The organism is Janthinobacterium sp. 344 (assembly GCF_900112025.1).
Classification (GTDB): domain Bacteria; phylum Pseudomonadota; class Gammaproteobacteria; order Burkholderiales; family Burkholderiaceae_D; genus Janthinobacterium.
Map to the genome: position 1 here is coordinate 1 of NZ_FOKL01000001.1, position 57,671 is coordinate 57,671.

The 57,671-nt window shown below is 64.7% G+C and carries 48 protein-coding genes (1 of these 48 running past the window's edge); 17 read left to right on the forward strand and 31 right to left on the reverse strand.

What is annotated here, in order from left to right; genetic code table 11:
* Positions 1-144: 144 nt before the first annotated feature.
* From BM193_RS00005 to BM193_RS00070, 14 genes are all read right to left on the reverse strand, one after another.
* Positions 145-405, reverse strand: a complete 261-nt coding sequence (locus BM193_RS00005; protein WP_092794066.1) for a hypothetical protein — start codon at positions 403-405, stop codon at positions 145-147.
* An 83-nt stretch (positions 406-488) separates the two neighbouring features.
* A complete protein-coding gene (locus BM193_RS00010) occupies positions 489-827 on the reverse strand; it encodes a hypothetical protein (protein ID WP_139175975.1) in 339 nt (112 codons plus the stop codon).
* Entirely contained in the window at positions 824-1,321 is a 498-nt protein-coding gene (locus tag BM193_RS00015; RefSeq protein WP_092794075.1) for a glycoside hydrolase family 19 protein, read from the reverse strand. The genes BM193_RS00010 and BM193_RS00015 overlap by 4 nt, the downstream gene beginning before the upstream one ends.
* A 14-nt stretch (positions 1,322-1,335) precedes the next feature.
* The gene (locus tag BM193_RS00020) at positions 1,336-1,764 is read right to left on the reverse strand and encodes a hypothetical protein (RefSeq protein ID WP_071323118.1); all 429 of its coding nucleotides are present in this window, start codon (positions 1,762-1,764) and stop codon (positions 1,336-1,338) included.
* A 65-nt stretch (positions 1,765-1,829) separates the two neighbouring features.
* The gene (locus tag BM193_RS00025; RefSeq protein WP_092794081.1) at positions 1,830-4,310 is read right to left on the reverse strand and encodes an SGNH/GDSL hydrolase family protein; all 2,481 of its coding nucleotides are present in this window, start codon (positions 4,308-4,310) and stop codon (positions 1,830-1,832) included.
* Positions 4,310-5,140, reverse strand: coding sequence for a hypothetical protein (locus BM193_RS00030; protein ID WP_092794088.1), 831 nt, complete (start codon positions 5,138-5,140; stop codon positions 4,310-4,312). Before BM193_RS00030 ends, BM193_RS00025 begins: the two co-directional genes overlap by 1 nt.
* Positions 5,141-7,195 (reverse strand): hypothetical protein, encoded by a 2,055-nt coding sequence (locus BM193_RS00035; protein ID WP_092832177.1) that lies wholly within the window; start codon positions 7,193-7,195, stop codon positions 5,141-5,143.
* Positions 7,192-8,661 (reverse strand): hypothetical protein, encoded by a 1,470-nt coding sequence (locus BM193_RS00040; RefSeq protein WP_092794095.1) that lies wholly within the window; start codon positions 8,659-8,661, stop codon positions 7,192-7,194. The genes BM193_RS00035 and BM193_RS00040 overlap by 4 nt, the downstream gene beginning before the upstream one ends.
* Entirely contained in the window at positions 8,658-13,244 is a 4,587-nt protein-coding gene (locus BM193_RS00045; RefSeq protein WP_175533104.1) for a phage tail length tape measure family protein, read from the reverse strand. Before BM193_RS00045 ends, BM193_RS00040 begins: the two co-directional genes overlap by 4 nt.
* A 51-nt stretch (positions 13,245-13,295) precedes the next feature.
* Positions 13,296-13,499 carry a phage tail assembly chaperone gene (locus tag BM193_RS00050; protein WP_139175977.1) on the reverse strand — a complete coding sequence of 68 codons (204 nt, stop codon included), beginning with the start codon at positions 13,497-13,499 and terminating at the stop codon, positions 13,296-13,298.
* Positions 13,500-13,639: 140 nt separating this feature from the next.
* Positions 13,640-14,083, reverse strand: coding sequence for a hypothetical protein (locus BM193_RS00055; protein ID WP_092794104.1), 444 nt, complete (start codon positions 14,081-14,083; stop codon positions 13,640-13,642).
* A gap of 74 nt (positions 14,084-14,157) precedes the next feature.
* Entirely contained in the window at positions 14,158-15,363 is a 1,206-nt protein-coding gene (locus BM193_RS00060; protein WP_092794107.1) for a phage tail tube protein, read from the reverse strand.
* Positions 15,364-15,720: 357 nt separating this feature from the next.
* On the reverse strand, positions 15,721-16,263 hold the full coding sequence (locus tag BM193_RS00065) for a hypothetical protein (protein ID WP_092794110.1): 543 nt from the start codon (positions 16,261-16,263) through the stop codon (positions 15,721-15,723).
* 24 nt (positions 16,264-16,287) lie between these two features.
* Positions 16,288-16,698 carry a hypothetical protein gene (locus BM193_RS00070; RefSeq protein WP_092832179.1) on the reverse strand — a complete coding sequence of 137 codons (411 nt, stop codon included), beginning with the start codon at positions 16,696-16,698 and terminating at the stop codon, positions 16,288-16,290.
* Between the two features lie 149 nt (positions 16,699-16,847).
* Between BM193_RS00070 and BM193_RS00075 the strand changes: the two genes are divergently transcribed.
* On the forward strand, positions 16,848-17,570 hold the full coding sequence (locus BM193_RS00075; protein WP_092796893.1) for a S24 family peptidase: 723 nt from the start codon (positions 16,848-16,850) through the stop codon (positions 17,568-17,570).
* Positions 17,571-17,615: 45 nt separating this feature from the next.
* Here BM193_RS00075 and BM193_RS00080 read toward each other — a convergent pair whose 3' ends face one another.
* From BM193_RS00080 to BM193_RS00120, 9 genes are all read right to left on the reverse strand, one after another.
* The gene (locus BM193_RS00080) at positions 17,616-19,502 is read right to left on the reverse strand and encodes a propionate--CoA ligase (RefSeq protein ID WP_092794116.1); all 1,887 of its coding nucleotides are present in this window, start codon (positions 19,500-19,502) and stop codon (positions 17,616-17,618) included.
* Positions 19,503-19,564: 62 nt separating this feature from the next.
* Complete coding sequence (locus tag BM193_RS00085) at positions 19,565-20,791, reverse strand: hypothetical protein (RefSeq protein ID WP_092794119.1); 1,227 nt, start codon at positions 20,789-20,791, stop codon at positions 19,565-19,567.
* A gap of 13 nt (positions 20,792-20,804) precedes the next feature.
* Positions 20,805-22,331: an MBOAT family O-acyltransferase gene (locus BM193_RS00090; protein ID WP_092794122.1), complete on the reverse strand. Its 1,527-nt coding sequence runs from the start codon at positions 22,329-22,331 to the stop codon at positions 20,805-20,807.
* A gap of 163 nt (positions 22,332-22,494) precedes the next feature.
* Positions 22,495-23,700 (reverse strand): 2-methylaconitate cis-trans isomerase PrpF, encoded by a 1,206-nt coding sequence (prpF, locus tag BM193_RS00095; protein ID WP_092794125.1) that lies wholly within the window; start codon positions 23,698-23,700, stop codon positions 22,495-22,497.
* A 149-nt stretch (positions 23,701-23,849) separates the two neighbouring features.
* Positions 23,850-26,444 (reverse strand): Fe/S-dependent 2-methylisocitrate dehydratase AcnD, encoded by a 2,595-nt coding sequence (acnD, locus tag BM193_RS00100; RefSeq protein WP_092794128.1) that lies wholly within the window; start codon positions 26,442-26,444, stop codon positions 23,850-23,852.
* A gap of 23 nt (positions 26,445-26,467) precedes the next feature.
* A complete protein-coding gene (prpC, locus tag BM193_RS00105; RefSeq protein ID WP_092794131.1) occupies positions 26,468-27,622 on the reverse strand; it encodes a bifunctional 2-methylcitrate synthase/citrate synthase in 1,155 nt (384 codons plus the stop codon).
* A 79-nt stretch (positions 27,623-27,701) separates the two neighbouring features.
* Positions 27,702-28,589, reverse strand: coding sequence for a methylisocitrate lyase (gene prpB / locus BM193_RS00110; RefSeq protein WP_092794135.1), 888 nt, complete (start codon positions 28,587-28,589; stop codon positions 27,702-27,704).
* Between the two features lie 362 nt (positions 28,590-28,951).
* Positions 28,952-29,200, reverse strand: a complete 249-nt coding sequence (locus BM193_RS00115; RefSeq protein WP_034783948.1) for a hypothetical protein — start codon at positions 29,198-29,200, stop codon at positions 28,952-28,954.
* Between the two features lie 123 nt (positions 29,201-29,323).
* Positions 29,324-29,560 carry a hypothetical protein gene (locus tag BM193_RS00120; protein ID WP_092794138.1) on the reverse strand — a complete coding sequence of 79 codons (237 nt, stop codon included), beginning with the start codon at positions 29,558-29,560 and terminating at the stop codon, positions 29,324-29,326.
* Positions 29,561-29,737: 177 nt separating this feature from the next.
* On the opposite strand from BM193_RS00120, the gene BM193_RS00125 reads away from it, so the two are divergent.
* The 4 genes from BM193_RS00125 (at position 29,738) to BM193_RS00140 (ending at position 35,896) form a co-directional block, all read left to right on the forward strand.
* Positions 29,738-30,595, forward strand: a complete 858-nt coding sequence (locus tag BM193_RS00125) for an MBL fold metallo-hydrolase (RefSeq protein ID WP_092794141.1) — start codon at positions 29,738-29,740, stop codon at positions 30,593-30,595.
* Positions 30,596-30,736: 141 nt separating this feature from the next.
* On the forward strand, positions 30,737-32,872 hold the full coding sequence (locus BM193_RS00130) for a T6SS effector phospholipase Tle3 domain-containing protein (protein ID WP_092794143.1): 2,136 nt from the start codon (positions 30,737-30,739) through the stop codon (positions 32,870-32,872).
* 130 nt (positions 32,873-33,002) lie between these two features.
* Positions 33,003-34,331, forward strand: a complete 1,329-nt coding sequence (locus tag BM193_RS00135; protein ID WP_254785740.1) for a virulence factor — start codon at positions 33,003-33,005, stop codon at positions 34,329-34,331.
* A gap of 122 nt (positions 34,332-34,453) precedes the next feature.
* Positions 34,454-35,896, forward strand: coding sequence for an MFS transporter (locus BM193_RS00140; protein WP_092794149.1), 1,443 nt, complete (start codon positions 34,454-34,456; stop codon positions 35,894-35,896).
* 127 nt (positions 35,897-36,023) lie between these two features.
* Here BM193_RS00140 and BM193_RS00145 read toward each other — a convergent pair whose 3' ends face one another.
* From BM193_RS00145 to BM193_RS00155, 3 genes are all read right to left on the reverse strand, one after another.
* Complete coding sequence (locus tag BM193_RS00145; RefSeq protein WP_092794151.1) at positions 36,024-36,929, reverse strand: LysR family transcriptional regulator; 906 nt, start codon at positions 36,927-36,929, stop codon at positions 36,024-36,026.
* A 5-nt stretch (positions 36,930-36,934) separates the two neighbouring features.
* Entirely contained in the window at positions 36,935-37,168 is a 234-nt protein-coding gene (locus BM193_RS00150) for a hypothetical protein (protein ID WP_092794154.1), read from the reverse strand.
* 72 nt (positions 37,169-37,240) lie between these two features.
* Positions 37,241-38,689: a M20/M25/M40 family metallo-hydrolase gene (locus BM193_RS00155; protein WP_092794157.1), complete on the reverse strand. Its 1,449-nt coding sequence runs from the start codon at positions 38,687-38,689 to the stop codon at positions 37,241-37,243.
* 173 nt (positions 38,690-38,862) lie between these two features.
* Here BM193_RS00155 and BM193_RS00160 point away from each other — a divergent pair, with 173 nt between their 5' ends.
* The 3 genes from BM193_RS00160 to BM193_RS00170 all read left to right on the forward strand — a co-directional run bounded on the left by BM193_RS00160 (position 38,863) and on the right by BM193_RS00170 (position 41,034).
* A complete protein-coding gene (locus BM193_RS00160) occupies positions 38,863-39,393 on the forward strand; it encodes a GNAT family N-acetyltransferase (protein WP_092794160.1) in 531 nt (176 codons plus the stop codon).
* Positions 39,394-39,513: 120 nt separating this feature from the next.
* Positions 39,514-39,954: a glycine zipper 2TM domain-containing protein gene (locus BM193_RS00165; RefSeq protein ID WP_092794163.1), complete on the forward strand. Its 441-nt coding sequence runs from the start codon at positions 39,514-39,516 to the stop codon at positions 39,952-39,954.
* Positions 39,955-40,104: 150 nt separating this feature from the next.
* On the forward strand, positions 40,105-41,034 hold the full coding sequence (locus BM193_RS00170; RefSeq protein ID WP_092794167.1) for a PP2C family protein-serine/threonine phosphatase: 930 nt from the start codon (positions 40,105-40,107) through the stop codon (positions 41,032-41,034).
* A 1-nt stretch (position 41,035) separates the two neighbouring features.
* On the opposite strand, the gene BM193_RS00175 is transcribed toward BM193_RS00170, so the two are convergent.
* Positions 41,036-41,455 carry a DUF2177 family protein gene (locus BM193_RS00175; protein ID WP_092794170.1) on the reverse strand — a complete coding sequence of 140 codons (420 nt, stop codon included), beginning with the start codon at positions 41,453-41,455 and terminating at the stop codon, positions 41,036-41,038.
* A 153-nt stretch (positions 41,456-41,608) separates the two neighbouring features.
* Here BM193_RS00175 and BM193_RS00180 point away from each other — a divergent pair, with 153 nt between their 5' ends.
* From BM193_RS00180 to BM193_RS00205, 6 genes are all read left to right on the forward strand, one after another.
* Positions 41,609-42,460: a class I SAM-dependent methyltransferase gene (locus BM193_RS00180; protein ID WP_092794172.1), complete on the forward strand. Its 852-nt coding sequence runs from the start codon at positions 41,609-41,611 to the stop codon at positions 42,458-42,460.
* A gap of 216 nt (positions 42,461-42,676) precedes the next feature.
* Entirely contained in the window at positions 42,677-44,290 is a 1,614-nt protein-coding gene (locus BM193_RS00185; RefSeq protein ID WP_254785742.1) for an FHA domain-containing protein, read from the forward strand.
* Between the two features lie 442 nt (positions 44,291-44,732).
* Entirely contained in the window at positions 44,733-45,332 is a 600-nt protein-coding gene (locus BM193_RS00190) for a metal-dependent hydrolase (RefSeq protein WP_092794175.1), read from the forward strand.
* 108 nt (positions 45,333-45,440) lie between these two features.
* On the forward strand, positions 45,441-45,950 hold the full coding sequence (locus tag BM193_RS00195) for a sigma-70 family RNA polymerase sigma factor (protein ID WP_175533105.1): 510 nt from the start codon (positions 45,441-45,443) through the stop codon (positions 45,948-45,950).
* Positions 45,926-46,915 (forward strand): FecR domain-containing protein, encoded by a 990-nt coding sequence (locus BM193_RS00200; RefSeq protein WP_092794177.1) that lies wholly within the window; start codon positions 45,926-45,928, stop codon positions 46,913-46,915. Before BM193_RS00195 ends, BM193_RS00200 begins: the two co-directional genes overlap by 25 nt.
* A 116-nt stretch (positions 46,916-47,031) precedes the next feature.
* On the forward strand, positions 47,032-49,509 hold the full coding sequence (locus BM193_RS00205; protein ID WP_092794179.1) for a TonB-dependent siderophore receptor: 2,478 nt from the start codon (positions 47,032-47,034) through the stop codon (positions 49,507-49,509).
* 7 nt (positions 49,510-49,516) lie between these two features.
* Here the strand turns inward: BM193_RS00205 and BM193_RS00210 are convergent, their stop codons facing one another.
* The 4 genes from BM193_RS00210 to BM193_RS00225 all read right to left on the reverse strand — a co-directional run bounded on the left by BM193_RS00210 (position 49,517) and on the right by BM193_RS00225 (position 55,579).
* Positions 49,517-50,404 (reverse strand): pirin family protein, encoded by an 888-nt coding sequence (locus BM193_RS00210; protein WP_092794181.1) that lies wholly within the window; start codon positions 50,402-50,404, stop codon positions 49,517-49,519.
* Positions 50,401-50,799: an OsmC family protein gene (locus BM193_RS00215; protein WP_092794184.1), complete on the reverse strand. Its 399-nt coding sequence runs from the start codon at positions 50,797-50,799 to the stop codon at positions 50,401-50,403. Before BM193_RS00215 ends, BM193_RS00210 begins: the two co-directional genes overlap by 4 nt.
* Before the next feature lie 103 nt (positions 50,800-50,902).
* The gene (locus BM193_RS00220; RefSeq protein WP_092794186.1) at positions 50,903-53,230 is read right to left on the reverse strand and encodes a bifunctional serine/threonine-protein kinase/formylglycine-generating enzyme family protein; all 2,328 of its coding nucleotides are present in this window, start codon (positions 53,228-53,230) and stop codon (positions 50,903-50,905) included.
* Between the two features lie 21 nt (positions 53,231-53,251).
* The gene (locus BM193_RS00225; protein WP_092794188.1) at positions 53,252-55,579 is read right to left on the reverse strand and encodes a coiled-coil domain-containing protein; all 2,328 of its coding nucleotides are present in this window, start codon (positions 55,577-55,579) and stop codon (positions 53,252-53,254) included.
* Positions 55,580-55,903: 324 nt separating this feature from the next.
* Here BM193_RS00225 and BM193_RS00230 point away from each other — a divergent pair, with 324 nt between their 5' ends.
* From BM193_RS00230 to BM193_RS00240, 3 genes are all read left to right on the forward strand, one after another.
* Entirely contained in the window at positions 55,904-56,140 is a 237-nt protein-coding gene (locus BM193_RS00230) for a hypothetical protein (protein WP_092794191.1), read from the forward strand.
* Positions 56,141-56,339: 199 nt separating this feature from the next.
* Positions 56,340-57,038: a YXWGXW repeat-containing protein gene (locus BM193_RS29010; protein WP_254785744.1), complete on the forward strand. Its 699-nt coding sequence runs from the start codon at positions 56,340-56,342 to the stop codon at positions 57,036-57,038.
* Between the two features lie 109 nt (positions 57,039-57,147).
* Positions 57,148-57,671, forward strand: the 5' portion of a protein-coding gene (locus BM193_RS00240) for a transporter (protein ID WP_175533106.1). The gene runs 505 nt beyond the window's last position; only the first 524 of its 1,029 coding nucleotides appear in the window; the start codon lies at positions 57,148-57,150; the stop codon falls past the right edge of the window.

Below are 57,671 nucleotides of genomic sequence, written 5' to 3' on the forward strand. Positions count from 1 at the left end.
GGGGTTGGGGGTTGGGGGTTGGGGGTTGGGGGTTGGGGGTTGGGGGTTGAAGAGTGAAGAGTGAAGAGTGAAGAGTGAAGAGTGAAGATTGAGGGTTGAGGGTTGAGGGTTGAGGGTTGAGGGTTGAGGGTTGAGGAGTGATGCTCAATCGCTGATGAAGGAGGGGCTGATGGCCCGTGACTCGTCACCGGCACACGCGTCCAGCAGCAATTCCAGCTGCCGCGCGTAGGCGGCACGCAACTGCTCGCGCGCCAGCAGAGCTTGCACCTGGTCGAAAATGCCATGCGCTGGGACGGCTGGCAGGACAGGCGCCATCGGGCGCGTCGCCATGCACGGCGCGCTCAGTGGCAGCATCTCCACCTTGGCCGTTGGCAGGCATGCCGCGCAGCCACTCAGCAAGCTCACCAGCCATATCCTGGCAGCATTCTTGCAACAGCTGCTCACACGCTTCTTCGCGCACTCAGTTGGCGTCCACTCAGTTGGCGTCTTCATGGCATCTCGCCGGCGATTTCACTGGCAATCAGTGCCTCCGCCGCGCGGCAGGCATCGCCATCGGGACGCAGCGCCAGCAGGCGCGCCGCCGCAGCTTGCGCATCCCTCTGCCCGGTCTGCGCACTGGCAAGTGCCTGCGCCACCCGCGCCGACCGGCGCGCGCCCTCCTTCCGCATCACGTTCAATGCCTGGTGCTGGCGTCGCAGCGCGCCTTGCACCTCTTGTACTTGCGCCGCGCACGCCACACGGCCCGCCTCGCGCCCCCAGCGCTGGGCGCAAAAGACGGCCGCTCCCAGCAGCAAGAGCATGGCCAGTGCCACCAACGGCGGCTTCATGCCAGCACCTGCAGCGCCACCCGGTACAAGGCCAGGCGCTCGGCCAAGCCGTTCACGCCGCCATTGATGCGCCGCGTCAACCTTTCCTGGTCGCCCGCATCGGCCAGGCGGTTCAGGCCGCGCGACTGCCAGAACCAGCCCGCCGAGCGGCACGCGGCAGTCGTCTGTTCCAACAATTCCGGCCTGGCCAGCAGATCCAGCTGCAATGCCACGCCGCACGCCGCGTAATTGGCGCGCCCCGTCACCTGCAGCAAGCCGCGTCCCTTGAAGCGCATGCCATCGCCGGCGACTACATTACCCAGGTCGCCACGTCCTTCGTACGCAGTGCCGCTGGCCAGTTCCCGCACATAGCGCAACTGCCCGGACTCGTGCCCCACCTGCGCCAGGAATGCCGCCTGGCGCAGCGGAGTATCGATGCCGAATTCCGCCATCGCCGCGTTCAAGGGTACCAGGAACAGGCTAGCGCGACGGCCTGCCAGTGGCATGATCTGCATCAACTGTGCGCCCTTCACAGCACACCCCGCACGTCCTTGACGACAGCGGCCGCGTCAGCCGCCAGCTCACCGATATCCTTGCCGCGCCGCTTGTCGAACCAACGCACGCAGGCGCCCAGCACCCACCAGGCGGGTAAACCAGCGGCCACCATCAGTGGCGCGGCGATAAACAGGAAACCCGTGGCCGGATCGCCGCCATACAGGCCCGCCACGGTTTTCGCGCTGTCGAACAGGCTGGGCCACCAGGACAGCACGGCGGCCACGAGCAGCGGGCCGAGAAAAGTGGAAATGATGATGCTGGAACAAAAGCGGATGAATGCCTCCTTGGTGGACTGGGGCCACATGAACATGAAGCCCAGCGACGTGGCGGCCGCGCCAGCCAGCACGGGCACGCCAAACAGTTTGATCAGTGCGCCGCCGGCGGCGGTGGTTTCGATGGCCATGATTGCCTTTCTGTTCAAGAAATAAAAAAACCCGCCGAAGCGGGTTTGGGTGGATTGCTTGTTTGCTACACGGCCTTCACCATCACGTAGGCGCGGCCGTCCGCTTCGATCGAAATGACACGGCCGACGGCGCGCAGGTACTGCTGCATGCTGAGGTCATCCCCGTGCACGGCAATGCCCTTGATGCCGGCACCATCCTGGACCGGCACGATGTAGTCGCCCGGCTGGGCACCCAGCACGTTCACCGGCACGCGGCCGGCGATGGCGATGCGGTCGACACGCTGACGAGCTACTTCCAGACTTGTATTGAATACCGTTTCGGCGTCAATGTCCATTTGCAGCGCAACTGCGTAATCGGCCATGTCAGCGTCATACTGAAGCATTTGCGCCTCTCGTTCAGCGTCATCAGTGTTCTCAGAAATGACAGGCATTTCTGGCGAATCACCAGCAGTAGGTATGGGCCGTATTCCTAGAGAATCAGCCCATGTGTCACCCCCAACAAACGACGGGGCAGTGGATTTAATGGCAAACATCACAGAGTCTGACCACTTATCTGAGAGTGTATTTTCATCTGTAATACCGACTATCTGACCCGCTAGAACTGTGCCGCAAACCACACTCTTATGCATATACTCTGCGTAGTCGTTCCCCGCTGTATTTACGGTGCCTGCTACATTTACACTACGTCCCGTTATAGTATGCGCACGCATCTGAAGTGCCGCACCTAGAGCAGAGCCTTGCGCGCCGTCTACTTTGTAAAAAACAGCGTTGTTAGTGACTATCATCCGAGCGTCACCTTGCGTACCAACATTGGCTAAGCCTACGTTAAGTGACCCGGGGGCGGTAATTACACCGCCCGCCAGCAAACTTGCAGTAATTGGCTGCGCTGGATCAAGCAAAGAAATATCTAAATATCCATTCGATTTAGTCTTTACCCGCGCATTCGGTGTTGGGGTAGTAACAAGTCTGTGACTCGGGAAGGTATAAACCCCCGAAGCCAAAACACGCCCATAGGTGCCTGACGGCGCCAGATTGATCAGACGAGAGCCATTTTCCACCAAGGTGTCAATCACAGGTGCATATAAGTTAAGAGACGCCTTGCTGATTCGTCCTTGAGCCGCGTCAGCCACCTGTTCTTGATTCAGCGCGACACGCCACACGGCAAAATCGCTAAACTCATACCCATTGCTGTTGAACCCGGCGGAATCGCTACGCCCACCAAATGCCACGGTATCATATGCCTGCCCTTGCACGGGAGAAAATACGATAGTGCCCTTAAGAACACCGTCTACATAAAGCTTCCAAATATTGGAAAAATAATCAAAAGTAATGATTACGGAATACTCGTTTAGGGTAGATGTGGCTACGTCAGTCACAATGCCATTGCTGTCTCCAATTGCCAACTCTAGCACGTCAGTAGAATTTCGCACACGCACCGATTGATATGCCAATGACGAGTGTTCTAAGCAGATCAATGGCTTGCCACTAGGCCCTGTAGCAGTACGTCGGATACGGCACATCACAGAAAAGCTTCCGAACCCATTTTCAGATGTATATTTAACCGGAATACTACCGTTCAACATACTGACTACTTCTATCGTATGTGGATTAACGGCCTTCGGAATACATACCAGCCCACTAAGTACATTATCAAATAGCGATAATGGAATTGCACGGAACATCGATTCATACCCGTCATCATTGGGATGGCCGGCGTCTGCTGACATCCCGGTACGCCATTTTCCCGTGCCATCATCAATAGCGCCCAGGAAATTAATGTAAGGAATATCCGAATTTTCAAGTTCTTGATCAGCTTGCTTCAGGTAGAGATAGTCCGCAGCCGTGTAATCATTATTGCCGTACACACCTGTAACAATTACCTTGTACCCCATCTCACGGCACATCGCCACCAAGCGACGCATATTGGTAATGTATTGTGTATATACAGCCTCTTTGTATATTCCCAGCAAACCTTCGTTAGCAAGACTCAAACCAAGGATGACAATACCTGGGTTTTCTGGCACAACGTCGGCGTAGAAACGCCCGATCAGATCCGTTGTTTTATTTCCTCCTATGGATTTATTTACCATGGTATATCCTCGAGGGGCAAGAGCCGCTGCCAGACGACGTGCCCAACCGTTAAAGGTAGGCGAACCATATCCATAAGCTACTGAGGAGCCAAATACCAGAATCTTTCTATTCTGCGTTGCGCGATTAAACATCGAATCGAATTGCCGCAAGCGTTGCGTAACTTTTACTGGCGCCCCTGCCAGAGGTGCGTAACCTATATAGTCAGTACCGTCGGCTGCAGCCAATTGCGCGGCGGACAAATTCGGCACAAACCAGGTCGTGCCGTTCCAGGTCTTTTCAGCCCTGGTAACAGTGTCAAAATACCGATCTCCCTCCCTTCGCGCCGTTCCGTCAGGGCGCGTCGAGGGGGCGGCTGCCAGAGGGCCGTAGTATGATTGCTGCACTGTGGCACTATCTGCCAGCTTATTGAGCTGGCGAATAACGTCCTTCTGTCCATAATAAAAAAAGTCGCCCATTACATTTCCTCGATTTCAATATTGGTGGCATAAGCCTGGTAGGACGGCGTGCTGATGGCGGCATTGCTGGCCATGCGCCCATACAGCTGGTGCGCCTGCTCCAGCTCGCCGTCTTCGTTATCTGGATACAGGCTGACCAACAGGGGCCGCGACAGGCCATTGCCGCGCACGATGCGCCACACCTCGGCCCGATCGAGCGGCGTCATGTGATCGAGCGCCAGCGACAGCTTGCGATACACGGCGCCGCGCTCGACGGTCTGGCCGCCCGCACCGTTACGGTTCTGCACGCTGGTGTCGACGGACGTGACGCCCGCACCGTAGGACGCGTTTTGCTCCGGACTCCAGTAGGGACCAGTCACCAGGCGCGCAGCCTCGATGTACCCGGCCGGATTGTCCGGGTCGGCCAGTTCGATGACCAATTTCTTGATACTCACCATCCGCAGCCAGCAGCGTGCGTAGGTGCCGCCGCCATAGCTGAAGGCATTCACACCCAGCCACATCGCGCCCCAGTCCCACCTGCCCAGGCTGGCGTATTCGCAGGCAGGCACCGCACCGGTATCGAAGTCGGGCACGCTGTCGCCCGGCTCGACATAGCCCCGCACGCGGATCGTCGCCGTCGGCGTCAGATTGCAAAATGGCAGGGCCACACAGCCGATGATTTCCGGTGTCGGCCAGGTGGCGGTAATGGTCAGGCCCAGGCCGATCGAGCGCAGCACGTCGTCCTTGCCCTCGCGCTGCAAGTTCGCTGGCCCCAGCGCGCCGGCCTGGCTTGATGCGGCCAGGAGCGCGCGATCAGCCGCATTGTCGTAAAGGATGCGTAAATTGGTCATTTATTCCACCGTGGTATTGGATAAGCGTTGATACACCGTATTGGCAGGAGGCCGATCAGCGCCAGGACGTGGGCCGATGGTTACGGCTTGCTCCACCATCGCCACCGTCACGCGGTAGGTGTGATCAGCAGTGCTGCGTGCATCGTCCGTAAAAGTAAACGATCCCGACACACTCAGTTTGCAGGTAGACATCTCGTCAAAAATGAGCGTATTTTCGATGGCTGCCGGTGGGCCTGTAAAAGTGGAACTGGCCAGCAACGTGTCTGCCGGCGCGCCTGCAAGCCCCCGGTACAGGCTGACCACTGCGCGGGTAGTTCCATCTCCTGCGGTGTAGGTGGCGCGCGTGGAGCCAAGGCTTCGCTGCCAATCGAAGCTGCAGATGACCGTGATCAACCCGCCATTCGAACCGAAGGGACCATTGAACAATTGCGCGTTCGGGTTGATCTCCGGGCTGCTCACCGCCGTTCTCAACGCCCCGGCAGTCAGCGCCCCGCCGAAGTATCCCGCACCACTGCGTTTCAGGTAGAAAATCGCGTTGACGTCATTCTTGGCGCCGGCACCGGCCCACATGGCATAGACGGGATCGTCCGGTCCCATCTCGATACGGAAGCCTGTCCCGGCGCCCGTGACGACATTGCCCGAAAAATTCGCCCTGCCCCCGGCGATGGTGAATCCTGGGGCAAAGATCCGGCCATCGGGTGATATCTCGAAATACTGGGTGCCGGCCCCATTGTTGTAGTCGCCGAAGCGCAATCCCTGGCCGCTCAAATGGAACCCTTGCCCGTTACCAGTGCCATTTGGCCACGCATAACCGGCTGTGGGGTAGCCTGCGCCGCCGTGCATTGTGCAGCTATAAATATCGCCAGCCTTCACCTCGCCCAGATCGGAAACGAAGGCCGACAGCTTGTCCACCGACACCGCCTTGGCTGCCACCGACCCATCCACCAGCAAGTTACCGTTCAACACCGTTCCCAATACCAGCCATGCGCCGTTCTCAAAATACTTCGTCGCCGCATGCGTCGCGTCGTAGAGCGTCACCACGTCGCGGTTGACCGGGGCGCCATAGCCGGCGCGGCCGAGCTCATACACGGCCGAGGCATCCGACCAGGTCGAATAGCCGGGCGCCGTGACGGTGACGGTGCCGCGCTGGCCTGTGGCACCATCGGCGGCCAGGCGCGCAGCTGCGGCCCATTCGCCGGGGGCGATATCGTCAGTAGCGGTACGTGCAGCGGCCATGGCGCCGGACGTGAACAGGTAGGCGCCGCCTGTCGACGGCACCTGCGCCGACCAGCCGTTGTTCAGTCCCGCCAGCGCGCCCGTGGCAAAGGTGAATGTGCAGGCCGCGCTTGGCAGCGGCGGTGCGATGTTGGTGGCGCCGCGCTGGTAGATGCGCACGGCTGCCACATTCAAGCCGTCGGTGCCATCCTTGGCCAGTTGCACGGCCGCCGACCATTCGTTGGCGGCGATGTTGTCCGTCGCATTGCGCGAACTGGCGGCAGCCACGCGCACGTACAGCGGCGCCGTGCCGGTCGGGATACTCTTCGACCAGCCGTTCGCCAGGTCGTTGCCGGCCGGCGTCGTGATGGCCGCCGTGGCAAAGCTAAAGATCACGTCGCCCGGCGTATCAACGGGTGCCGCCGCCGCGCGCTTGTAAGCGAAGGCCTGGCCCGTGTTCAGGCCAGCCGGGCCGGTGTCGCCGGCGACGCCGTCGAACACCTTGCTGACCATATAATTGGCGATGTGGTCGACGCCGAACTCACGGATACGCGCCTGCACCAGCGCGGTGTCAGTGGTCATCGAGGCAAAATCAACCGTGGCCACGTTGCCGTCGATGCGCAAGCTGGTGCCAGCCGACACCGAGAACACGATATCGCCCACGACGTTCACGGGCTTGGCCGTGACGGCGATCGATGCAGGCGCGCCCGCGCCACCACTGTTCACGCGGAACACGGGCGTGCTGGCGGCCATCAGGATGGCCTTGCCATCAGCAACGGTACTGAAGCGCTCCGCCGTCGCCTGCAGCAGCGCATCGCGTTCCCCCACAATCGCGCTCATGCCAGCACCCCCACCGTCACTCTGCCCGTCAGCCAAAAGCGCGACAGCATCACCACCACACCGGACACGCCATTCTGCAAGCCGAAGCGCTCATCGCGCAGCGTGACAGGCTGCCCCAGTTCCAGCATCATCATCTCGGGTTCTCCGTCAAATTCATAAATGGTGCGCGGCACCTGGTTCAATGCCAGGCGCCGCGCGGCTTCCGCGCGGGCATCGGCCCGCGACTTCAGGCAGGTATCGATCTGCACGGGATCGTCGCTCAGGCGATAGCGCGCGCGCAGCGCCTCGTCGACCACCGTTTCGGTCAGCCATTCCGTGGCGTACAAGTCCGCATGCGCGGGCGGGATGCTGGTCGTCAGGCCCGCCTGCACGGTCCAGTTGCGGTCGAAGCCGACCTTCACGGCCGCCACCACGGGCAAGCGCTGCGCGGGACGCAGCGAGCGCTCACGCATCTGCTCCGGCCCGATCGCCACCGGCACGCCGGCGGCAGGCAATGCGATCTGCACCAGGCGCAGCTTGCCGGTACGCGACATGACCGCCTGGGCGCCCACGCTGGCGGCCAGTTGCTGGATGGCCTGCGCCTGGTTCGTGCGATCCGCTACATACAGCCCCACGGGCTGCGGGTGAGCCACATCGAAGGCGGCCAGGTTGGCCAGATCCAGGTCGGTCGCGGTAAAACGGTCGGCCGCCTTGCCGTAGGCGGTGGCGATGCGCTGCACCAGCGGCGCGATGCGCGGCGCGTAGCCGCCGCCCTTGTCGCCCTGCACGCTGGCCGTGATCGTGCTGGAAAACGGATCGGTGGTCAGGTTGAAGCGCCCCGCCTGGTCATTGAGCGCCACGGCAATCGGCTTGCCGTTGGTGCGCACTTCGAACGTCGACTCCACGGCGCCCAGAAAACCGTACTCCAGGGTGGCCGGATTGGTCAGCAAGGGCGCCACGTTGTGGCACTCGCCGAACGGCACCGGCAGGAGCGCGTCCTTGTTCGGCGAGGTGCCGCCCAACTTGGTTTCGGTGATCGGCGTGTTCAGGCGCTGCAGCTTGTCGCGCAAGACGAGGTTCACGGATTCGCGGCCAGAAGTGGCCACGTCGGCGATGATGCCGTCGAAGACCAGCTGGAAGTCGCTGCGCGGCCAGGATGGATCACCGGCCCACGCCTTGATGGGCCGGTTCATCCACACATCGCCGAGCCAGCCATCGAGCGCGCCGTCGGCGTTATCGAGTTCGATATCGCCGCCCGACAGGCCCGCCTCGCCCGACAGGCTGACCTGCTCCGTGAAGGCCAGGCCGCCCTTGGCCAGCGGCTGGTAGGCGGTATTCGCCGGCACTTCACGCGGCCCTGTCACGTAGGGCCGCGAAGCGATATACCGCGTCACCTCGCTGCCGGCCACGTTCACCAGCGCCTCAATCAGCACCATGCGGATGGCGGAAGGGCTTTGCAGCCAGTCCTGAAATTGCGCATCGGTCATGCGTACTCTCCTTTCACTGCATTGGCCCAGGCGGATGCCCTGGACGATTTGTCCACGCCATCGACCACCGTCCTGGCGGCATTGGCGTTCGATTCAAAGGTGGCCTGGATGGTGGCGCCCGTTTGCGCGCGCTGGTCGGCGCGCAAGCCTTCCAGCTCCACGCGCATGGCCTGGTTGTCCTCGCGCAGGCCGCGGATTTCAGCGACCAGGGCGTCGGCACCAAGGTTCGACGCCGAGGAATAGCGCACGGGGTCGAACGCTGCCGCCGATAAAGGGGATGCCATGGCGGCCACCGCCGGCAAGCCGCCGAGTTGGACGCCCAGGTCGGCCGCGCCGCCCATCGCCGTGCGCAGGCCGGCGATGGCTTGTGCCACTGTCAGTACGCTGTCGTTGATGGTGATCAGGCCAGACACCTGGGCATTGAGCGCATCGAGACTGGCCTGCTGCACGTCGACCTGCGCCGCCGCCCACTTCAACGCTTCCTTGTTCGCTTCCACCACGCGGGCATAATCTGCCGCATAGCGGGCGTCGGACGCATTGACCACTTGCGATGCCGTCAAAAAGGCCTGTTCGGCGGCAGACAAGCCCGACTGCGCCGTCGCGTCGCCCGCATTGGCCGCCGCCAGGGTTTTCTCGAACTGCGCCCGCGCCTCGGCGTACTTCTGCTCCGGCGTCAGCGTCGATTGGGCGCCCAGCGCCATGCTGGAATTGAGCCCGTTCAAGGTCGCCACCCACGATTTCGACTTCTCCAGCGCCGACTTGGCCGCCGCCGATTCCGTTTCATAGGCCTTGGCCAGCGCATCCTTCGCACTGGTTACCGCTTTGACGGCCTGGATCTGGTCGAACAGCCCCCGATTGACTTCGGCAACGCTGCTGCGTTGAGCCGCCAGCAACTGCGCTTCCGTCTTCGTCAGTTCGTTCAACTGCTGTTGCAGATCCTTGCGTTCGCTGGCGATGTCGCTGGCTGTCTTGCTCACTTCGGCCAGCTCGCCCGTGGCGGCGGCCAGGTCGGCCGCGTAGTCGGCCGCCTTCTTGAATGGTTCGGCGATGGCAAGCAGCTGCACATACATGTTCTGGCCAGCGACAGTGTTCAAGTCCTGCGCCAGCACCAGTGCCTTGAATTGTTCGCTCGTCGTCACGCCGGATTGCCCCATCGCCGCCATGGCGCTGCGCACCGATTTGGTGACAGGGTCCATCTGTTCGGATTCGCTCAGGAAATTCTGCACGAAGAAGCTGGTGCCGCTGGTCAGGGTATCGAGGTCGCCCGCCGCGTTAATCAGGCTTTCGCTCAGGGCCACGGCGGCCAAGCCGGAGGTGTTGAACGACTTGCCCAACACGGCCAGCACGTCCGATACCTGCATGTAGTTGTTGGCCACACGCGCCAATGTTTCCAGGTAGCCCTCGCCCACGGCCTGGTATTTCTCCAGGCCGCCCACGCCGAACTTGGCCATGTCGTCACCCAGCTTTGAAAAAGCCGCTTCCAGCGCCTTCTGCACTTCTTCGCCCTTCAAATCCTTCAGGCTGATCTTGCCCAGGCTGACGACGAAGGAATTCAAGCGTGCCGCGAAGGCGTCGCCGCCCAGGCCCAGGGAATCGGCCGCCGCGACGATACTCGTGCGCAGACCCAGTACGATTTTTGTGAACTGGTCGTTCGTTTCCGCTCCCATGGCCGTGAGGTTCGTGGACTTCTTGTCGCTGGAAAACCAGCCGCCCGACTTCTTGATGTCGACATAGGAATTTACATTGAATCCGGATTTTTCCAGCGCGCCAAGGCTTGACGAGTTGCTCACGATGCCCACATCCTGCACTGTGGTCTTGCCGCCAAAAATGCTGCTGACGACGTTGCCGATAACGCCGCCGCTGGAACTGCCTTTGGTTCCCAATGCGGAAGTCAGGATGTCCGAGCGCACCAGCAAGCTGCCCAGGCCGCCGATGCCCGAAACGATCTGCTTGAGCGAGACCACCATTGACGAGGAATACGCCAGCCCCAGGCCGGAGTTTTTCTCCATGATTTCCAGGCTCTTGGCAATCGATGCCGATTTCGCGGACGAATCGCCCAGTACCGTGCCGGTGCCGTTGGCGGCCTGGCGGTCCTTGGCCGTCGTGTCGACGCCACCCCCACCGCCGCTGAAGGCGCCGCCCAGCACGGCGGCAATCGCCGCTGCCGCCGCGGCATAGCCCCACGGCCCCATGGAACTCATGAAGGACATGAACACGCCCGGCACCTTGGCCGCATTCTGCGCCGTCTGGCCAGCCGTCACCGCGCCGGTCTCGATCGCCTGCCCGACCACCACAGCGGCGGCAGAAGATCCCGATACAAACAGGCTGGTGGCCAGTTTTTGCAGCTGGCCGGCCAATTCCACGGCGCGAAACGCTTTTTCAGCCCCTTCCATCAGCTTGTAGCCCGTGCTGTTTTCTTTGAAAAAGCCCTTGGCGGCACCGGCCATGTCACGGTAGCCCTTGATCTGCGCCTGCGCGCCATCCTCGCGCGCCTTCGCCTGTGCAGCTTGTTTTTTGGGTTCATCGTTGCCGGCATCCTCGAGCCCTTCGGTCAGGGTGCGTCGAATGTCGCGCTGAGCCTTCTGATAGTCGGCAAAAGCCGTACCCAACTTGCCGACAGCCGCCCCCGCCTTGCCGAACGCTTTTTCCAGCGCGTCGCCCATGGCCTTGGCGCCATCGACCGATTCTTTCCACGTTTTTTCATCCGCCGCCTTGGCATCGGCGCGGTTCTTGGTCTCCTTTGCCTTGGCCTCCTCCTCTCGTTTCTTGGCCTCCTCATCGCGTTTCTTCGCCGCCGCTTCTTTTTCCTGGCGCGCCGTTTCCTCCAGCTGCGCCAGGTCGGCGTTAACTTGCTGCTGCACGCGCAGCTGCGCCGCGCCTGCTTCGGCGATCTTGTTGTCCCTTTCCTGCTGGCCCTGCGCCGTTTTCGCCTGAAAACCTTTTAATACCTCGGCTTGCTGTTGGTAGGCCGCCACCTCGGCCGCGCCACGCGCGCTGATGGCCATGCGGCGGTTCGCAAAAAACTCATCCTCGCTCAAGGCGCCGCCCTTGCGCCGCGCTTCGTCGAGCTTGGCTTGCTGGTCGTAACCCTCGGTCTTGAGGCGCAATGCGCTTTGAATCGCCTGCAGCTGACCTGCCAGCACGGCGTCGCGGGGATCCGAGCCAGCCGCAGGGGGTGCGGCAACCTTGGCAGATCCCACAAACGAGGCGTGCACTTTCTGCCGCAACTCTTTCTCCTTTTCGGGAGAGACGGCGACACCGCCGGCCCTGGCATTGGCCAAGGTTTCCTCGAGCTTCTTTATTTCCGCGCTCTCACGTTCCGCCTTGGTGACATAGCGCTTCTGCATTTCGTCCAGGTCCTTCACAGCCTGCTTCGAGTCGGCATTGCGTTTCGATTCCGCCTGGTCAGCCTTCGCCTTTGCTTCCAGCTGCGTCTGCTTGCTCATCGCCACTGCCAACGCCTTGGCCTGCTCCTGCTCGAACTGTTGCATCTGCTCGCCAGTCAGGCGTGCCGCCGGGTGCGTGCCGGGAACCAGTTGGCCCGTGCGGCGCACTTCAGCCGTGCGCTTCTTGATTTTTTCAATCTCTTCTTCCGGCGTCTCTTCGCGTCCAATGGAACGCATACCATCCATGAAACTGGACCAGAGATTTTTACTTCCTTGCAGCAAGGTGCCGATCATGCTGAGCTTTTCAGCCCGTTTTTGCAGTCCTGCGTTGATCAAGTCGCTCGCCAGGACCATGGCTTCCTGCGTCTTGCCTTCCTTTTCCAAGGCGGCGATATGCGCATACTGGGCGCCCGTCAGGATGTTGTAATTTTTGTCATGCGTATCGACCCAGTTAGTGACGCCGTCGGCCATCGTGGCAAAATCGGCCGCCACGGCGCCGGCCGACTGGCCATTCATTTGCGCCATCGTGACTGCTGCCGCGCCTACGGAATTGAGCGCCTCACTGGTGAACTGGCCCGTTTCCACGAGGGTCTGCAAGACCATGCGCGTATCGCCCAGGCCGCCCTGGCTGGCACCGGCGACCGACGCCACCATGGTGTTGAACTGGCCTTCCGTGATGCCGGCGGCATTGCCGGTCAGTTCCAGGGCACGGGAAAACTTGTCCGATTCCAGCTGGCCCTGCACGAAGGCCTCCGCCACGAAGGCCGCCACCTCAGCGGCCATCTGCAGCGCCAGAAGCGGCCCCGCGCCCAGGCGCTTCATGGCCAGTTCCGTCAAGCCGGTGGCATTGGCCATCTCTCCCAGGCCATCCTTGATCTGCCCGATGTCAGCGTTCAAGCCTCCTGCACCGATCTTGGTCGCGGCCTTGGTAAAGCCATCGATCGCCTCCATTGCCTTGAGCAGCCCATCTGCGGCATCGCCACCGCCGGCACCCAAGGCAATGTTTGCATTTGCCGCCGTGCGTGCTGCTTCCGCCTGCGCGCGCACCCTCGGTTCGAAGTTGCGAAACTTGGTGCTGGCTTCCTCGACCTGATCACCCGCCTGTTTACTGGCGGCGGCCATGTCATTGACCGCTTGCGTCCCCGCCTTTATCTCCGCCGCATTCACGGCAATCTTTAACTCAGTTATCTCTGGCATGGTTGGCCCATAAAAAAAGCCGCGCATGGCGGCCGGGTTGGAAAATGCGGGTCAGCCCGCCGCATGCTGGTGCGACAGGAACAGCGCGTCGAGCCGGTCCAGCAGCTGGTGCTCGAACGGCTCGATGGCGATGCCGTGGCGCGCTTGCCAGGCGAGGATTTCCGTGCTGGCGATGGGATTGACGGCCATGCCGTTCTGCCGCTTGCGGTTCAACTGCGCAAACCATTCCCACACGTGGGCCAGTTCGAACGGCATGGGCGGCGTCGCCTCTTCGGGCGGCGCGCGGAACAAAGGATGGCGACGGGCGGCATCGATATGCTCGCCCTTGGCATGGCCGTCGGCCGCGCGCGCGCCGCGCTCGAACTGGTGCCCGGCGTAGCGCAGCAGGCTGGCCGTCAGAGTTTCAAAAAATTCGACTCGTTTTCCAGCGCCGTGGTGACTTTTTCCTGCCAGGTCGGGTATTTTTCAAAGGCCACTTCCAGCAGGGCAGCGTCGAGCGGCACGGGCGCGCCGTTGCTGGTAAAGCCATACCAGCCCGTGACCACGGCCAGGGCCAGGCGTTTCTGGTTGCCGTCGATGGCTTGCACCAGCAGTTCCGCGCCTTCGTCGGTGGAGGCGTCGATGGCCGTCTTGCGGCGCGCCGATTTCTTGTAGCCTTCGGCGCGCACGGCGTTGTTGGCCACGCGGTATTGCTCGCTGTTCTTGCCGACGATGGTCAGGCCGGCCACGGCTTCGCCATCCGCGTCGAAGATGACGGGCACGTCGAAGGTAACGGCAGTGGCAGCCGCGTGGATATTGCCGATGTCGAAACCTGCCTGGATTTTTTGTGCGTTGTTCATGTGTGCTGCTTTCTGAAGGTAGTGAAAAATAAAAGGGCCGCCATGAAGGCGGCCCCGGTGCGGGCGCTGGCTGCTTACAGCGCGCTGTCCTGGATGGTCAGGGTGGTCGCTTCATGCTGCGCGTCGGCGCCCTTGTAGCGCAGCACATCGAAGGCGCAGGTGACGATCTTGTTCTTCTCGCCGTCATCGATCTTGGCCGAGGTGATCTTGATGCGGCCCATGGCCAGTGCCAGGACGTCGGCTGCCGGCGCCGTGCCCGATGCCATGGCGTAGGCCAGCGGGATTTCCGTCTCGGACTTGAAGTAGTCGAGGTAGGCGGCGTCCTGCAGCAGCACGGTGAACTGGCCCGAACCCATCACCTTGCCGCGCGAAGCGGCCGTGGCGAACTTGGAGCCGATCACCGGGTCGACCTTGACCTGGCCGTCCAGCGAGACGGACATGCCGGTGCAGATCTGCGACGGAATGCCGTTCACCGACAGCATCGCCGTGGCGCCCGAGAATTTGCCGGAGCCTGCCGCCGCCACCGGTGCCGGAAAGTACGGCACGGCCGTGGTCGGGCCTTCCGCCTTGCCCATCAGGGTGAAGTCCAGGCTGGTGATGCCGTTCGGCTGCACGGCGATGTCCATCTTGCTGACCAGTTGGTCGACGAAGCTGCGGTGCACGCCGATTTTCGGGTCCTGCACTTCGGCCGTGAACCAGTCGGTGGTGTGGCCGCTCAAAGGGGTGAAGCTGCGCTTGCCCACCGCCGCCACGCCGACCGAGTCGCCGGCCGCCTTGACGATCATGGCCGAGCCGTCCATGAACTGGCCATTCAGGTTGGTGGCCGTCACCGACGTGACGAAGAAGTTCTTCGCGTTGTTGGCGGCGGCCGGCGCCGTCAGGCCCGTGATGCGCACCACGCTGCCGGCGCGAAAGCCGTCCGCCAGCCAGGAGCCGGCGCTGCGGGTCAGGCCCGTGGCGGCGGCGGCGATGGTGGTTTGCGCGGCGGCGATGCCGCCGGCCGTGAAGTCGCGGCGCAGCAGCGCGGCCATCAGCGGCGCGTAGGTGCCGCACGCCGCTTCGGCCTTGATGGCGCCCGTGGTGCGGAAGTTGCCCAGGCGGGTATCGCCCTGCTGCTGGCTGGCGTCGATTTCGGCGCTGGCGTATTTGTCCGCTTCCGTGTCGAAGGTGGCCGTGACGCGGGGATAAATCTGGCCGCCGCCGGCGGCGGCCTTGCTGCCTTCGGCGGCTTGTTTGCTGATAACGATCACGCTGTCGATGCCGTTTGCTGTCGATGCCATAAATAATACCTTTCGTGGGATGAAAAAAAAGACCGCCAGGGGCGGTCTTGAGGGGGGAACTGCTGACAAATCAAGAGGGAAAAACAAAGCAGCCCGCGCACGGTGAAGCGGCGGGCTGGCGTAGCGGCATCCGGATGGCGCGGGGACTCCCGGATGGAACTTGGGCGAAGAACGCCATGGAGGCGGTTCGCTGCGCTGATTTCCCTTATCGGTGGCACGCCAGCGGCGCGCCTATTACGAGTGGGGAAGCATGTGGTCCTGCGGTACTGCGATGCCGCTGTTGCTGCTGTTGTTGCTTGAGCGAGACTCCATTGTAGGGGGGTATTTTTCCTCGCCAGGCATATTGCAGAATTATTTTCAATGTCCCAGGCGGCGCATGGCGCGGGCGCCATGCGACTGGAAGATGCCTTCCAGCTCACTGACCATGTCCTTGATGCGCTCCAGCTCGAAGCCGCCGGAACAGCTGATCGGCGCTTCGCCGCTGCCCTGGCAGCCCTTGCACATGACAGGCGCGCCCAAGGTTCCCGCGGCCACCACGCCGGTGCCGTGACAGGCCTTGCATTTGCTGTCGAGCCAATGCGCGAGCGACGCCTCGGCCACGCGGCGGTACAAGGTGTTGGCCGCCTGCGCGTCCCAGGCCGTCTGCGCCTTGACCCAGCGCCGCGCCTTGCCCTTTTGCGCCACCGCCGCCGTCCAGGCGCGCAGCAGCTGCGCCAGGTTGCCTGCATTGCCTTCGAACAGGCGGCTGACGGTGCCGTCCGCATACTTGACGCGGCACAGCAAGGCGCCCATGCCGCCGGCCAGCGCGGCCGCCGCGACGACGTCCAGGTCGTGGTGGAACGCATCGTCGCGCAGGTTCTGCGATGACAGCGATGCGATGAATTTTTCTGCAAACCCCATGATTTCTCCTCGTTGATTCTTGTATCAGTTACTCACCGGGCCAAACAGCGCGGCCACCAGCGGATCGCGGCGCGCGGTGCCGCGTGGCCAGCTGGCCGTGCGGCGCACCTGCGGCGGCAATGCGGCCCAGCCATCGACATCCTCGTCCTGCTCACCGAGCGCATACAGGGCGGGCCGCTGGCGCCCCGGTTCCGTGCAATGGCGCTGCGCCAGGTGGATCTGCCCCAGGCCGCACATGTGGCGCAAATAGCGGCTCATGGTGCCTGCGTCCAACCCCAGCAAGGCGGACAATTGCGCCGCGCTGGCCTGCCCCTGCTCGCCGATATACTGCGCGATGCGGGCGATATGCAGCTGCGATTTCCTGCTGCGTCCCTGTAACTGGCGCCCCTGCCGTGGCGCCACCCTGCTTTCGACCATCTGACTGCTGCTCAACATCTGCCTGTCCTCCCGTGGTGTCGCCAACCGGCAAACGCTGTAGTGCATTTGCGACAGGCAACGAGTGGACTTTATCAATCGCTAATGTTAAAGTCAAGCATTTGGTAATTTATCAAACGGTAAATTTCAGGTTTAATGTGGAGATGAATATGTATCAATACAGACGCGACCGCCTGCTGGCCCTGATACGCGATCACTACGACAACACGCGCAAGAAAATTTCCGACGCCAGCGGCTGGAGCGAGGCGCGCATCTCGCAAATCCTCTCGCCCACCTACCGCGAAGGGCGCGCCTTCAGCGAGAAGATCGCGCGCAAGCTGGAAGCGGACCTGCGCCTGGAAAGCATGTATTTCGACCAGGGCGCGGCGCCCGACCAGGCCGCGCTGTCGGCGCGCGCCCTGAGCGCCCTGGGCGAGGTACGGCCGGTGGTGGTGGCCGATGGCGAGGATGAGCGCTTTTATCCGATCCGCAAGGTGAAACTGCGCCTGTCGGCCGGCATCACAGGCTTTGCCATCGAGCCGGAAACGCACGACGGCAGCACCATCAGCGTGCCGCGCAGCTGGGTCGAACGCAACGGCTTTCATCCGGAACGGCTGGTGGCGATCAAGGTCAAGGGCGAGAGCATGGAGCCGGCCCTGTACGAGGACGACGTGGTGATCATCAACACGGCCGATAACCGGCCCGCCGATGGCGTGGTGTTTGCCGTGAACTACGAAGGCGAGCCGGTGGTCAAGCGCATGGCGCGCGATATCGGCGAATGGTGGCTGACGTCGGACAACCCGGACCAGCGCAAATACCACCGCAAGCTGTGCCGCGGCAACGAATGCCTGATCGTCGGCCGGGTCGTGCGCAAGGAAAGCGACCGCATATGATACCGTAGTTTATCGTTTGATAAACTACGGTAAATTACCGCGCCTTTACGCCAGAGCCGACTGGATCTGCTGCAGCGCGGCCGGATCATCCATCGACGTCACGTCGCCGGGACTGCGCCCTTCGCAGACGGCCTGGATCGAACGGCGCAGCAGCTTGCCCGACCGCGTCTTCGGCAACTGGTTCACGAACAGCACGCGCGCGGGCCGCGCCACGGCGCCCAGCTGGCGGTCGACCACGGCCATCACTTCGCGCTCCAGGGCCGCTTTCGCCTCGATGCTGTCGAAGCCCTGCGGATGCTTCAGGATCACGAAGGCCATCGCCACCTGCCCCTTGAGTTTATCCTCCACGCCGACCACGGCCACCTCCGACACGTTCGGATGGCTGGTGATGCTTTCCTCGATCTCGCGCGTGCCCAGGCGGTGGCCGGCCACGTTGATCACGTCGTCCGTGCGGCCCAGAATGAAGTAATAGCCATCGGCGTCGCGCACGCCCCAGTCGAACGTGGAATACACTTGCCGGTCGCTGAAAGTGGACCAGTAGGTGTCGACGAAGCGGGAGTCGTCGCCGTACACGGTTTGCATGCAGCCAGGCGGCAGCGGGCCTTCCAGCGCCAGCACGCCCTTCTCGTTGGCACCGCACTCCTCGCCCGTCGCTTCGTTCAGCAGCTTGACCCGGTAGCCGTACATGGCCAGGCCGGGGCTGCCCAGGCGCGTCGGCGTGTCCGCCACTCCCTTGGCCACCGACAGGATGGGCCAGCCCGTCTCCGTCTGCCAGTAGTTGTCGATGATGTCGACCTTGAGTTCATCGGCGATCCATTGCGAGGTGGTTTCATCGAGCGGCTCGCCCGCCAGATACAGCGCCTTCAATGACGACAGGTCGTGCTTGCGCAGCAGTTCCACCGGATGCTTGCGCAGCACACGGATGGCCGTCGGCGCCGAGAACATGCGCGTGACCTTGTATTTCTCGACGATGCTCCACCAGATGCCCGCATCGGGACAGGTGGGCAGGCCCTCATACAGGATGGTCGCCATGCCGGCGATCAGCGGGCCATAGACGATGTAGGAATGCCCCACCACCCAGCCGATATCCGAGGTGGCAAAGAAGGTTTCGCCCGGCTTGCCGCAGAACGTGTACTGCATCGACGATGCCAGCGCCACCGCGTAGCCGCCCACGTCGCGCTGCACGCCCTTGGGCTTGCCCGTCGTGCCCGAGGTGTACAGGACATATGACGGCTCGTTCGATTCCAGCCAGGTGACGGGTACGCGCGCGTCCAGGTGCTGCCCGCGCAGGGCCGCATAATCGGCGTCGCGGCCCGGTGTCAGCTCCATGGGCACAAGATGGCGGTCGACCAGCAAAACGTGTTCGGGCTTGTGGCTGGCCAGGCGGATAGCTTCATCGAGCAGCGACTTGTAGGCGATCGCCTTGCCGTTGCGCGAGCCGGCATCGGCGGAAAACACCAGCCTGGGCTGCGCGTCATCGATGCGGCTGGCCAGGCTGTTGGCGGCAAAGCCGCCAAACACCACGGAATGCACGGCGCCGATGCGCGCGCAAGCCAGCATGGCGAAGGCCGCCTCGGCGATCATCGGCATGTAGATCAATACCCGGTCGCCCCTGGCGACGCCCAGCGACAGCAGGATGGCGGCGCAGCGCTCCACTTCGCGCTGCAGCTCGCGAAAGCTGTAGCTGCGCTCGGTATTCGTCTCGGTGGAAATGGCGATCAGCGCGGCGGCATCGCCCTGGCTGTCCACCCAGCGGTCGACGGCGTTGTGGCACAAATTGGTGGTGCCGCCCACGAACCACTTGGCAAATGGCGGGCGGGAATAATCGAGCACTTGCGAAAACGGGGTATGCCAATCGATCTTTTGCGCTTCCTCGCGCCAGAAAGCGTCAGGCGTGTCGATCGAGCGTTGATAAAATGCTGCGAAATTCATGTCTCCTCCGGTAGGCGTCAATCTGTCGTTATTATTTGCTCGTGCATGTTCCGTTTATCTGTTCATCTGCCTCCTCCGGTATAGCCATGCTGTGCCGCCAGCAGCGGCGATGAAAACAAGGCCGGCTGCGCCGCCGCACAAACACTGCGCTCCTGTGCGATCCGCGCGCGGTTTTGCGCCAGGCTGGCGCCATCGAGCGGCATGCCGAACCGGCTGTCGCCAGGCGCAGAGTCGCGCGGTGACATCACGCGCCGCAGCACGATGTCGCCCAGCGCCTTCTTGAAATGCCCCGCTTCCCAGTACCAGCGCGTGGCCATGCCACGCTCATTGGCGGCGGGAATGCGCTCGCAGTTGTATCGGCCATAGCCGCTGAAATCAATCAGGGAAATATGCGCATCCGGGTGCTGTGCCTTGACCGCGGCAATTGCCAGCACCAGCTGTGTCTTCCACTCCTCGAACAGTGGCCACACGCCGGCTGCCTCGAACATGGCGAGCATTTGCGCGTGATACGGATAGATCACCAGCTGGACGTCGGCTTGCGTGGCCGCCATCGCCAGCAAGAAGCTGCGCAACAATTGAAAGTCTTCGGTGGCAAGGCCGCGCGTCGATTTGCGGCGCAAGTTGGCGGCGCTCTCCCGCGCCCGCTGCGCAAACATCTTCTGGTAGCCATCGCGGCGCGCATGGGCGCCATATTCCAGCAAGGGATTGAAGCCATCGGCCGACAGGGTGGCCGCCTCGCCGTCATGCTGGATGCGCAGCGTGTGCACGGCATCCTTGAGCGACGCCAGTGAAAAGAGCGCATCGAAGCGCCAGTCGGCGCGGCCCTGTGCAGGCGCCGCAGCGGTTGGCGCCGGGCGCGCGGCCGGCGGGATGGCAGGGTTGAGAAAATCGATGAATTCCAGGCCCACGATAACCGTGCGCGGATGGACACCCGCCTGGCGCAATTGCGCGAACTGGCTGGCGGACGTGGCCAGCCCCGTGCCGGGAATCGCCAGGTTGTAGCCGGAACCCAGCGCCGCCAATGCGCTGGCGCGCGGATCGAAGCCGATCTCGGCGCGCGAATTGCCAAGGATGATGAATTGCGGCTGCCTGCGCAGCGCATGTTCCATCTTGATCTGGTTCTGGTAGCGGCTCAAGCCCGGCTTGACGGCATTGAAATCATCGCGTCGCACGACGCCATACAAACCGTAGGGATCGACGATGAGCACGACGGCGCCAGCGAGCAAGGCGCCCCCCGCCAGCAGCAGCGCCAGGGTGGCGAGATACGATTTGAATGGGGATGCCGTCATGCCATGCCCTCCCCTAGAATTGAAAATACAGGAATTCGGCGGGCCGGTTCAGGGCCAGCATGCTCGCCAGCGCCAGCACGGCGATGGCGGCCGCCCAGGCGGGCGAGGCGCGCCATGTGAGCGGATACCGGCCATCTGCCTGGACATCCAGCGCCGGATCGAAGCGGCGCATGATCTGCTGCGTATTCGGCAAGGCAAAGGTAATCAGCGCCGCCACCGCTATCCAGGTCCACGTCTCGATGAAGAGTGTGCCACCGCCCAGGTAAAAGCCCATGCCCATGGCCGCCAGCACCGGCTGCAGCGGCAGCAGATGGGGCGCCAGCGCATCGGGCAAGGCCAGGCCGAAGCCGCCTGCCATGCCTTTGATGATCGTCAGGGCCACCGGCAGGTCGGGCGCGCGAAAAAAGACCCAGGCAACGCAGACGGCGGTGAACGTGAGGATCGTCGCCAGGGCGCCCCCCGCCCGCGTATCGCCAGGCAGGCGGCAGCGGCGTGCGACGGTGTTCCAGCCCTTGTGGATGGCCAGGTAGGCGCCGTGCAGCGCCCCCCATACAATGAAATTCCAGCCCGCGCCATGCCACAGGCCGCCCAGCACCATGGTGATCATCAGGTTCAGGTAGCGCCGCAGCGGGCCGCAGCGGTTGCCGCCCAGCGGGATATACAGGTAATCGCGCAGGAAGCGCGACAGCGTCATGTGCCAGCGGCGCCAGAATTGCGCGATATTGCGCGCCTTGTAGGGCGAGGCGAAATTGAGCGGCAGGCGCACGCCAAACAGGCGCGACAAGCCGATGGCCATGTCGGAGTAGCCGGAGAAATCGAAATACAGCTGGAACGCATACGCCAATACCCCGCCCCAGGCGATCAGCAAGGATGGCGCGGCGGGATCGTCGAACAGCGGCGTCGCATAGGGGCCGATGTTATCGGCGACTAGCACCTTCTTGGCCAGGCCGATGAAAAAAATCGTGCTGCCGATGGCGATGTTGCCGGCCGAGAGGCGGAAGGTGCGCTGGTCCGCGAACTGCGGCATCATTTCCTTGTGATGCAGCACGGGGCCGGCGATCAGGTGCGGGAAGTAGGTGACGAACAGCAGGTAGTGAATAAAACGGCTTTCCTGCGCCTTGCCCTTGCAGGTATCGACCAAAAAGGCGATCTGGGTAAAAGTGAAAAACGAGATGCCGATCGGCAGTATCACGTGCAAGGCGGGCATGGGCCGTTCCAGCAATTGCGCCAGGCCGGCAACGAAGAATCCCGCGTACTTGTAATAGGCGAGCAGGCCGAGGTTGGCGGCAATGGCCGCCGCCAATATCCACTTGCGCCGCGCTGGCGCGCTGGCGGCCAGCCACGCCGCGCAGCCATAGTTGAAGACGACGGAGCCCAGCAGCAGCGGCAGGTAGCGGTAGTCCCAGTAGCCATAGAAGAACAGCGACGCCGCCGCCAGCCAGGCTGCTGCCCATGACTGACTGCGGCGTCCCAGAATGAAAAAACCGGCCACCGTGATGGGCAGATACGCAAACAGGAAGACGTAGGAATTAAATAGCATCTGTTCACCTATCGGGCAGGAGCAAGGTTTGCCAATGTGGCCGTGCGCGGCCTGGCGGCGCCACGCCATTTTTCCTTGTCGTACCGTTTCCTGGTAGCGGAAAAATCAATTTTTCCCGACATTCCTGCTTGGCCGGGCCACCTGCGGCCCGGCCAAGCAAGGGCTAAGCCGTGAAGGAGTCGCCTGGGACGCGCGCAAGGCCTTCCATCAACACGCGCGCGCTGCGGCTCATGATGGCCTTGGTGACGCGCCAGGCGCCATCGACCAGCGCCGCTTCCGCGCCCACCATCAGGGTGCCGGACGGATGGCCGAAGCGCACACTGGTCTTTTCGCCGCCGCCCGCCGCCAGGTTGACGAGGGTGCCGGGAATGGCCGCCGCCGTGCCGATGGCCACGGCCGCCGTGCCCATCATCGCGTGGTGCAGCTTGCCCATGGACATGGCGCGCACCAGCAGGTCGATGTCGTCCGCCGCCACCCGCTTGCCGCTCGACGAGACATAGCCGGCCGGCCTGGCGACAAAGGCGACCTTCGGCGTGTGCTGGCGCTTCGACGCCTCGTCCAGATTGGCGATGAGACCCATGCGCAAGGCGCCATGCGCGCGGATGGTCTCGAAGCGGGACAGCGCTGCCGGATCGCCATTGATGGCGTCCTGCAGTTCCGTGCCCGTGTAGCCGATGGCGTCGGCGTCGACGAAAATCGTCGGGATGCCGGCATTGATCATGGTGACCTTCAACACACCGATGCCAGGCACGTCGAGGTCGTCGACCAGGTTGCCAGTCGGGAACATGGCCGAACTGGCGCCATCACCGCCCTCCTCGTCCGCGGCCGGGTCGAGAAATTCCAGTTTCACTTCGGCGGCCGGAAAGGTCACGCCATCGAGTTCGAAGTCGCCCGTTTCCTGCACTTCGCCATGCGTCATGGGCACGTGGGCGATGATGGTCTTGCCGATATTGGCTTGCCAGATGCGCACCGTGGCCACGCCGTCGCGCGGCACGCGGGCGGCGTCCACCAGGCCGCTGGCAATCGCGAACGAACCGACGGCGGCCGACAGGTTGCCGCAATTGCCGCTCCAGTCGACGAAGGGCTTGTCGATGGAAATCTGGCCGAACAGATAGTCGACATCGTGTTCCGGCTTGGCGCTTTTTGCCAGGATCACCGTCTTGCTGGTGCTGGAGGTGGCGCCGCCCATGCCGTCGATCTGCTTGCCATACGGGTCCGGGCTGCCGATCACGCGCAGCAGCAGCGCATCGCGCGCCGCGCCTGGCACTTGCGCGCTGGCGGGCAAATCCTGCAGGCGAAAGAACACGCCCTTGCTGGTGCCGCCGCGCATGTAGGTGGCGGGGATCTTGATTTGGGGGGTGTGGCTCATGAAAATTCCTGCGTTGAATGGCTGATTAAACCCAACGGCGAAATGCCGGGGGCGGACCCTGAGGGTCCGACCCCAGACCTTGCCTTTGGGGTGAATTGCGTGATCACATCACAAAGCTGGGGTCAGACCCGGCGGGTCTGACCCCATAATCAGGCAGCCTTGGACGACTCGAGGAAATCCTGCGCAAATCGCTGCAGCACGCCGCCCGCCTCATAGATCGACACCTCTTCCGCCGTATCGAGGCGGCAGGTGACGGGCACTTCGACCGTGTCGCCGTTCTTGCGGTGGATGACGAGGGTCAAGGTGGAGCGCGGCGTGCGCTCGCCCACGACGTCGTAGGTTTCGCTGCCATCGAGGCCCAGGGTCTTGCGGTTTACGCCCGCCAGAAACTCCAGCGGCAAGACGCCCATACCCACCAGGTTGGTACGGTGGATGCGCTCGAAGCCTTCGGCCACGATGGCTTCCACGCCGGCCAGGCGCACGCCCTTGGCGGCCCAGTCGCGCGAGGAACCCTGGCCATAGTCCGCGCCGGCGATGATGATCAATGGCTGCTTGCGCTCCATGTAGGTTTCGATGGCTTCCCACATGCGCGAAATCGTGCCGTCCGGCTCGATGCGCGTGAGCGAACCCGCCTTGACTTTACCGTCCTCGATGACCATCTCGTTCTTCAGGGTCGGGTTGGCAAACGTGGCGCGCTGCGCCGTCAAATGGTCGCCACGGTGCGTGGCGTAGGAATTGAAGTCTTCCTCGGGCAAGCCCATTTTCGCCAGGTATTCGCCGGCCGCGCTATCGAGCATGATGGCGTTCGATGGCGACAAATGGTCGGTGGTGATGTTGTCGCCCAGGACGGCCAGCGGACGCATGCCCTTCAAGGGGCGCGCGCCGGCCAGCGCGCCTTCCCAGTATGGCGGTCGGCGGATGTACGTCGTCTGCGGGCGCCAGTCGTACAGCGGGCTGACCTTGATGCCGTCATCGGCCTGCTTGGCGAACATGGGAATGTACACCTTGCGGTACTGCTCCGGCTTGACGCTGGCAGCGACGATGGCGTCGATTTCCTCGTCGGACGGCCAGATATCTTTTAACAAGATCGGCTTGCCGTCGGCGTCATGGCCCAGCACGTCCTTTTCGATGTCGAAGCGGATGGTGCCGGCAATCGCGTAGGCCACCACCAGCGGCGGCGAGGCGAGGAAAGCCTGTTTCGCGTACGGGTGGATGCGGCCGTCGAAGTTGCGGTTGCCCGACAGGACAGCCGTGGCGTACAGGTCGCGCGACACCACTTCATCCTGGATGACGGGGTCGAGCGCGCCCGACATGCCGTTGCACGAGGTGCAGGCAAACGCCACCACGCCGAAGCCCAGTGCTTCGAGTTCCGGCATCAGGCCCGCTTCCTGCAGGTACAGTTCCACGGTTTTCGAGCCGGGCGCCAGCGACGATTTCACCCACGGCTTGCGGGTCAGGCCCAGGCGGTTCGCATTGCGGGCGATCAGGCCGGCGGCGATCATGTTGCGCGGGTTGTTCGTGTTGGTGCAGCTGGTGATGGCGGCGATGATGACGGCGCCGTCCGGCATCTTGCCCGGCTCGTTTTCCACCACGCCGGAAATCCCGCGCGCGGCCAGTTCCGACGTCGGCACGCGATTGTGCGGATTCGACGGGCCGGCGATATTGCGCACCACGGACGACAGGTCAAAGCTCAATACGCGCTCGTACTGCGCGTCGGCCAGGCTGTCGGCCCACAGGCCAGTCTCTTTCGCGTACAGCTCCACCAATTTGACCAGTTCGTCGTCGCGGCCCGTCAGCTTCAGGTACTTGATGGTTTGCGCATCGATGTAGAACATGGCGGCCGTGGCGCCGAATTCCGGCGCCATGTTGGAAATCGTCGCGCGGTCGCCCAGGGTCAGGTGCGACGCACCCTCGCCAAAGAATTCCAGGTAGGACGAGACGACCTTCTGCTTGCGCAAAAATTCCGTCAGCGCCAGCACGGTATCGGTGGCCGTGATGCCCGGCTGCGGCTTGCCCGTCAGCTTGACGCCGATGATGTCGGGCAGTCGCATCCACGAGGCGCGGCCCAGCATGACGCTTTCCGCCTCCAGGCCGCCCACGCCGATGGCGATCACGCCCAGCGCATCGACCATCGGCGTGTGCGAATCCGTGCCCACCAGGGTGTCGGGATAGGCTACGCCGTCCTGCACCTGGATCACGGGCGACATGCGCTCGAGGTTAATCTGGTGCAGGATGCCGTTCCCCGGCGGGATCACGTCGACGTTTTTAAAGGCTTTCTTGGTCCAGTCGATGAAGTCGAAACGGTCTTCGTTGCGGCGGTCTTCGATGGCGCGGTTCTTGGCGAAGGCGTCGGGGTCGAAACCGCCGCATTCGACGGCCAGCGAGTGGTCGACCACCAGCTGCGTCGGCACCACGGGGTTCACCAGGGCCGGGTCGCCGCCCTGGGCCGCGATGGCGTCGCGCAGGCCGGCCAGGTCGACCAGGGCCGTCTGGCCCAGGATGTCATGGCAGACGACGCGGGCGGGAAACCACGGAAAGTCCAGGTCGCGGCGGCGTTCGATGAACTGGCTCAGCGAGGCGTTCAGGGTGGCCGGGTCGCAGCGGCGCACGAGGTTTTCGGCCAGCACGCGCGAGGTGTACGGCAAGGTGGCGTAGGCACCTGGGGCGATCGCATCGACGGCGGCGCGCGTGTCGAAGTAATCGAGCCCTGTTCCCGGCAAGGGTTTGCGGTGCAGGGTATTCATCGGGGTACTCATTGCTGTGCTCATTATTTGCGGTCCTTGATCGGCACGAATTCCAGGTCTTCCGGGCCCACGTAGTTGGCGCTCGGGCGGATGATCTTGTTGTCGATGCGCTGTTCGATGATGTGGGCGGCCCAGCCCGAGGTGCGCGAAATGACGAACAGCGGCGTAAACATCGCCGTCGGCACGCCCATCATGTGGTACGAGACAGCCGAGAACCAGTCCAGGTTCGGGAACATGTTCTTGATTTCCCACATGACCGATTCCAGGCGCTCGGCGATGTCGAACATCTTGGTGGAACCCGCTTCCAGCGACAGATTGCGCGCCACTTCCTTGATGACCACGTTGCGCGGGTCGGAAATCGTGTAGACGGGGTGGCCGAAGCCGATCACCACTTCCTTGTTGGCGACGCGCTCGCGGATGTCCGCTTCCGCTTCGTCGGGGTTGTCGTAGCGTTTCTGGATATCCAGCGCCACTTCGTTGGCGCCGCCGTGTTTCGGGCCGCGCAGCGCGCCGATGGCGCCCGTGATGGCCGAATGGATGTCCGAGCCCGTGCCGGCGATGACGCGGCTGGTGAAGGTCGAGGCGTTGAATTCGTGTTCCGCGTACAGGATCAATGACGTGTGCATGGCTTTTTCCCACGACGCCGATGGTTTTTGGCCGTGCAGCAGGTGCAGGAAGTGGCCGCCGATCGAGTCGTCGTCCGTTTCCACCTCGATGCGCTTGCCGTTATGGCTGTAGTGGTACCAGTACAGCAGCATGGAGCCGAACGACGCCATCAGGCGGTCGGCGATGTCGCGCGCGCCAGGCGCGTTGTGGTCGTCCTTTTCCGGCAAGGTGCAGCCCAGCACGGAGACGCCCGTGCGCATCACGTCCATCGGATGGGCGGCGGCCGGCAGCGCTTCCAGCGCCAGCTTGACGGCGGACGGCAAGCCGCGCAGCGACTTCAATTTGGCCTTGTAGCCTTTCAGTTCCGCGCTGGTGGGCAGCTTGCCGTGCACCAGCAGGTAGGCGATTTCCTCGAACTCGCAGCTGTCGGCCACGTCCAGGATGTCATAGCCGCGGTAGTGCAAATCGTTGCCGGTCTTGCCGACCGAGCACAGCGCCGTGTTGCCGGCGGTGACACCGGACAGGGCGACGGATTTTTTAGGCTTGAAAGTGGCGGCTTGCGGTGCGGTCATTGTGTTCTCCAGATTGAATAGTCTCGGGTGCGTCACTGCGGGACCGGCATGCGGTCCCTGCTTCTTTGCTTATTCCTGCTTACTTCTTTTGCGCGGCGAACAGCGCGTCGAGTTTTTGCTCGAAATCATGGTAGTTGATCGATTCATACAGTTCCATGCGCGTCTGCATGGTGTCGACGACATTCTTTTGCGTGCCATCGCGGCGCAGCGCCCGGTAGACGTTTTCCGCCGCCTTGTTCATGGCGCGGAAGGCCGACAGCGGATACAGGGCCAGGCCCACGTGGGCGCTGCGCAGTTCGTCCAGCGTGAACAGCGGCGTGGCGCCGAATTCCGTGATGTTGGCCAGGATCGGCACGTTGACGGCCTTGGCGAAGGTGGCGTACATGTCCAGGTCCGTGATGGCTTCCGGGAAGATCATGTCGGCGCCCGCTTCCACGCAGGCAACGGCGCGTTCCAAAGCCGCTTCCAGGCCGTCGACGGCCAGCGCATCGGTGCGCGCCATGATGACGAAGTTCGGGTCCGTGCGCGCATCGACGGCCGCCTTGATGCGGTCGACCATTTCTTCCTTGCTCACGATTTCCTTGCCAGGACGATGACCGCAGCGCTTGGCGCCCACCTGGTCTTCGATGTGCAGGCCGGCCGCGCCGAACTTGATCATCGATTTCACCGTGCGCGCCACGTTGAAGGCGGACGAACCAAAGCCCGTGTCGGCGTCGACCAGCAGCGGCAGGTCGCACACGTCTGTGATGCGGCGGATATCGGTCAGCACGTCGTCCAGGCTGGAAATGCCCAGGTCAGGCAAGCCCAGCGAGCCGGCCGCGACGCCGCCGCCGGACAGATAGATGGCCTTGTAGCCGGCGCGCTTGGCCAGCAAGGCGTGGTTGGCGTTGATGGCGCCGACGACTTGCAGCGGGGATTCTTCCTGGACGGCCTTGCGGAATGCGGCACCTGCGGAGTATTGAGTCATGTGTTCACCTTATGGGTTTCGGATGGTCCCGAATGTTTCACGGAGTGGTTATGTGCTTCACTACTGCAAATGCCGTGCCAGGGCTAGCCGGCCAGCTGGAAAAGCCGATACCGCAGAGCGAAAACGCAGGGAAGCTGCCCATCGGGCGTCGCATAGCAGCTGTCACGCCGCGGAACAGCGATGTCACATTTGGCGTCAAAAACGTTTCATCATTGTTTCATGCAACGCATTTTGAAACATTGAATGAAACATGCGACAGGCAGGAAGACGGCGGGAATGGAAGCCGAGGCTGGCACGGCGCGCAATAAAAACAGCCGGCGGGTGCCGGCTGAGAACAATACGGGTGAAACCAGACAGACAGGCTAGGCCAGCCGCACCAGAGGATTGGCGATGATGTTGTCGATCTGGCGCACCGCCTCTTCGCAGGCGGCGGCAATGGCGCCCTCTTCGTCGTCGCGCACGAACTGCATGGTGGAACCTTCGAAGACTTCCAGGCCTTCCGCGGTGGCGCGTTCGATGTCGCAGCTGGCGGACCATTTGCCATCGGTGGTGGGCACGGCCAAGGGAACGATTTCCCAGCCTTTATAGTGAATTTTAGAACTGCTATCCATGGGGTGCCTCCATATGAACTGACTCAATACTGGAAATCGTAGCATGAAGCGCCGCTGGCGGCGACGAGTTTCATGCGCCGCAGGCGGTCAGGCCGATTTTCAGGCTAAACGATTTACGCTGGCTCAAGGGCGCAGCAGATTATCCACTTCCGTCTTCGCCACTTCCAGCCCGGCGATACAGGCCGTCTCGGGCGCCAGGTAGCCCCCCAGGGTGCGGCTGCGCGTGATCGCTTGCGCCTCGGGTTCCCCCTCGCGCTGCAAGCGATAGGTAAAGTCCCACAAGTCGTCATTGTCCTTTTGCGGCGTCACGGAGATCGTAAAACCGCGGTATTGCTCGCTACGTGCAGTGGTATCGTTCATGAATTCCTCCTTGTAAGAATGAGATTACCATGCAGCAAGCCGCAGGGTGCGCACGACTGTGCCACACGCGAACGGACTCCCTTATCTGTTTTTCGCATGTCAAAAGTGAATTTGCAGCATTTTTCTGGCGAACTCTGACGATATAATGATGCTCCCTGCCCGCACCTTGCCGCCGTGATGACTCCACAAATCCAAGCTTTCTTCGACCCTGCCACCGCCACCGTCACCTACGTTGTCTACGCGGCGGACGGCCAGGACTGCGCCATCATCGATTCCGTGCTCGACTACGATCCCAAGGCGGGCCGTACCTCGACCACGTCGGCCGACAAGGTGATCGCCTTCGTGCGCGAACACGGCTTGCAGTGCCGCTGGCTGCTGGAAACCCACGCGCACGCGGACCATTTATCGGCCGCGCCTTACCTGCAGCAGCAACTGGGCGGCGACGTCGCCATCGGCGCCGCCATCCAGACGGTGCAGCAGGCGTTTGCCCAGGTCTACCACCAGGATGGCGCGCGCGCCGACGGTTCGCAGTTCGACCAGCTGTTCGCGCCCGACCAGGTATTCCATATCGGCGCGCTGGAAGTGCGCGCCCTGCACGTGCCCGGCCACACGCCGGCCGACCTGGCCTACCAGATCGGCGACGCCGTCTTCGTCGGCGACACCCTGTTCATGCCGGACGTGGGCTCGGCCCGCTGCGACTTCCCGGGCGGTTCGGCCGCGCTGCTGTACCGCTCCGTGCAGCGCCTGCTGGCGCTGCCGCCGCAAACGCGGCTGTTCATGTGCCACGACTACCCGCCCAACGGCCGCGCGCCGCGCTGGGAAGTGACGGTGGCCGAACAGCGCGCCAGCAACATCCACCTGCGCGACGGCATCACGGAAGAACAGTTCGTGGCCATGCGCACGGGCCGCGACGCCACCCTGGACATGCCGACCCTGATCCTGCCCGCCATCCAGGTCAACATCAACGCGGGCAAGCTGCCCGAGCCGGAAGACAACGGCGTGCGCTACCTCAAAATACCGCTGAACGCGATCTGATTTCCCCCAGCATTCCCCGCCCGCCGCGCCTCCTTACTTGACACCACGCAAGTCCCACCGCAGGCAATCCGCATACAGTGCAGATTGCCTGAGTTCGCTTGGGCGCCGCCTTTTCCTGTTGAACCTTGACGGAGTGCCCGCATGCTTCCCGATTACACGCCAGGCGCCGACTGCCTGCTGCTGGCCGAAGCCGAAGGCACGGCCTTGTTCAGCCATGCGCTGCTCGAGGCCGTCACGCGCCTGCCGCGTCCCGGCATCGTCATCTTCGTGCATGGCGTCAATTCCGATGGCGAATGGTATGAGCAGGCGGAACAAGGCCTGTGCGCCGGCCTGAATGCGCGCCTGAAACGCCGCGACGAGGACCTGGCGATCCCTGGCCCGGCCGCCGGACAGATGCAGGCCGCCACTTACGCACGCGAACTGACGGATGACGGCTTCCTTAATCCCAAGCGCAATGCCACTACCTTCCTGCTGGCGGACGACGCCAACTCTCCCGTGATCCGCTTTCGCTGGGGCTACAAGGCTAACGGCGAGGAATTGCAGGCATTTGGCGACGGCATCTACCTGAACGAAAAGAATTACTGGGGTGGCGGACCGTTCGCCAACGGCTGCAGCGCCCTGCCTGACCTGTGGGGCCAGGGCTTGTCGGAAGAACTGTTCCTGTGGATGCATATCCAGCACATGAACCCGACGAATGACCGGCAAGTGTATGCCTGTCCGCCGCGCCCGTATTTTGTGTTCGCCGCCTGGCGCCTGGCGCGCCTCGTACAATCGATCAGAGCGTGCCAGCACGACGCACCCGTCACCATCGTCTGCCATAGCCAGGGCAATATGGTGGCCATGGCGGCCGCCTTTCTCGGCGAAACGCTGGGACCGTCCGCCGTGGCCGACAGTTATGTGCTGTGCAACCCGCCCTACAGTTTGCTCGACAGCAACTTCACGGAAAACTGGGTCAGCGGCCATCTGAAGGATGAGCATGGCAATACGGGCCGGCAAAAGTATGAGGCGCGCACGCAAACCTTGAAAGCGTTTTTCAACATCCTGCGCACCCGCCCGGCCATGCAGCAGGATGCCGCCTTTGTCGACGAGTGCAGCGCCAATCGCAAGCCTGAACGCAAGGACAGCTATACGGCCGAGTTCGACCGGGCAGGCCACGGCTTGCATGGCTCCACCTATGGCAGGGTCACCCTGTATTTCAACCCGCACGACCAGGTGATTTCCGCCACGCCCGTGCAGGGCATAGGCTGGCGCGGCATGTCGGCACAGGAAATTGCCGATACGGGTGGCGAAGGCGTCTTCACCCAGCGCGTGTTTGCGCATAATCACCTTGTCGGCCAGGAAAATGAAAAGGACTACGACATCTGGCAGCGCAATGGCCAGCCCTTGACACCGGACAGCCTCGATTTCTGGCACCCGCGTTCACTGATCGCCGAGTACTCGATCAAAAAGGGCATGCGGGCCAGCAAAGGCATCGGGCGCAAGATACTGACCTTCCTCTTCGCCCCCATCGTCATCGTGCTCGCCAAGACGGCCGGCACGCGCATCAACGCCCTGCCGCCCAAGTCCTGGCGGCTGCCGATGAAGGCGCCCAGGCTACCCGAGCCCTTCCTGCCGCATTCGAAACGCTTTGCCGATACGAGCGAACAATTTGACGAAGGCTGCGATGCCGCTGCCGACTCCCTGCACAAGGACCGCGCCGCCGAAGCCGATGACGCGTATGCGCCTTACCGCGCCCAGGGCAAGGGCGATGCGCACACCGAGGCAGCGCTGCGCTACGAACAGAACGGCATGCTGCGCATGCAGGCCAGGCGCGACGGCTGGGCCGAAAAAGGCAGGCCCGTAACGGCGGTGGACAAGCCGGAAGAGGCTAGCAAGGAATTCAATGCCTGGCGCAAGAACGAAATCCAGAGCTACCTGGCCGCCAATATCGACACCCACGCCACCGACCACTCGACCATCATGACCAATCCCGAGCATGCGGAAAAGGCGTTGGCGTATGACGTGGCGGTGGGGGTGTGCACGATCAGGCAGGAGGCGTTGCGCGAATTAAGGGTGGCGGCGGATTGGCAAATACTAGGAGGACTGGAGAATACCGACAAAAACAAAGAATTTTTCGAGTACTACAACAAGGGAAAATTTCAAGGCGTGCCTCTATTTGAATGGGCAAACGATAAAGATAGCCCCGCCAAAAAGCCGGAAAACATCATTGACGAGCGCCAGAATGCCAGGCCTGCCGAGCCGTCCACCAACTTTGCACTGAGGACTGACGGTGCGTAAGTTCATTGCCACGCCGCGCCGGCGACTGGCCTGGGCGCTCACCACATTTCTCTTCGTCACTTTCCTGGCACTCTGGTCCACCTGGCCGGACTATGCCGGCCACCAGAATGCCCCTACACCTGGAGACCTCATGAAACAGTTCCTCGCGCTGCCCATGCTCGCAGCTTTCTCCATGTTTGCGCTATTGACAGCCTGCGCCACGAAGCCAGCGCAGAAAGAAGAAGGTCTCCCAAAAGCCACTGTCCAGATTCCCTTCCGGGCACAAGTCGTGGGCCTGCAGTGGCTCAACCCTCTGCAACGACGCGACTATCCGACCGAGTGGCAGCTGCTCTGGACGCTCGGCCTGGCCAAGCCCAACAAGAATGACGATATGGTCAGGACGGATCCCAGAGGTTTCAGCACCTTGCAGGCCGTCGCCCCCATTGCCCACGATATCAATGGAAGGGAAACGTTCAAGGGTTACCACTATAAGTACTTACAAGAACTAATGAGCAATTTCCACGATATCTATTTTTCCAGCCCCACCTACTTCTACCACGTCTACCCCAAGGATCAGAAACAGAACTGGCGCGAACTGGCAGGCATCCGCGTGGAGTATGCCCTGCCTGAAGGAAAATTCGATCCGGCAGAAGTTCATCAGACAATAAAAGATGAAATTATCAGCAATTTCGAAATCGGCAACACCCACTTCCCGACTCTCTGGACCCGCACCACCCCGCCCGACGTGCGCATCACCCTGGGCGGCAACAATGCGGGCTTCGTCTCCCTCCACGCCGCGCTGGCGTACCTGGAAGCGCATCCGCAGGAAACCGTGTGGGTCATGAACTGGGATGCGCCGAGCCGGCCCAAGCCGATGCAGATCAATGAAAACCTGGTGCTGCTGGTGCTGGCCGGCCCTGATTACAAAACGGAGCGGGCGGCGCTGGCGTGGATAGGCTATCCGGCCACGAAGAATGTCGCCGATTTTGCACTGGCCAAGGACAAGCCGCCGCGCGCCGTGCAGGCCTGGCAGGCCGTATTTGCCGACGCGGCACGCCAGGGCGGCAAGACGGAAGAAGACATCGGCTACGTCATCCACGACGCCAACAAGACCTTGCCCGCCTCCTCCGACCGGCTGGCCCAGCTGGCGCATGCCTTGAACCTGGAAGTGCCAGGCTTCGACTTCCTGCCGCAGACTTTCAATACCCCGGCCCTGCTGGGCGAAATGGGTGCCGGCACGGCGCTGACCAATGTCGCGCTGGGCATCGCCCATGCCAACCACGTCGGCCAGCCGGTGCTGGTGGCGGGTACCAGCGATCCCGACAGCGTCACGGCCGTGCTGGTGTCGCCGCCGGCCACGGTGCGGCCCATCACCCACGACAAGCCGTGGTTCCGCGCGCGCGGCGAAAATAATGCGTATCTGCCGTGGTGGGGCATCCGCCATGACACGGCGGACAATATGCAGGGATACTCGGATTGAAATCCGAAGGAAATGCCGCACACATGGCGTCAGACGCAACAACACAATGCAAACGATGCGTCTTCCGCCATGCCAATTCCCTCGCTACCATGTGCTGACCCTATTGAAGGATCAGCCACGCCATGCATCCACCGTCAACATCCGCACCACCCGAGCAGCAATCCATCACATTTCCCGTGCGCGGCGCGCTGGCCAGCCTGTCCTTGGCGATGCTGCTGCCCGCGCTGGGCACCAGCATCGCCAACGTAGGCCTGCCCGACATGGCCAGCGCCCTGCATGCGTCCTTCCAGGATGTGCAATGGATCGTGCTGGCCTACCTGCTGGCCGTCACCGCCCTGATCGTCAGCGTGGGCCGCCTCGGCGACATGGTGGGCCGGCGCCGCCTGCTGCTGGCCGGCATCGCCCTGTTTGCCCTTGCCTCCACCTTGTGCGCCCTGGCGCCCACCTTGTGGCTGCTGGTCGCCGCGCGCGCCCTGCAAGGCCTGGGCGCGGCCGCCATGATGGCGCTGACCATGGCCTTTGTCGGCACTACCGTGCCCAAGGCCCGGACGGGCAGCGCCATGGGCCTGCTCGGCACCATGTCGGCCGTCGGCACCACGCTCGGGCCCGCGCTGGGCGGCCTGCTGATCGCGCGCTTCGGCTGGCAAGCCATTTTTCTCGTCAAGGTGCCGCTGGCCTGCGTGGCGCTGCTGCTGGCCTGGCGCTTCCTGCCTGCGGACCCGCGCGGCGCGTCCGCCAAACGGCCCGTGTTCGACCACTGCGGCACCGTGCTGCTGGCGCTCACCCTGGCTGCCTATGCGTTGGCCATGACACTGGGGCGTGGCCATTTCGGCATGCGCAACGCGGCGCTGCTGCTGGCCGCCTGCATCGGCGGCGCGCTGTTCGTCTGCGTCGAACGCAAGGCGCCAGCGCCGCTGATACACCTGTCCATGCTGCGCGCACCCGTGCTTGGCGCAGGCCTGGCGGCCAGCATGCTGGTGTCGACGGTCATGATGTCCACCCTGGTCGTAGGCCCCTTTTACCTGTCCCGCGGCCTGGGCCTGGGGGCGGCCGCCACCGGCATGGTGCTGGCGGCCGGTCCGCTGGTGGCGGCGTTCTGCGGCGTGCCGTCCGGCTGGCTGGTGGACCGCTACGGCGCGCAGCGCATGGGCGGCGCGGGCCTGTGCGGCGCCGCCGGCGCCTGCCTGGCGCTGGCCCTGCTGCCGGCCAGCCTGGGCATCGCCGGCTACGCCGCACCCATCATGCTGCTGACGGCCAGCTACGCGCTGTTCCAGGCCGCCAACAATACGGCGGTGATGGGCGACATCGCCGCCGGGCAGCGCGGCCTGGTCTCCGGCATGCTCAATCTGTCGCGCAACCTGGGCCTCGTCACGGGCGCCTCCGTGATGGGCGCCTTGTTCGCCGCCGGCGCCAGCGATATTGCCAGCGCCCCGCCGGCGGCCATGATCCGCGGCATGCACGCCACCTTTGGCGTGGCCAGCGCGCTGATACTCGCTGCGCTGGCCATTTTCCTGCTCAGCCGCGCCTTCAGCAGGCGCCGTTCGCCGGCGCGGGACCGCGCATGATGCGCACCCGCACAATGCCAGCGCTGCCTCCGCCGCTGTTACTGCTGCTGGCCCTGGCCCTCGGCGCCACCCTGTCCGGCTGCTGCTGGCCTTGAGCTGCCGCGCCGACAGGCCGGTAGCGGCGGCGTCAGGCCCCGTCCAGCTGGCCCGCGCAGGCGTCGATCACGCAGCCGCGCAGCCAGCGATGGGCAGGATCGGCATCCATGCGCGGATGCCACATCAGCGACACGCTCAGCTCGGGCATGCGCAGCGGCAGCGCAAAGCTGAACATGCCGGCGCGCAGCTTGCCCGTATGGCGTTCCGGCACGGTGGCGATCAGGTCGGAACCGGCGGCCAGCGCCAGCGCCGCCGCAAAGCCGCCGACGATGCTGGCGACCGTGCGCTGCAATCCCAGCGCGGCCAGCGCATCGTCCATCGGTCCCGTCTCCTGGTCGCGCCGCGCCACCAGCACATGCTGGCCGGCCGCATAGCGCTCGGCGCTGATCCCGCCTTGCGCCAGCGGATGGCCGCTGCGCACCACGCCCACGAAACGGTCGCCGAACAGCCGGCGCGTGCGCACTTCCGGGCTGGTGAGGCTGCCGATCACGCCCGTTTCCAGGTCGACGCTGCCCTCGCGCAGCAGCACGCTTTCGCGGTCGATCTTTTGCACGAAACGCAGCCGCACGCCGGGCGCCTGCGCGCCGATATGCGCGAGCAGCGCCGGGCCGAAATTTTCCACGAAACCGTCGCTCGCACGCAGCTTAAACGTCTGCGCCAGCTGGCGCGGGTCCAGCTGCTGCGCCGGTCCCAGCACGGCCAGCACCTCGCCCAACAGGGAGCCCACTCTTGCGCGCAGCTCCAGCGCGCGCGGCGTGGGCACCAGTTCACGCCCGGCGCGCACCAGCAGCGGATCGCCGGTCGTCTCGCGCAGGCGGGCCAGGGCCCGGCTCATGGCCGATGGGCTCAGGCGCAAACGCCGCGCCGCGCGCGTGACGCTGCCTTCGGCCAGCAGGACATCGAGGGTGATCAGCAGGTTCAGATCGGGCAGCGGCATGGTGTTTAGCCTGGCACGCGTTGCCGGCGCCATATCTGGCGCGTGCCGGCGGCTATCCGCTCCAGTTCGCCCATGGCGTGCAGCCGCAGCAGCGCCAGCTCGATGGCGCGCGGCGGATATTGCCCGGCCAGCCACCACTGCGCGATGCCTTCACAGGTGTCGGCCGCATGCGGATACTGGCACAGATAGGTACGGATCTGGTCGATGATGCTGTCGAGGAGGGCGGAATCTGAAGTCATGAAATACGCTGGATTGATGTTGTCGGGAGAGTGCGGACCGCGCCGGCAAGGCAGCGGCCCGCACTGCGCGGATTACTCGCCCTGCTCCGGCGCGCGGCCGATCTCGCCGTCGATATTGGCCAGGAACCAGGCCAGCGACGACATCAGCGCCACATTGCGCTTGAGGTTTTCAGGATCGACCTTGTCCAGCGTGTCGGCCGCCGTGTGGTGGTAATGAAAATAACTGTGGCTGTCGACCAGCGGCTCGAAGCTGGGTACGCCCGCCGATTCCAGGCGGTGCAAGTCGCCCGTGCCCAGCGCGTCGCGGCGCGTGAACGCGTGCGCGCCCATCGGCTGCAGGGCGGCGAGCAAAGGCGCAAACAGTTTTTCCGCTTTCGGCCCCACGCTGGCCTTGATGCCGAACGGCCGGCCGGCGCCGCTGTCCATCTCGATGGCGGCGTACTGCCTGGCCAGCGCCTGCCGGTTGGCGTCAAAATAGGCTTGCCCGCCACGCCCGCCGTTTTCCTCGTTCATCCAGGCGATCACGCGGATGGTGCGGCGCGGATGGAAATCGAGCTTTTTCAGGGTTTCCACCACGCCCATGGCCGCCACCACGCCGGCGCCGTCATCGTGCGCGCCCGTCGCCAGGTCCCAGGAATCGAGGTGGCCCGAGACCACCACCACTTCGTCGGCCTTGTCCGTGCCCGGCCAGTCGGCGATGACGTTGTAGCTGTCGGCGTCGGGCAGGTTTTGCGGCGTCAGGGTCAGGTGCATTTTCAGCGGGCCGCGCGCGGCCAGGCGGCCGATCAGCAAGGCGTCTTCGACGGTGACGGCGGCGGCCGGAATGCGCTTGTTCGCCTCCAGGCCGGTGGCGCCGGCGTGCGGAATGCGGAAGTCCGCGCCGCCGATGGAGCGCACCAGCGCGGCGGCCGCGCCCAGTTCCGCCGCCGCTTTCGGCCCGTTGAAGCGGAAGCGCGAGCCCTGGCCATAGGTGACGCCGGCCAGGCCGCGCTCGGCCATCTCCTGGTCGAACGGCGTGTCGATCAGCACGATGGCGCCCTTCACTTCCGCGGCGCGGGCCGTGAGTTCCTCGAAGCTTTTCACCACGATGACAGGCGCCGTCAGGCCGGCGGCGGGCGTGGCGCCGGAGCCGCCGAGGGCCGTGAGCACCACGCGCTGGCTGACGCCTTGCGGGCGGCCCGCATAGTCGACGATTTCCGCCGTTTCCACGCCGCGCACCCAGTGCGGCACTTTCACGGGCTGCAAGGTGACTGTCGCGCCCAGCTGGCGCATGCTGTCGGCCACCTGCTGCACGGCGGCCGCCGCGCCGGCCGAGCCGGACAGGCGCGGCCCGATCAAGTCCGTCATGTCGGCCAGGCGCGCATACGCCCAGTCGCTGTGCAGCGCCGTGTCGCGCACCTGCGCCAGCGCCTGCGCGGTGTTGCCCGGCGCGCCGGCAAAGGCGCCGGCGCTGACGAGGCAGCCAAGGGCGAGGGATACAGCGGAACGGCGCAGTGGCGCGCCAGTCAAAACGGTCATCATAGGGTTCCAGTTCCAGTCAGCAGAAAATACGTTTCCGCCATGCTCAAGGGCAAGGCGCAGCTTTCTACGATAGCGCATTTATTCTGTCATTGCAGCAACTTTTACCATGCGCGCATTGCAGCACCAGGCCGCGTGAATTACCATGCAAGCTGCACCCACCACTGGATACCGCCATGCTCAAGGGAACTCTGTGTACCGTCCGGCATTTGCTGGCCGCCGACCTGAACAACTATCTCGCGCTGGTCAATGACCTGCCCTCGCGCGGCGAATTCTTTTCCATGCAGTTCAAGTCGCCCGAAGCGATGCGGCGCGAATTCATGCAGACGGGCCTGGTCACGGAAGACAGCGAGCTGTTCCTGATCGAAGACCACCACCAGAACATCATCGGTACCATCACGCATTTCAAGAGCCGCACGCCGGCCTCGCGCGAGATCGGCTACCGCCTGTTCGATCGCCAGCGAGGCGGGCGCGGCTATACGAGCGAAGCGACGCGGCTGCTGGTCGACTACCTGTTCAACGCCTACCCGTACCACCGCCTGGAATTGCTGATGGACCCGCACAACACGGCGTCCGAACGCATCGCGCAAAAGAACGGGTTTACGCAGGAAGGGCTGCTGCGCCAGGCCTTCTTCATCAATGGCAGCATGCGCGACGTCAAAATGTACAGCCTGCTACGGCCGGAATGGCAGGCGCGCGCGCGCTGACTTGTTACCGCCTTGGCCTGAATGTAATAAGTTGTATTAGACGTGGATCAAGCGCCAGGCAGCGGATATAGTCCAGTTCATGCAGATCACTGTGATCTCGCCGGAATGGAAGGAAATGCCATGTTGAACAAGAAACTCCTGGGTGCGGTAATGGTAGCGGCAGTGGCGGTGTCTTCGGCCGCAGTCGCCGGCGACCGCGACTTCAATACCGTTGCGGGCGCCGTAGTCGGGGCGGCCATTGGCAACAGCACTGGCGGCCGTAACGGCGCGATCGTCGGTGGCGTCATCGGCGCCGCCGTCGGCAACAGCATCAATACGAATGACCGCTATTACGACCGTGGCGGCTATCGCGGCGGTTACCGCGAAACGTATTACGCGCCAGCGCCACAGCCCGTGTACTACGCGCCTGCGCCGCAACCCGTGTATTACGCGCCGCCTCCGCGCTACTACGGCCCGCCTGCCGTCGTCTACGTGCAACCGGGCCGCGGCTACTACCGCGACCACGGCCGCCGCGATTATTACGACCGCGGCCACGGCCACGGCTGGGGTCATCGCCGCTAAGCCATGCCTTGCACCACAAAAAACCTGCGCCAGCCTGCTGCCGCAGGTTTTTTTGCCAGATAGGCAAGCTTTCATCCACGCATACGCGTTGAAATCGGCTAAGCTGCGTTCTATGATCAACACTCTTGGCCGCCTGGACCGCAGCAACCGATGCATCTAATCAAAAACGAGCTCGATTTCGGCCCCTGGCTCGATGCCGCCGCTGGCAGCAGCGTGGGCGCCGGCGCGCTGCCACGGCGTGAAAACCAGGATAATTTGCTGTTGATCGATGCCAGTGGACATGCCGTGTGCCTGTCGCGGCAGGCGCCCTTGCATGCCCGGGTAGCGGGCTGGCCGCCTGGCCACGTGCGCGCCGCCGTGCTCGACGGCATGGGCGGCCACGGCAACGGGCGTGAAGCGGCAGAAGCGGCCGTGCAAGGCTTGCTGGCCATCCCCGCCTGCATTGACACGGCCAGCCTGTCGGCGCACCTCGATGCATTGCATGGCCGCCTGCAAGCCAGTTTCGCCAGGGCGACACCGGCGGCCGCGCGCCCGCCCGGCACCACGTTGACCCTGCTGGAAGTGCCGCCAGGACAGGCACCGCTGCTGTACCACGTCGGTGATTCCCGCCTGTATGAAGTGGTGGACGGCGCCGCCAGCATCCTCACCGTCGATCACGTGCCGGCCACCGTGTACGCCATGCGCGGCGCACTGGACGAAGCACAGTGGCGCGCCAGCGTGCATGGCGCACACCATCCGCAAATCTCGCAGGCGTTTATCCTGGGCAACGCCATCAGCGACTCCCAGCAGCTCGCCAAGCCGCTACGCGCGCTCGATGCGGGCAATCTGCCGCCCTTCCTCGCCCACCTGGGCGACCGCCGCGTGCTGTCCCTGCGGCGCGGCGCCCATTATGTGCTGGCCAGCGATGGCTTCTGGGCGTGCACCGACCCGCTGGCCCTCGTGGCCCGCTGGCCTGCATTGTGCGCAGGCAAGACCGCCGCGCAAGCCGTCACCGCCCTGTTCGATGATTTTCACGCCAACCCGCCCGCAGGGCTGCACAGCGACAACATCACGGCGGTGGTCCTGCGCTTCCCGCCGTGAGTCATCTGCCGGCGCGGCTGGCCGCCAGATAGCCCGCCGTGGCCGCCAAGCTCGACAGCACGGCGCCCCAGGCCATGTCGATCACCGTCAAGGCCGCCGGCCAGGCTTCCAAGGTCGCATAGTTGCTCAAATCATAGGTGCCATATGCAACCAGGCCCAGCAGGGCGCCCAATGCCGCCGCCGTGCGGCCGCGGCGCGCCCGCAAGCCGGGCAGGATGGCAAATACCAGCAGACCCAGCATATACAGCAGATAGAACAGCACCGCCGGCGTCCACCTGGGCTGTTCGGCCAGCAAGGAAGCCAACGCGGCGGCATACACGGGCCGCATCAGGACACCCAGCCACAGCGCATCGACGGCCAGGAATACGCTGAGGGCGGCGCCATACGCAATGGCAAGCTGGAGCGGGCGTTGGGCAGGCATGGCATCCTCCGGGTGTGCGGCAAGGTGGCGGGAACGGCTGGCTCAGCATAAAGCAAAAAGCCGCCAGTGTTGCATCCTCCACATAAAAATGAACCACCGCCACGCCGCGCGGTCTGATGGAACATTAGCTTGCATCACGATGAGGAGAACGCCATGAGCGATCCTGTTTCCCCTGCGCCGGCGCGGCCCCCTGGCGCGCCCGACTATGCCGCCATCAAGCAGCGCCAGCAGGCCGGCTGGGCCAGCGGCGACTTCGCCGTCATCGGCGTCACCCTGCAACTGGTGGGCGAATCGCTGGCCGAGGCGGCCGACATCCGCGCCCAGGAAGACGTTATCGATATAGCGGCAGGCAATGGCAACGCCACCCTGGCGGCGGCGCGCCGTTTTGCCCGCGTGGTTTCCACCGATTACGTGCCAGCCCTGCTGGAAAAAGGCCGCGCGCGCGCCGAGGCGGAGGGCCTGGCCGTGACCTTCCAGGTGGCGGACGCGGAAGCGCTGCCGTTCCCCGACGCCAGCTTTGACGCCGCCCTGTCCACTTTTGGCGTGATGTTCGCGCCCGACCACCGGCGCGCCGCCGCCGAAATGCTGCGCGTGCTGCGGCCAGGCGGGCGCATCGGCATGGCCAACTGGACGCCGGAAGGCTTTGTCGGACAACTGTTCCAGACCCTGGGCAAACACGTGCCGCCGCCAGCCGGCCTCGTCTCGCCAGGCCGCTGGGGCGAGCAAGCCTACCTGCGCGACCTGTTCGGCCCCGGCGTGGAGCAGATCCATGCCCAGCGCAAGTTCTTCAACTTCCGCTACGCCTCCGCCGACCACTGGCTGCACGTCTTCCGCGACTATTACGGCCCCGTGCACAAGGCCTTCGGCGCGCTGGACGCGGCTGGCGCCGCAGCGCTGGAGCAGGATGTGCGCGCCCTGCTCGATCGCTCGAATACGGCGGGCCCGCACTCGCTGGTGGTGCCGGGAGAATATCTGGAAGTGATCGTCAACAAACGGCAGGCGTAAGGAAAGATGGCAAAATAACATATCCGAAAGGATATAAAGTGTGATTTTGAGCAATTGTTTCCATGGCATGTATGGCCAAGTGTGACCTGCGGCATGAATTCGCACAAAAAGAGCGTTTTCGGCAGCCGCAAAAGTTGCCAGACGGGCGTAAAAGCGCGTAAGCTCTCATGTATAACAGAGGGCAAAATGTCCCCGCTCGATTCGAGTCAGAATGTCATGAAAAAATGCAGCAACCCGGAGCACCCGCACTGTACGTTCTGGGTCTTGCCTGGGGAAAGCGTCTGCGCGGCCAAGCATCCGCAAGCGACGATTGCTCCCAGCAGCTACGACCTGTTGACCGCACTGCGCAGCGCCCGTTCCGAGCCATCGGCAACGGCGCCTCCGCACGCCCCTGCTGCTGACACTGTGATTGCCCCTGCCACCATCGCGCTCCCTGCGACGGCACCAGCCGTCAGCGCCCCCATGGCGCAGGCCGCCATGCCGGCGCGGGCGCCGACCAGCACGGCAGCGGCCGTTCCCGCATTGCCTGGCCGTCCTGCCTACCAGCCTGTGCAGGCCCATCTGCACATCAGCGGTTTCGACCCGCGCGCGGCAGGCGGGCGGCAAACCCTGAAAATGGAATTGCGCGGCATGGGCGCCGCCTGCGCGCCGCAGCTGACCTTGCGCCTGCGCTCGGACCTGATCCCGCGCGGCGCCGTGCAGCATGATTTCGTGCGCACGACGCGCGGCGACTGGCGCCCCGTGTTTGTCGAATTTTCCTCTCGCAACAAGGAGCACGGGCAATACCAGATCGAGGTGGAAGTGCACAGCCACGTCGATGGGGCCGTGGCGCAGAAATGGGTCTGCACGTTTGTCATCCTGGTGCCGCGCTGCGACGCCACCCTGACGGAAATCCACCAGATTTTCCTCAGCACGCATAAAAACGTGCGCGTGATGGCCGATGACGCGTCGATTGCCCGCGTGACGGGCGGCGATGGCTGCAATCTCGACGTGACGGCGCGCAATGCCGGCATCGCCCACGTGGACTTGTCTGCACCGCAAGGCAAGATCGACATGGGCTTTACCACCATCGCCTGGGACGAGGAATTGATCGAGGTCGACCTGCCCGCCGCCAGCCACTGCCACCCGCACCCCAGCCACGCCGCCTGCCTCGTGAATGCGGCGCCGGAAGCGGGTGAACAGCGCCAGATCCGCCTGTTTGCGCTGGAAGAGTGCCTGCTGGGCCGTTTCGAACTGGTCGACCCGGAAGCCGATGTGCTGCTCAGCCATTTCAGTCCCGATGGCCAGGACAACAACGGCTTGACGCGCCGCCTGTCGGGCCGCCACGCCATCATCCGGCGCAGCGCGCAAGGCTTTGAAATCGAGGATGTGTCGCGCTATGGCCTGCTGCTCGACGGCGTCTGGCCCGGCAAGCACAAGCCTGTCGCCCTGCGCCTGGGCATGCGCATCGAATTATCCGCCAGCATCAAGGGCATCGTCGTGCTCAGCGTCACGGCCCTGCTCGCGCATGGCGTGATCCTGCACCGCATCGACCACGGCGCCCGCGCCGAATGCTTTTACCTGCTGCTGCCCGAAGCGCGGCCCGCGCCGGCTGGCCATGCGGCCACGCCGCAGGCCGCCGCGCTGCCCGTGCTGTTCCATCGCAATGGCGGCTTCTGGCACCTGGACGCAGCCAGCGGCAAGGAAACGGCGCTGGCGCCCGCCACGTCGCTCGATAAGCTCAGCGGCTTCGCGCGGCACAACCGTTTCGCCAGCGATCCCTATCCGGAATGCTGGATCATCCGCACCGAAGGCGCGGCGCTGTGCGACAGCGGCGTGCTGACCGCCTGACCGCCTGGCCAGCCTTCGGCCCCTGCGACACCGGCGTCTGGAACCTGGCGGTGCAAGGCGGCCTTGACCCCTTTCGCACACTAGCGCGGCACGAGCACGAGAAAAATCATCGACAAGCCGAGTATGAACACCGCTTCCAGCGTAAACACGATGGCGGGAATCTGCAATTCGCGCGGGATTTTCATGGCGATACCTCCTCAAATCCATGGGCTGTTTTCAGCATAGCGCGTCGCGCGCCGAATACATTATCAGCCACACAAGATACTTGACCGCCCGGCATCGCCTGCCGAGTTCGCTATCGCCCCGTCCCGGACACATAATTTAACAAATATGTGACATATATTCTGCAATATCCTCGCCTCCCGCCCTTGCATACTGTATATTCATCCAGTTAATATCCCTGACGTTTCACAAAGCGCCTGCGTGGCGTTTTACATTTCCTATGGCTTCCAATAAAGCGCATCATGCGACCGGTTGGGCCGCCGGCGTGATCGCCGCGGCCCTGGTCGCGCACGCTGGCGCCGGCGGCCCCTATCAAGTGCTGAGCATGCTCGCCTTTGTCATGGGCGCGCTGGGCGGCACGGCGCCGGACTGGCTGGAAGTGGCCTGGTGGGCGCGCACGCACCGCTTGTGGATCACGCACCGCACGTGGACCCACTGGGGCCTCGCCTGGATCGCCCTGCTCGTCTACACCTGGATGCAATTGCCGCATCACCTGTGGGCGCCGCCCCTGTTCGGCTTTGCGGCGGGCGGCATCATGCACTTGCTGGCCGACTGGCCCAACCCGCTGGGCGTGCCGTGGATCTTCCGCCGCCATTCCTTGCGCTGGTGGAAAAGCGGCCGCCACGACATCATCGTCATCCTCGCCGCCTGGCTGGCCGCCACGGTGGTGGCCGACCACGTGTTTTTCGACGGCGTCCACTGGCGCCGCAGCGTGCTGGCGCTGGAGGGCCTGCTGCACTGGTCCGGCGCGGCCCTGGGGCAAGCCTGGGCGGATCTGCAACAGTGGCAGGAGCGCTGGCGCCTGGGCGACCGACAGTAATTGACGCCGCCCGCATGGCGATGTGATAATGAGTATCATTCTCAATCGCCCAGCCAGCCGGCACCGCATGTTCCGTCAGCCCAGCCCATCCCTTGCCTGGAGTCCGCAGTGAGCACCGTCAGTCCCATCCATGCCGCCCACCTGAGCACCCTGTACAGCGAGCACCATGGCTGGCTATTTGGCTGGCTGCGCGGCAAGCTGGGCAACCGGGCCGAGGCGGCCGACCTGGCGCAGGACACCTTCCTGCGCCTGCTGGGCAAGCGCGAGGCGGCGCCCCTGCGCGAGCCGCGCGGCTACCTGGCGACGATCGCGCGCGGCCTGCTGATCGACCGCTACCGCCGCCAGGCGCTGGAGCAAGCCTACCTGGAAGCGCTGGCGCAGCAAACCGAGCCGACGACGATCTGCGCCGAAACGCATGCCATCATCATCGAAACCCTGCTTGCCATCGACCGCCTGCTCGACCGCCTGGGCGCGCGCACGCGGACCATCTTCCTGCTGGCGCAGATCGAGGAACTCAGTTACGTGGACATCAGCCGGCGCCTGGGCGTCTCCCTGCCGACCGTCAAAAAGCACCTGGTGCGGGCCTACACGGAATGCCTGATGCTGGCGGCCGCCTGATGTTCGGCGCCGCCACCTCACCTTCCCCCCCCATCGCCCGCAAGGTGCTGGCCGCCGCCGCCCACTGGCACGTGGAAGTCCAGTGCGGCAGCGCCGACCCGGCCGCCGTGCAGGCCTGGCGCGATGCCAGCGCCGAGCATGAACGGGCCTGGGACCTGCTGCAGCGCATGCATGGCCAGCTGGCCACGCTACCACCCTCGCTGGCGCTGCCCGCGCTGCAGGCGGCGCAGCAGCGCCGTCGCGCGGCCGCCAAGATCCTCGCCATGCTGGTGGCGGCCGGCGGCGGCATCGCGCTGGGCCAGGCGGGCGTGCGCTCCACGCCGTGGCAGGCGTGGACGGCGACGCTGCGCACGGCGCCGGGCCAGCGCCGCCGCGTGGCGCTGGCCGACGGCGGCAGCATGGACATGAACACGGACAGCGCCGCCGATGTCGACTACGGCGCCACGCGCCGCATCCGCCTGCACCAGGGCGAAATCATGCTCACCACGGCACCCGATCCGCGTGCCTTCCTCGTCGACACCGCGCATGGCGTGATTCGCGCGCTGGGCACGCGCTTTGCCGTGCGCTGCGACGACGATGGCAGCACCGTCAGCGTCTTCGAGCACGCGGTGGAGGTGCGCTGCGCGGCGCGCCCTGACGCCGTGCGGCGCCTGCAAGCGGGCCAGCAGCTGCGCTTCACGGCACATGGCGCCGATGACGCGCGAGCGCTGCCCGCGCACCAGGACAGCTGGCTGCGCGGCATGCTGGTGGCCGCCGACTGGCCGTTGCAACAACTCGTCACCGAACTGGCGCGCTACCGGCGCGGACGCCTCGCCTGCGACGCCGCCGTGGCGCGCCGCCCCGTCACGGGTACCTATCGCCTCGACGATATCGACGCCGTGCTGGAAAGCCTGTGCGCCTCGCATGGACTGCAAGTGACGTACTTCACGCGCTACTGGGCCACCGTGTCGGCGCGGTCAACGTAATTATTTTCAGTTTTTTTGCGCCAGGGGTTGGTGTTTCGGCGTGCTGCTTCGGCTTGATCAGTAAGAAGCCGATTCACAAGCCATTTTCCTATCCCCTCTGAGCAGAAAGACCGAGCATGCAGCCGACCACCCCCGTCCTCCATCCCGCCGCGCGCGCCATCCGCCTGGCCCTCCTCGCCATGGCGTGCGCCGCCCCCGCCGCCTTTGTCGCCGCGCCGGCGCTGGCACAACACCAGGCCGCCGCTTCCAGCGCGGCGCCGCAAGCCTACGCCATTGCGGCCGCTCCGCTGGCCACCGCGCTCAACGACTTCGCCGTCGCCGCCGGCGTCAGCCTGTCGACCGATCCCGCGCAAACGCGGGGCTTGCGTTCGCCCGGCGTGCGCGGCAGCTTTGGCGTGGCGCAGGGTTTTGCCCAGGTACTGGCCGGCAGCGGCCTCGAAGCGGTGCAGCTGCCCAACGGCGCGTACGTGCTGCGCCAGGCGGCGCCTGCCACCTCGCAAGCGGAAGACAAGGTCATGGCCCCCGTGGTGGTGAACGCCAGCATGGAGCGCGACCCCGTCAGTGAACACAGCAACTCGTATGCGGCGCGCGCCGTCACCATCGGCAAGGGCGTGCAAACCCTGCGCGAGATTCCGCTATCGGTCAGCGTCGTCACGCGCCAGAAGATGGATGACCAGAACCTCAACACCATCGACGCCGTGCTGGCCAACACCACGGGCATCACCATGTACGACAGCCCGATGGGCGGACGCTATGTGTATTCGCGCGGCTTCATGGTGGAAACCTACCAGTTCGACGGCGTGAACCGCGCGATGTACTACCCGCAGGCGAACAGCTTTACCAGCAACACGGCCATGCTGGACCGCGTGGAAATCGTGCGCGGCGCCACCGGCCTGCTGCAGGGCACGGGCTCGCCCGGCGCGGCCATCAACATGGTGCGCAAGCGCCCGCAGGCGGAAAAGCAGGTCCAGCTGGCACTGGGCGCCGGCCGCTGGAACGACGTGCGCGGCGAGGTGGACGTCACCGGCCCCTTGAACGCATCGGGCAGCATCCGCGGCCGCGCCGTGGCCGCGCATGAGCAGCGCGACTATTTTTATGACGTGGCCGACAGCCGCACCGACGTGCTGTACGGCGTGCTGGAATTCGACCTGGCGCCGGGCAGCAAGCTGACGACGGGCGCCAGCCATGAACAACTGAAGTCGACGCCGTTCTTTTCCGGCATGCCGCGCTACCGCGATGGCAGCGACCCGCACCTGCCCCGCTCGACCTTCCTGGGCGCCGACTGGAACCGCTGGGACAGCCGCCAGACGGCCGTCTTCGCCGAATTCGAGCACCGCTTCGACGCCGACTGGCTGTTCAAGGCCAGCGCCAACTACACGCGCGAGCGGCATGACGTGAAATACATGTTCAGCCAGGGCGCGATCGATCCCGCCACCCTGGCCGGCATGATGATGTATGGCGGCGTGTTCGACTACGGCAGCACCAACAAGGGCATCGACCTGTCGCTCGACGGCACATTCAACGCCTTCGGCCGGCGCCACGGCTTCAGCGCCGGCGTCAGCACCAACCGCCTGGAAAGCGACAGCGATTTCAGCCTGGCGTTGCTGCAGCTGCCGAACAACCCGCTGCAGCCGAACCACGGCGTGGCCGAACCGAGCGACGCCTGGTTCCGCGAGCACAGCTACCGGGGCGACCCCAGCGTGACAAAAATGACGCAGACGGGCGCCTACGGCGTGGCGCGTTTCAGCGTCAGCGATCCGCTCACCGTGGTGGCCGGCGCGCGCGTGTCGAACTACAAATGGAGCAGCGTGTACCGCGACACGGGCGAGGTGTATATCGACCCCTACCGCGAAAATGGCATCGTCACGCCGTATGGCGGCGTGATCTACGCATTCGACCCGCGCTGGTCCGGCTATGCGAGCATCTCGGACATCTTCCAGCCGCAAAACCAGCGCACGGCCGATGGCGCCCTGCTCGAGCCGCTCAAGGGCCGCAACCTGGAAGCGGGCGTGAAGGGGGAACTGTTCGACGGCAAGGTCAATGCCTCGCTGGCGCTGTTCCGCATCGAGCAGCGCAACCGCGCGGAACTCGACCTGGTGAGCACCTGCTCGAGCGGCACCGAGTGCTATTTCTCGACCGGCAAGGTGCGCAGCGAAGGCGTCGATGCGGAAATCAGCGGCGAGGTGGCGGCGGGCTGGCAGCTGTTCGCCGGCTACACCTTGAACAATTTCAAATACCTGGACCAGACGTCGAGCGCGGGCGTGATGTTTGCCAGCACCTACTCGCCGCGCCACATGCTGCGCGCGTGGAGCGACTACCGCCTGCCCGGCAGCTTGCGGCAGTGGAGCGTGGGCGGCGGCGTGAATTTCCAGACCGAGAGTTCGCGCGTGACGCAGGCCATCACGGTGGCGCAGGGCGCGTATGCCTTGTGGAGCGCGCGCGCCGCCTACCAGATCGACCGCAACTGGACGGCGTCGCTGTCCGTGACGAACCTGCTCGACAAGCGCTACTACCAGACGGTGGGCGCGCCTGCCTGGGGCAATTTCTATGGCGAGCCGCGCAAGGCGCAACTGACCTTGCGCGCGCGTTTCTAGGAGGGGCTCAGCTTGCCGGGCGCAACGGCGCCTTCGGCAGCGGGATGAATTCCGTCTCGCCCGGCACCTGGCCCATGCGCTGGGCGCTCCAGTCGTCGGCCGCCTGCGCCAGGCGCTCCTTGCTGGACGAGACGAAGTTCCAGAACAGATAGCGGTGGCCATCGAGCGGCGCGCCGCCGATCACCACGAACTGCGCCGGGCCGCCGCCTGCCGTCACCACCGGCACGCTGCCTGCCTCGATCAAGGCCATGGTGTGCGGCACGAGCGCCGCGCCGTCGACCGATACCTCTCCGCTGACCGGATAGATCGCCGCTTCCGGCGGCAAGCCTTCCAGCCGCAACTCGCGCCCCGCCTGCAGCGCCACGTCCAGGTACAGCGTGGGCATGTAGGTGCGCACGGGCGACGTCCGGCCAAACGCCGTGCCGATCAACACTTTCACGACGGCGCCATCGAGCGGCACGACGGGAATGTCGGCCTGCGGCGTGTGCGTGAAACTCGGCTCGTCTTCCTCGTGCGCCTTCGGCAGCGCGGCCCACAGCTGCAAGCCGTGCGTGCGGTGCGGCTGTCCCGCCAGGTCGTGCGGCGTGCGTTCCGAATGCACGATGCCGCGCCCGGCCGTCATCCAGTTGATGGCGCCCGGTTCGATGCGCTGGTACGAGCCGATGCTGTCGCGGTGGTCGATGGCGCCCTCGAACAGATAGGTGACGGTGGCCAGGCCGATATGCGGATGCGGGCGCACGTCGTGGTTGGCGTCGGGCGCCACGTCGATGGGGCCGAAATGGTCGAAGAAGATGAAGGGGCCGACGGCCTGCTTCACGGCCGAAGGCAGCAGGCGCCGCACGACGAAGCCGCCACCGAGGTCCTTTTCGTGGCTTTTCAGGATGGCCGCGCTCATGCCAGCACCGTCGTCACTTCGGTGGTCACTGCCGTCATCAATTTATGCAGCGGGCATTTGCCGGCGGCGGCCAGCAATTCCTCGCGCTGCGCATCCGTCAGCTCGCCCGTCAGGTGCAAGGTGGCGGCCAGGCGGTACACGCCCTTGCGCTCTTCGCTGGCGTCGCGTTCGGTCGACACTTCCACGTGTTCCAGCGGGATGCCCTTGTGTTTGGCGTACCAGACGACGGTGAGGGCCTTGCAGGCCGACAGGGCCGCGTCGTACAGGTCATGCGGCGAGGGACCGGAATCGCCGCCCCCTTCGGCCACCGATGCGTCGGCGGAAAGGATGTGATCGCGCACGTGCACGATGTGGCGCATGGGTTGCGACTGGTCGCGGATGGCTGTGATGGTCATGGCGTTCCTTGGTGCGTTTGGAAAGCCACAATTTACACCGTTTGCCCGCTTTGCGCAGCCCGCTCCCCGGGGTACCGGCGACAAAGCAGTACGTCTGGCCCGCCTAATCGAGCGTGCGCGCCACCCGGAAGCCGACGATGTCGTTCGACAGCACGGTGGAGTAACCGTTGCGCAGAGCCGAGCGCAGGTAGCGCGGGTGGTACAGCCAGGAGCCGCCGCGCAGGATGCGCCGGCTGCTGTCGCTGCCCTCTTCCCAGGCGCTGCCGTCGACGGGCGCGCCTTCGTAATTGTCGTGCACCACGTCCTGCACCCACTCCCACACATTGCCGTGCATGTCGAACAGGCCCCAGGGATTCGGCGCGAAGGTGCCCAGCGGCGTGGTGCCGCCGCGGTACACGCCGCGCGGGCCGCCGTTGTAGACATACAGGCCGTCGTAGTTGGCCTGCTCGGTGCTGATGGTGTCGCCCACATTGAACGCCGTGCGCGTGCCCGCGCGGCAGGCGTATTCCCACTCCGCCTCGCTGGGCAGGCGGTACGGCCGGCCCGTGCGTTCGCTCATCCAGGCCAGGTACAGCTGCGCGTCATTCCAGCTGACGCCGACGACAGGGTGTTCCTCGTTCTGCACGAAGCCGGGCTTGTCCCAGTCCGTTTCCGCGCCGCCCGCTTCCCACCCTGTCGCTTTCACAAAGGCGCGCCATTCGCCCACGCTGACGGGGTGGCGCGCCAGGGCGAACGGACGTTCGATGCCGACCCAGTGCTGCGGCTTTTCGCGGTCCAGCCAGGTCTGCTGCGAGCCGGCCTGCAGGGCGGCCTTGTGTTCGAGCTCGTGCGCGCCCATCTGGAAGCGGCCGCTGGGAATGAGCACCAGCTCCGGTCCCTGGCCCGAGCCATCGAGGAAATCGTCGCGCAGCACGCCGTCGGCATTCGCCACCGGCTCCACGTGTTCGGGCGCTGACGCAGGCGACTCCACAGCCGCCGGTGACTGCTGCTGCACCTGCGCCGCGGCGGCGCGGCTGGCCTCTTCGCGGCGCGCCCGTTCCTGCTCGGCGCGGTAGGCCGCCTCCGCCTTGGCGACGATGGCCTTGCGCTGCAATTCCTGGTGTTCCTGCAAGGCGGTGGCCGCATCGGCTTCGCGGCGCGCGCGCAGCTGGCCGCGCAGCGCTTCCTTGCGCAGCTTGCGCGCCTCTTCCGCTTCGAAATGGCGCTGCGCCTCCTGTTCCCGGCGCAGCTTGTCCTGCCGCTGTTTTTCCAGCGCGGCCGCCTGGATTTCGGCCTTGCGGCGCTGGTCCAGTTCTTCCTGTCGCAGGCGCGCCTGCCTGAGCTCTTCCTCGCGCGCCTGCTCGGCTGCCAGGGCCGCCTGCTTTTGCTGCTGCGCCAGGCGCGCCTGCTCCTGGCGCGCCTGTTCCGCCAGTTCTTCGGCAGACGGGCCGGCGGCCCGCTCCAGCCCTTCGAGCAAGGCTTGCACGGATAGCGGCCGCAGTTCGGGGGTCAGCGAAAAGCCGTTTTGCAGCACTTGCCATTGCTGCGCGTTGAGCGCCTGCGGTGCAGAAGGCAGGTGGCTGGCGCTGCGCATGTCGTCGAACGGCATGCGCCCTTCGAGCATCTGGTAAATCATCACGGCCACCGCATACACGTCCAGGCGCGGGCTGGGCTGGCGCTGGTTGGCGCCGGCCTCGGGCGCCCGGTAGCCTTGCGTGCCCGCGTTCGGCATGTCCAGCGCCAGGCTGCTGTCCGCGTTGCGCACGCGCGAGGCGATGCCGTAGTCGAGCAGCTTGACGTCGCCCTTCGCCGTCAGGAAGACGTTGCCCGGCTTGAGGTCGCGGTGCACCAGCTTGTGCTTTTCCCACGCATACGCCAGGGCCTCGGCCACCGGATGCAGCAGTTGCTGCACCGCCGACAATGGCAGCGCGCCCTGGCGTGCCAGGTAGTGTTCCAGGTCTTCGCCGTCGAGGCATTCCATGATGATGAAGTAGCTGGCCATGGCCGGGTCCTGCGCCCATTCATAGACGCGCACGATGTTTTCATGCGCCAGCTTGCGCGCCTGCGTCGCTTCCTCGATCAGCAGCTTGGCGTGCGTGGCGCTTTGCGTCAGCTGCGGCGGCAAGATCTTCAGCGCCACCATTTCACTGCTGCCCAGCTCCGCATGCGTGGCCAGATCCGTGGCTTGCCACACCTGCCCCATGCCGCCCGTGCCGATCAGCCGTTCGAGCCGGTAGCGGCGGTTTTGCGGGCCGATTTCCTGGCCCGCCATGAAACCCAGTTCCGTTCCCTGGCGCACGGGCAAGGGCGCAGGCGCAGGTGCGGCGCCGGGCGGCGCGTATTCGGCGTCGAGGATGGCGTTCTTGCGACTTTCAAATTCTTGCTCGCTGAGCAGCCCATCGTCATGCAGGGCGCGCAGTTCTCGCAGCTTGTCTCGTGCTTTTTGCATCATCTAAGGTGAAACGCTTCCCAATCAAGGCTGCAAGGCGACGCCGCAGGCGGCGCAGAATTTGTCTTCCGGATGGCCGGCGCGCAGCGCGTGGCCGTTCCTGCAGTGCGTCGCAGCGGCGCCGGCGCCAGCGAACGCCGGCTGCAGCGCCTGCGCAACGGCCACGCCCACTTGCGCCTGCGCCGACAAGCCATGGCTGTGCGCCGCGTTCTGCAGGTTGATCAGGTCCAGCTGCTGACGCCGTTCACGCTCCGCCTGGCCTTCCAGGTAGCTGCGCTCCTGCGCCACGCTGTCCTGCGCCATGCGCAGCGCGTCGAGCGGCGCGATGCTGTTCTCGGCCGCCGCCAGCGCCGCCAGGGCATGGATCTGCTCGGCGCTCATGCCGGCCTGCAGCTGCACCTTCAGCACCTGCGCCAGCACGGCCGCATTCGGTCCCTGCGCCATGGCCACCTTGCCCGTGTCGCTCAGGGAGCCGATCTTCTCGATGCGGTCGATGTCGATGCGCGCCAGTTCGGCCGCGTGCGCCTGCTGCGCCAGCAGGGCTTCGTATTCGCCCTTCCAGCGCGCGTAATCGGTGTCGCGCTGCTGCGCCATGGCCAGCAGGTCGCGCTGCCATTGCGCTTCCTGTTCCAGCTGGCGCAGCTGCTGGCGCTGTTCCTCGATGGCCAGCGCGTCGAGCTGCGCCAGGTGCGCCTGCTGCTGCAACTGGCGCGCGTGCACGCCGTCCGCCTCGATGGTGCGCAGCAGCTTTTCCTGCTGCGCCACGGCGTCCTCGCGCGCGCCGCCGCGCCGCAGCGCGGCGACCTTTTCGGCGATTTCCGCCGCCTGCACCTGGGCCGCCTCATCCTTGTGCGCCTCGGCGCGCAGCAGCTCGCGCTGGCGCGCCAGTTGCATCTGCTCTTCCCATTCCTGCACCCGCTCCGCCTCGCGCTTGCGCGCCGCGTTCGCCAGCATCAACCCCTGCCAGGCGGCCTTGTGCTGCTCCGCCTCCAGCTGCGCCTCGCGCTGCGCCGCCTCCATCTCGGCCTGGCGCAAACGGGCCAGTTGGGCGCGGCGGCCCGCTTCGTCATCGATCAGCAGCGCGCTTTCGATCTGCTGCGCGATCGCCTGCAGGTGCACCTGGTGCGTGAAACGCTGCTGCGCCATCTGGATCTGTTCGCGCCCGTTCAGCTGCGACAATTCCAGCTCGCTGCGCATCTTGATGGCGGCCAGCGCGCGCACATGCTCCCAGTTGGCCGCTTCGTCGGCGCGCTGCGCACCGTTCCGTGCCAGCTCCTGCTCCAGTTCGCCCAGCGCCAGCGCGGCGCCGTGGTCGAGCGCCTGGCGCCGCGACTTCGCTTCCAGGATGCGGCCATACAAATCGATCTGGCGCCCGCGCAGCGCCTGCAGGCGCTCCGCTTCCTGATGCCCCAGCTCGGCCTTTTCAACGCTCGCGTCCTGCTGCAGTTCGGCGCGGCGATGCGCATGGCGCGCCGCCATTTCCTCGCGCCGGATGCGCTGCCACTCTTCCTCGTCATACAGCTGGTCGAGCCGCTGCATGCGCTCCAGGCTGTGCTGTTCCAGCTCCTGCGCCGGCGCGCCGCCCAGCCACAGGGTGCCGATGCTGGCGGCGGCATGGCCTTCGCCCGCGCGCTTGTCATGCCGCAGGCTCAGGGTTTCCACGCCCGCCACGGCCAGGCCGGACGGCGCCAGGCGCAGCGTCAGCGCCGACTGCAGGCGTTCGTTCAATTGCGGGCGCAGGTCGGCATTCGCGTCCATGTCGCGCAGCGCGCGGCTGCCGATGAATTCCAGCGCGATCTGGCGCACGGAAGGCAGCAGCAAGGCGTGCAGATGGGCGCGCGTGACGGCGCCCGGCGCGCGCATGAACTGGCGCGCGAACGCGTCGGGCTGGCCCAGCGCGATGTCAATGCGCAGCGCGGCGGCGACTTCAAGCATCTCCGTGCTGGCCAGGTCGGGCAAATCGAAGTCCAGGCGCAGCGCGTCGGCGCGCGCGATCAGCACTTCGGCCGGGCGCGCCGGCAACAGCGCCGGCAGGCGGGCAAAGAAGGCGGCGCTGTCGTAATCGCCAGCCGGTATCAAGGTGAAAGCGTCCGTCTGCACAATGTAGGCGCGCGACTCGGCCGGCACCTGCAGGCGGCGCGCGGCACTGCCGAACAGCGAGGACAGCTCGCGCACGCCGAAGAACAGGGCCAGCTGGTCGTCGGCCAGGCGCCATTGGTTGGCATGCAGCACCGTATCGCTGTCGGGCGCGCCCAGCGACAGGCCGCACTGGGCGCAGTAGCCGGCCGCGGCGCCGTTCCGGTGCTCGCAACGGGGACAGCGGGCGCCGCCAAAACCAAACAATTGGAACATGTGTGACTCCTGATGATAATGATTGTGCACGCGACCGGGCCGCCATGCCGATTCTAGCAGGACAGCTGGCCTTGCACGTGCAGCGCGCGGCACGGTGCAGCGTCAAATAATGCCACGCGGCAATTGCATTCATATGCCCGGATACAGGGCTATTTAGGCCTCAATTCAAGCGGTCGGCCGGCCAGCCCCAGGCGCAGGCATTTCAGCGCCGTTTTTTTGCAGGCCATCCCGCCAAAACCACGGCTGGTCGCAAGTGCATGGCGGCGCGGCGCGCGTCTGGCTACAGTGCATGCATACCCACCCGCCACCCGAAAGGACACCATCATGAAAACGCTGAAAAACATGGAAGCCATCTTCACCGTCGCCGTCGCCCTCGCCTGCGGCGCCAGCTATGTCAGCTTCCTGCAGCCCCAGGCCGCGCAAGCGGGCAACGTGGCGCAGGCCAGCACCATCCCCGTGGTGGTGGTCAGCGCCAAGCGCATGACGGAACAGGAAAAGAAAATCTCGCTGATCGAGGAACGCCAGGCCCTGCTGGGCAATGCCACCGCCAGCACCCTGTGAGCCATCCATGCTGACGCCACGCCGCCTGGCGCACCGCGCATAGCCGCCGCGCCAGGCCGCCATTTGCCTCTCATTTGTATCCGCCACGGATACACGGACACACAGCATTGTGTCAATTGTAATAAGTTGAATCAAAGACGAAAAAACGCCGGCAAGCGCCTATAGTCCATTTCACGCAATCACCGAAATGGAGCACACCATGAAACCCATCGCACTCTACGCAGCAGCCATGCTTGCCATCAGCACCGCGGCCTTTTTGCCCGTGCAGGCCATGGCACAGAATCAGCTCGGCGTCAGCATTGTCGTCGGCAACGCCCCGCCGCCGCCACGCTTTGAAAGCGTGCCCGCACCGCGCGCCGGCTATGTCTGGGCACCGGGCTACTGGAACTGGGACGGCCAGCGCCATGTCTGGACGGGCGGCGAATGGCTGCGCGAGCGCCACGGCAACCAGTACCGCCGCGCCGCCTGGATACAGGAGAACAACCGCTGGCGCCTGGACCGCGGCGGCTGGACGGCGGCGCAGATCCAGCCCGTGCGCTATGACGACATCCGCGTCGCCCCGCCGCCGCCGCGCCGCGAAGCCATCCCGCGCGCCCGCCATGGCTACGTCTGGGCGCCCGGCCATTGGGAATGGCGCAGCCAGCGCTACGCCTGGACGCCTGGCGTGTGGATCGCCGAACGCCCCGGCTACGTGTATGCGCCACCGGCCTGGAACCAGCACGATGGCCGCTGGCAGATGGAGCAGGGCCGCTGGTCGCCACGCGGCCCGAACGGCGACCGCGACCGCGACGGCATCCCCAACCGCTATGACCGCGACAATGGCAACCGCCACGACCGCGACGGCGATGGCATACCGAACCGCGACGACCGCCGGCCCGATAATTCCCATCGCAGTTAAGCAGTCCTGAGTCCAAGGCCACCCATCGCGGTGGCCTTGTCATTTTCCCGACACATCCGTGTATTACCATCGCGCGACGATCAATCACACTGCGCGAGAAAGATTCACGATGGCGATGGAAACTGCCGGTTTTACGTATGGCTCGGATACCTCGGGCCTGGTCTGGGGCTTCCTGTTTGGCCGCGCGGCGCAGCCGCTGGCGCTGGACTCGACGGCCGCCCTGGCCTGGCTGGCCGATGGCGCGGCCCGCCCGGCGCAGGAATTCGTCTGGCTGCATTTTAATTTGTCGCATGCGGCCAGCGAAAAATGGCTGATGACGCACACGCAGCTGGCCGACGAATTCTATGAAACCCTGCACCAGGGCTCGCGCTCGACGCGCATCGAGCAGGCGGAAAACACCCTGATCGCCGTGGTCAACGATGTGGTGCACAATTTCTCGTTCGAAGCGTCCGACATTTCCACCATGTGGGCCAGCGTGGCGCGAAACCTCGTCATCACGGCGCGCCGCGCGCCGCTGCAGTCGATCGAGCGCCTGCGCCAGGCCGTCCTCAAGAACCATGAGCCGATCCGCTCGTCGGTGGAGCTGCTGATCCACCTGCTGCGCGACCAGGCCGACGTGCTGGTCAACATCGT

Coding starts and splice junctions, on each gene's coding strand:
- BM193_RS00080 (WP_092794116.1), bottom strand. CDS start 19,502: ATGAATTTCGCAGCATTTTATCAACGCTCGATCGACACGCCTGACGCT.
- BM193_RS00145 (WP_092794151.1), bottom strand. CDS start 36,929: ATGCCGCTGCCCGATCTGAACCTGCTGATCACCCTCGATGTCCTGCTG.
- BM193_RS00175 (WP_092794170.1), bottom strand. CDS start 41,455: ATGCCTGCCCAACGCCCGCTCCAGCTTGCCATTGCGTATGGCGCCGCC.
- BM193_RS00030 (WP_092794088.1), bottom strand. CDS start 5,140: ATGACCAATTTACGCATCCTTTACGACAATGCGGCTGATCGCGCGCTC.
- prpC (WP_092794131.1), bottom strand. CDS start 27,622: ATGACCGCACCGCAAGCCGCCACTTTCAAGCCTAAAAAATCCGTCGCC.
- BM193_RS00055 (WP_092794104.1), bottom strand. CDS start 14,083: ATGAACAACGCACAAAAAATCCAGGCAGGTTTCGACATCGGCAATATC.
- BM193_RS00025 (WP_092794081.1), bottom strand. CDS start 4,310: ATGGGCGACTTTTTTTATTATGGACAGAAGGACGTTATTCGCCAGCTC.
- BM193_RS29010 (WP_254785744.1), top strand. CDS start 56,340: ATGAAACCCATCGCACTCTACGCAGCAGCCATGCTTGCCATCAGCACC.
- BM193_RS00010 (WP_139175975.1), bottom strand. CDS start 827: ATGAAGCCGCCGTTGGTGGCACTGGCCATGCTCTTGCTGCTGGGAGCG.
- BM193_RS00050 (WP_139175977.1), bottom strand. CDS start 13,499: ATGCCGTTCGAACTGGCCCACGTGTGGGAATGGTTTGCGCAGTTGAAC.
- prpF (WP_092794125.1), bottom strand. CDS start 23,700: ATGAGCCACACCCCCCAAATCAAGATCCCCGCCACCTACATGCGCGGC.
- BM193_RS00220 (WP_092794186.1), bottom strand. CDS start 53,230: ATGATGCAAAAAGCACGAGACAAGCTGCGAGAACTGCGCGCCCTGCAT.
- BM193_RS00225 (WP_092794188.1), bottom strand. CDS start 55,579: ATGTTCCAATTGTTTGGTTTTGGCGGCGCCCGCTGTCCCCGTTGCGAG.
- BM193_RS00205 (WP_092794179.1), top strand. CDS start 47,032: ATGCAGCCGACCACCCCCGTCCTCCATCCCGCCGCGCGCGCCATCCGC.
- BM193_RS00230 (WP_092794191.1), top strand. CDS start 55,904: ATGAAAACGCTGAAAAACATGGAAGCCATCTTCACCGTCGCCGTCGCC.
- BM193_RS00015 (WP_092794075.1), bottom strand. CDS start 1,321: ATGCAGATCATGCCACTGGCAGGCCGTCGCGCTAGCCTGTTCCTGGTA.
- BM193_RS00035 (WP_092832177.1), bottom strand. CDS start 7,195: ATGAGCGCGATTGTGGGGGAACGCGATGCGCTGCTGCAGGCGACGGCG.
- acnD (WP_092794128.1), bottom strand. CDS start 26,444: ATGAATACCCTGCACCGCAAACCCTTGCCGGGAACAGGGCTCGATTAC.
- BM193_RS00125 (WP_092794141.1), top strand. CDS start 29,738: ATGACTCCACAAATCCAAGCTTTCTTCGACCCTGCCACCGCCACCGTC.
- BM193_RS00185 (WP_254785742.1), top strand. CDS start 42,677: ATGAAAAAATGCAGCAACCCGGAGCACCCGCACTGTACGTTCTGGGTC.
- BM193_RS00150 (WP_092794154.1), bottom strand. CDS start 37,168: ATGACTTCAGATTCCGCCCTCCTCGACAGCATCATCGACCAGATCCGT.
- BM193_RS00065 (WP_092794110.1), bottom strand. CDS start 16,263: ATGGGGTTTGCAGAAAAATTCATCGCATCGCTGTCATCGCAGAACCTG.
- BM193_RS00115 (WP_034783948.1), bottom strand. CDS start 29,200: ATGGATAGCAGTTCTAAAATTCACTATAAAGGCTGGGAAATCGTTCCC.
- BM193_RS00165 (WP_092794163.1), top strand. CDS start 39,514: ATGTTGAACAAGAAACTCCTGGGTGCGGTAATGGTAGCGGCAGTGGCG.
- BM193_RS00075 (WP_092796893.1), top strand. CDS start 16,848: ATGTATCAATACAGACGCGACCGCCTGCTGGCCCTGATACGCGATCAC.
- BM193_RS00130 (WP_092794143.1), top strand. CDS start 30,737: ATGCTTCCCGATTACACGCCAGGCGCCGACTGCCTGCTGCTGGCCGAA.
- BM193_RS00040 (WP_092794095.1), bottom strand. CDS start 8,661: ATGACCGATGCGCAATTTCAGGACTGGCTGCAAAGCCCTTCCGCCATC.
- BM193_RS00120 (WP_092794138.1), bottom strand. CDS start 29,560: ATGAACGATACCACTGCACGTAGCGAGCAATACCGCGGTTTTACGATC.
- BM193_RS00085 (WP_092794119.1), bottom strand. CDS start 20,791: ATGACGGCATCCCCATTCAAATCGTATCTCGCCACCCTGGCGCTGCTG.
- BM193_RS00020 (WP_071323118.1), bottom strand. CDS start 1,764: ATGGCCATCGAAACCACCGCCGCCGGCGGCGCACTGATCAAACTGTTT.
- BM193_RS00200 (WP_092794177.1), top strand. CDS start 45,926: ATGCCTGATGCTGGCGGCCGCCTGATGTTCGGCGCCGCCACCTCACCT.
- BM193_RS00135 (WP_254785740.1), top strand. CDS start 33,003: ATGAAACAGTTCCTCGCGCTGCCCATGCTCGCAGCTTTCTCCATGTTT.
- BM193_RS00090 (WP_092794122.1), bottom strand. CDS start 22,331: ATGCTATTTAATTCCTACGTCTTCCTGTTTGCGTATCTGCCCATCACG.
- BM193_RS00170 (WP_092794167.1), top strand. CDS start 40,105: ATGCATCTAATCAAAAACGAGCTCGATTTCGGCCCCTGGCTCGATGCC.
- prpB (WP_092794135.1), bottom strand. CDS start 28,589: ATGACTCAATACTCCGCAGGTGCCGCATTCCGCAAGGCCGTCCAGGAA.
- BM193_RS00060 (WP_092794107.1), bottom strand. CDS start 15,363: ATGGCATCGACAGCAAACGGCATCGACAGCGTGATCGTTATCAGCAAA.
- BM193_RS00070 (WP_092832179.1), bottom strand. CDS start 16,698: ATGTTGAGCAGCAGTCAGATGGTCGAAAGCAGGGTGGCGCCACGGCAG.
- BM193_RS00160 (WP_092794160.1), top strand. CDS start 38,863: ATGCTCAAGGGAACTCTGTGTACCGTCCGGCATTTGCTGGCCGCCGAC.
- BM193_RS00215 (WP_092794184.1), bottom strand. CDS start 50,799: ATGACCATCACAGCCATCCGCGACCAGTCGCAACCCATGCGCCACATC.
- BM193_RS00140 (WP_092794149.1), top strand. CDS start 34,454: ATGCATCCACCGTCAACATCCGCACCACCCGAGCAGCAATCCATCACA.
- BM193_RS00190 (WP_092794175.1), top strand. CDS start 44,733: ATGGCTTCCAATAAAGCGCATCATGCGACCGGTTGGGCCGCCGGCGTG.
- BM193_RS00045 (WP_175533104.1), bottom strand. CDS start 13,244: ATGCCAGAGATAACTGAGTTAAAGATTGCCGTGAATGCGGCGGAGATA.
- BM193_RS00155 (WP_092794157.1), bottom strand. CDS start 38,689: ATGATGACCGTTTTGACTGGCGCGCCACTGCGCCGTTCCGCTGTATCC.
- BM193_RS00210 (WP_092794181.1), bottom strand. CDS start 50,404: ATGAGCGCGGCCATCCTGAAAAGCCACGAAAAGGACCTCGGTGGCGGC.
- BM193_RS00180 (WP_092794172.1), top strand. CDS start 41,609: ATGAGCGATCCTGTTTCCCCTGCGCCGGCGCGGCCCCCTGGCGCGCCC.